Source organism: Isoptericola halotolerans (assembly GCF_003003075.1).
In the GTDB taxonomy this organism is placed as follows: domain Bacteria; phylum Actinomycetota; class Actinomycetes; order Actinomycetales; family Cellulomonadaceae; genus Isoptericola; species Isoptericola halotolerans_A.
The window spans coordinates 278,688-334,398 of the sequence record NZ_PVTX01000001.1; the positions used below are offsets into that span (position 1 = coordinate 278,688).

Below are 55,711 nucleotides of genomic sequence, written 5' to 3' on the forward strand. Positions count from 1 at the left end.
GTGGACTTCGCCCACGAGCCGGTGCCCGCCGAGGACGAGGCGGACGACCGCGTCCTGGTGCCGCCCACCGGCAGCGGGGCCGTGGCCGCCGACCACCCCGGCATGGTCCTCGCGCGGCGGCTCGGGCTGCGGCTCGAGCTCGTGTCTCGGCGTTCGGTCCTCGAGCTCCCGCTGCCCGACGGCGCGGCCGAGCGCTTCGCCGCCGACGCGCGGGCGGCCGCCGGCCCGGACTACCGCGTCCACACGTGGCAGGACCGCACCCCGGAGGAGTGGATCGAACAGTACGCCGATCTCGAGACGCGACTGACCATGGACGAGCCCAACGCCGACCTGGACCTGCTGCCCGAACGGTGGGACGCGGACCGGGTCCGCTTCCACGACGCCGAGCACGCGGCCGCCGGCCGGGGCTACGTCGTCACGGCGGCCGAGCACGTGCCGACGGGGCAGCTCGTCGCCGTGACGATGCTGCTGTTCGCGCGGGACCGGCCCGAGCTCAGCGAGCAGGAGACCACCGTCGTCCTGCCGGAGCACCGTGGCCATCGTCTCGGCATGCTCGTCAAGGCGGTCAACCTGCAGGCCCACGCCCGCGTGCGCCCCGCGACGCGCCGCATCTCCACCTGGAACAACGAGAACAACCCGCACATGCTGGCGATCAACGTCGCCCTGGGGTTCCGGCCGGCCGGCGGGTGCGCCGCCCTGCAGGCGAACGTGGCGGACGTGGTGCCCGCGGACGTCGGGGCGGCGCCGCCCGCCGGAGGCTAGCCGCCCTCCCGGGCGTGGCGGCTCTCGCGATCGTTCGCCTTCTGGATCGCCTCGACCAGCTCGTCCTTGTCCATGGTCGACCGGCCCGGGACATCGAGCTCCTGCGCGATCTCGTACAGGTGCTCCTTGGAGGCGTTGGCGTCCACGCCGCCAGCTGTCGGTCGCGAGGTGTTCGCGCCGCCCTCTGCCTGCCGGTCCGACGGGCCGGCCTCGTCCTTCGGCTGCCAGTGGTCGCCGACCTTCTCGTGCGTGTGCTTCAGCGCGGCGTAGGCGACGCGGTGCGCGCGCTCCTCGTCGTCGTACTCGTCCATGGCGGAGTCGTACGCCTTGGTGAACGTGCGCTGGGCCTTGTCGTCGGAACGCTGCAGGGTCGAGGGCAGCTCGCTCTGCCGGGCGTCGCCGCTGCGGGTGGTCTTCGGCATGGTCGGACTCCTTCCTCTCAGGTCCCACCGTGCGTCACCGCGCCGATCTTCGCAGCGGCTGTCGGTGCCGGGCGGGTAGGCCCGAGGCCTAGAGCGAAGCGCTCACAGACGTGGCTTGGTCCACGCCACCTCCGAATCGGCCCAGAGCGAGAGTCTGCGGAATGGACTTCCAGGCGTACACCAGAAGGAGCAGCGCGGCTATGGCCGCGAGTATCCAGGCCAGGGGGAGCGCTACTGCGGCCGCTGCCGTGAACAGCAGGCCGGTCGTTCCGAGCAGAACGATGATCGAGGCCACCAATACCCCGCCGATCGTGTTGTGCTTCGCGATGCCACCCTGATCGTCATAGCGGCGTTTGAAGATGGTCAGCCAGAGAGGCCCGCTTCCGATGATGCCCGTGGACAGGCCAGCGGCGACGGCGACAACACCAAGAGTTGCCTGAGCTTCGTCACCGACGATGGCATCGAGCGAATCCCCTCCCGCGAAGACGGTCGTGAAGAGCGCCGCAGCCAAGCCGACGCTTGATGCCCAGTTGTCTTGAAAGCTCCAGTCCGACGTGATGCCAGGCAGCGAGAACTTCAGGTAGCGCGGGTCCCACCACGGCTCGAGACCTCCCGTGGGCTGATCGCTGGTGTGTTGGAATCGCTCTTCTGTTCGTACCCGTCGGGTGTTGCCGCGTGGCCTGTTCAGCCAGAACAAGTAGGGAGGCACCACCCCCACCAAGGAGAGCGGCACTCCGAGCCACACATACCACCAGAGCGCGCTCCACTGTGGCTCGGCAACCGGAGCCAGACCGATGATGACGGCGATCGACGAGGGGACCAGGGGGCCGGCCTCGCTCTGTGCAGAGACCTCGGCCGGACGAGGTTGTTCACCAGCGGTGCAGCTCATCACGAACGTGACATCGCCGCTCGAATAGGGCTGCAGGTCGGGCGTCCCCACTGCCTGGCCGCACGAAGCGTCCGTCACAGTAAGCATCAGCGTGATCTCCGACGGCGTGATGTTTGTTGCCGTCATCGTCAGTTCCGAAGTGCCATCCTGTGCGCGCTCAGCGTCATACGGAGCGCCCGAGATGAAGTAATCAGCTGCGTCGTCGGCCGCGCCGAGGCCCAAGACGGGAGCGGATGCTACGAGGCTGAGCGTGGCTATGCCCAGCACGCCCGCGAAGAAGAGACCAGAAGAGCGCCCTCGATGTTTCCGTATCGACATCTCGGCCCCGATCTGCACCGGCATGCCCGGCACACGTTCACGGTCCCACCGCGTGCCGTAGCGCGCCAACGCTTGTGCGTCATCGCCTCCATGCCGCTCACGTGCCGCGGGGAGGACGGCTTCGCTCGGCCGATCGATTCTGCCGCCGCGCGCGTCGCTCGGTGACGCCGCCCGGTGCCTCACAATGGCCGGGTGACTGCTACCTCCCGCCTGCCCAAGGTCCGCGCCTCCGAGCTGGTCGGCCGTGGCTGGTTGAACACGGGTGGCCAGGACCTGCGGCTGAAGGACCTGCGCGGGAAGGTCGTCGTCCTCGACTTCTGGACCTTCTGCTGCTTGAACTGCCTGCACGTCCTGGACGAGCTGCGCGAGCTCGAGGAGTCCCGGCGCGAAGAGCTGGTCATCGTCGGGGTGCACTCCCCGAAGTTCGCGCACGAGGCCGACCCGGACGCCCTGGCCGCCGCCGTCGAGCGCTACGACGTGCGCCACCCGGTCCTCGACGACCCGGAGCTGACCACCTGGGACGCCTACACCGCGCGCGCCTGGCCCACCCTGGTGGTCGTGGACCCGGAGGGCTACGTGGTGGCGCAGATGGCGGGGGAGGGGCATGCGTCGGCGATCGCCGCGATCGTGGACGATCTGGTCGCCGAGCACGAGGCGAAGGGCACCCTGCACCGCGGTGACGGCCCGTACGTCCCGCCGACGCCGGAGCCCAGCACCCTGCGCTTCCCCGCCAAGGCGGTGGAGCTGCCGGGCGGGAACCTGCTCGTCGCGGACGCCGGCCACCACTCGCTCGCGGAGCTGGGGCCCGATGGCGAGACGCTGGTCCGGCGCATCGGCTCCGGCGAGCGCGGGTTCGCCGACGGCGGTCCCGGCCCGGACGGCACGCACACCGCGCGGTTCAGCGAGCCGAACGGGCTCTGCCTGGTGCCGACGGAGCTCCGGCCGCGCCTCGGTTACGACGTGCTGGTCGCCGACACCGTCAACCACGCACTCCGTGGTGTACATCTCGACACCGGCCAGGTGTACATGGTCGCAGGGACCGGCCGGCAGTACATGGTCGGCGGCCAGGAGAACGTCGAGGTGCCGGGCGAGGCGCCGCGGGCGCACCGGCCCGGCGACCAGTACCCGCCCACCTGGGTCAACCTGTCCTCGCCCTGGGACGTGGCCTGGTCAGAGCCGCTGGCCGCGTTCGTCGTGGCCATGGCGGGCAACCACACCCTGTGGGCGTTCGACGGCGAACAGGCCTCGCTCCGCCTGCTCGCCGGCACGATGAACGAGGGACTCGAGGACGGCACGGGGAGCACAGCCTGGTTCGCCCAGCCGTCCGGTCTGGCGCCGTCGCTCGACGCCGACGGGCGCCCTGACGGCGGCTTCTGGCTCGCCGACGCCGAGACCTCGGCCCTGCGCCACGTCGCACCCGCCGACGGCTCCGGCGTGGAGGTGCGCACCGCCGTCGGGCAGGGACTGTTCGACTTCGGTCACCGGGACGGCCCGGCCGGCGAGGCGCTGCTGCAGCACCCGCTCGGGGTGGCCACGCTGCCGGACGGCAGCGCCGTCGTCGCCGACACGTACAACGGCGCGCTGCGGCGGTACGACCCGGCCTCGGGCGAGGTCACCACGCTGGCGACCGGCCTCGCGGAGCCGAGCGACGTCGTCGTGCAGGCGGACGCCGACGGCGGCACGGTGCACCTGCTGGTGGTCGAGTCCGCCGCGCACCGGCTCACCCGGCTCGCCCTGCCCGCCGACCTCGCGGGTCAGGTGCTCGACGCCGGCGCGCACCGCGTCGCGCGCGCGGCCACCGACGTCGTCCCGGGCGCGCTGCGCCTGGACGTGCCGTTCGTGCCGGCACCAGGGCAGAAGCTCGACGACCGGTTCGGCCCGTCCACCGAGCTCCGCGTCAGCGCGACACCGCCCGAGCTGCTGCTCGACGGCGCCGGCGACGGCACCGACCTCGTCCGGACGCTGCGCATCAACCCCGAGGTACCCGAGGGCGTCCTGCACGTGACCGCCAAGGCCGCCTCCTGCGACGAGGTGCCGCTCGGCCCGGACGGCGAGCCCGACCCGGACGTGTTCCCGGCCTGCCACCTCGCCCAGCAGGACTGGGGCGTGCCGGTCCGGGTCACGCTGGACGGTGGCACCACCCTCACGCTCCCGCTGCGGGGCGCGTAGCCGTGGAGCCCGCCGAGATCCTCGTCGCCGGACCGGCGTCGTGGAACCAGCTCGTCCACCTCGACCGGCTGCCGGACCCACGCCCGCACACCACGTTCGCCCGCGGCCACCACGCCACGGTGGGCGGGACGTCGGCCGGGAAGGCGCTCAACCTGCGATGGCTCGGCCGCACCGTCCAGCTCCGCACGGTGCTCGGCACGGACGCCGAGGGTGCGCGCGTGCGCCGGCGGCTCGAGTCCGCGGGCGTGGACCTCGTCGTGACCGACGCCCCGGACGGCCGCACGGAGCGGCACCTCAACCTCCTGGACCCCGACGGCGGACGCGTGTCGATCTACCTCCAGGCACCCGACGCGTTGCCGGAGCAGGACCACGGCGCGGAGGCCGCGGCCGAGGCAGCAGCGCTCGGGCGCGCCGTCGACGCCGCCCGCGCCGTCGTCGTCGACCTCGCCGTCACGGCCCGCCCCGTGCTGGAGGCCGCGACGGCGCGGGGCGCCGACGTGTGGGTGGACCTGCACGACTACGACGGCGCCTCGGCGTTCCACCAGCCCTGGGTGGACGCCGGGACGCACGTGTTCCTCAGCTCCGACCGGATGCCCGGCTACCGCGACTTCCTGCGGTCCCGGCACGACGCCGGTGCCCGCCTCGTGGTCTGCACCCACGGGGCAGGGGGCGCCACGGCCCTGACGGACGAGGGGTTCGTCGACGTCCCCGCGGTGCGGGTCGACCAGGTCGTGGACACCAACGGCGCCGGGGACGGGTTCTTCGCGGGATTCCTCGACGCCCACCTGGGCGGTGCAGGGGTGGATGCGGCGATGCGGGCGGGCGCCGAGCACGCCGCGCGCGTGGTCCGGAGCCCCGAGCTGGCGCCGGCTGACCGCTGACTCACACCATCGCGGCCGACCGCTCCCAGAGCTCGTCGGCGACCCGGGGGTCCGTGGCCTCCCGGCTGACCCCTGACGCGATCCGGTGGCCCTCGTAGTAGGCGCCCGGCTGGAAGGTCGAGCCCGGGGTGCCCTCGGCGAACCGGACGAGCTGGTCGGCGCCCTTGTCGGGGCTGACGGTGAACAGCCGCCGGAGCGGACCACGGTAGAGGTACCGCAGCACGTGGTTCGTCTCCCCGGCGAAGCTCGTGCCCACCACGCCGGGGTGGAACGCGACCGCGCTGAGACCCTGGTCGCCGTAGCGGCGCTGCAGCTCCTGCGTGAACAGGATGTTGGCCAGCTTGGCGTTGCCGTACGCCCGGTGCGCGGCGTAGCGATGGGCGTTCTGGAGGTCGTCGACGTCGAACCGGCTGAACAGCTGGGCGGCCCGGCTCGCCGTCTGGATCACGGTGGCACGCCCGGAGACCAGGGCGGGCAGCAGCAGCTCGGTCAGCAGGAACGGCGCCAGGTGGTTGACCTGGAAGGTCTTCTCGTGGCCGTCGACGGTGAGCTCGCGCTCGCCCATGATGCCCCCGGCGTTGTTGGCGAGGACGTCGATCCGCGGGTGCGCGGCGAGCAGGTCGGCGGCGAGTCGGCGCACCTGAGCCAGCTCGGCGAAGTCGGCCAGGAAGAAGGGGGCGTCCAGCTCGGCGGCGACCGCCTCGGTCTTGGCCGCCGAGCGCCCGACGAGCACCACGTGGTGCCCGTCGCCGGCCAACCGGCGGGCGGCGGCCGCGCCGATCCCGTCGCTGGCCCCGGTGAGGACGATGGTCCGCGACATGTGTTCTCCCGTCGTGCGGTCGGTCGGCGTGCGGTCGGTCGGCAGGCGCGTCAGGGCGCCTCCAGCTCGTCGAGCATGCGCTCGAGGTTGCCACGGGCGGTCGCGGCGTACCCCTCGACCCAGTCGCCGGTGTAGGCGCGGGGCACCACCTCGACCACGAGCAGGCACGCGAAGTAGGCGCGGTACAGCCGCAGGCGGGTCCATGCCGAGGGGTCGCCCGCACCCGGCGTCCCGTCGCCGAGCCCGAGCTCCCCGCCCGTCTCCCGGTACCCGGCGAGCAGCTCGGGGTCGACGGCGCCCGCGCCGAGCTGGTCGGCGCCGACCAGCTCGAACACCGGGTCGCCCCACAGCGCCCTCTCCGCGTCGAGGAACGCGGTGAGGCGGTGGTCGGCCGGGTCGAGCAGCACGTTGCCGGGCCACAGGTCGGCGTGCACCAGCCGAGGCGTGGTGACGGCCGCCAGGACCTCGTGCCCGGCGCGGACGGCGGCGCGCAGGCGCCCGTGCGGCAGCGGCACGTCCCAGCGGTCGGCGTCCGCGAGGACCGCCTCGACCATCGCGCCGAAGGCCTCGGGCCAGGTCTCCCGGCTGAGGCCGGCCGACGGCGCGGGGTAGCCGAACCGGTCGCCGGTGATCCGGTGCAGGCGCGCCATGACGGCGCCGAGGGAGCGCCGCACGGCTCGCGCGGCGCCGTCGTCGAGGTCCGCGCCGTTCCACAGCACGCCGGCCAGGTGCTCGGTGACGACGACGTCGCCGTCGACGTGCTGCCGGCTGGCGTCCACGTGCAGCACGGCGGGCACGGGCAGGCCGGCACGGTGGGCGAGACGGTAGACGGCGGCCTCCGTGCCGGAGATCCCGTGCTCGTAGCGCAGCAGCCGGGTGGTGTCCGCGCCGGTCACCTTCACCACCACGTCACGGCCGTCCGCGAGGCCGACGCGCAGCACGGTGGCGAACAGCCCGCCCGCCAGCGGCTCGACGTCCCGGACGGTCCCGACCGGAGCCAGGACCGCCGCGACCTGGTCGTCCGTGACGGCGGTCTTGGTCAGCACGCGCCGAGCCTAGCCCCGCGCCGACGTGGCCGACAGGTCCCTCAGGCCAGGCCGGTCCGCCGGGCGACCACGGCCGCCTGCATCCGCGACGGCACCTGCAGCTTGGCGAGCACCCGGGACACGTGGGTCTTGGTGGTGGCCTCGGAGATGACCAGCTCGGCGGAGATGTCCTGGTTCGACAGGCCCCGACCGAGCGCGGCCAGCACGTCGACCTCCCGCGGGGTCAGACCGTCGAGCCGGGGGTCGGCCTCGCGAGCTGCGGGATCGGGTGCCACGGCGTCGGACGGCGCCGGTGGGGTGCCGGCGATCCGGGCCAGCACGCGCCGGGTCACCTCGGGGGCGAGCACCCCCTCCCCGGCCGCCACCTGCCGCACGGCACGCAGCAGGTCGGCCGGCTCGGCCGACTTGAGCAGGAACCCGGCCGCGCCTGCGTCGAGGGCGCCGTGGACGTACTCGTCGAGGTCGAACGTGGTGAGCACGAGGACGTCGGCCAGCCCCTCGGTGGTGATGATCCGTGTCGCCTCGACGCCGTCGGTGCCGGGCATCCGCAGGTCCATCAGCACGACGTCGGGCCGCAGCGCACGCGCGTTCGCCACGGCGGCGTGGCCGTCGGCCGCCTCCGCGACCACCTCGATCCCTTCCGCGGCCTCCAGCAGCAGGCGCAGGCCTGCACGGATCGCGGCGTGGTCGTCGGCGACCAGGACGCGGACCGGTCGCTCTGCCGGCACGGTCACGCGGACTCCCTCCCGGCGGGCAGCCGGGCCTCGACGTGCCAGGTGCGGTCCGCCGTCGGCCCCGCCGTGAACGTCCCGCCGAGGCCCTCGGCCCGCTCGCGCATGGTGGCCAGCCCGGTCCCCGCGCTGAGCGGCCCCACCTCTCGCTGTGGGTGCACGACACGCCGCTGAGCCGCGTGAGCCGACGGCGCGTCGTGCACCCACAGCGAGGGGAGGGGGTTGCTGATGCGCAGGGTCAGACCGGCGCCCTCGTCGAGGGCGACCGTCACGGGTTCACCGGGGGCGTGCTTGCGGGCGTTCGTCAGCGCCTCCTGCGCGATGCGGTGCAGCGCCTGCCCGACGGCGGCCGGGACCGCGCGGCCCGCGAGCTGCTGCGGGTCGTCGACGGTGACGTCGTCGCCGGCCGAGCGCGCCGTCCGCACCAGCTCGCCCAGCCCGTCGAGGCGGCCCGGGGCGGTGAGCGGTTCGGGCGCGACGTCGGCCCGCAGCAGCTCGATCATCGACCGCATCTCGGTGAGCGAGGCGACCGAGCTCTCGCGCACCTGCTCCAGGGCGGCGCGGTCCCGCCCCGCGTCGGGCGGCAGGGCGAGCGCCGCGCCGGAGTGGATCGCGATGGACGACAGGTGCGAGGCGATGACGTCGTGCAGGTCGCGGGCCATCGCCGCCCGCTCGGCCTGGACGGCCTCGTGCCGGTCCAGAGCGGCGATGCGGGCCTGGTCGGCGGCGCGCTCGCGCTCGAGGTCCGCCGCCCGGGCGGCCTCGTCGGCGCGGGCCCGCTCGAGGTCGGCGAGCTCGGACTTCTGCCGCACGTTGTCCGCCCACCACATCGGCATCACCACGACCCCGGCCATCTGCAGACCGGCGAACACGAAGTAGCGCAGCTCCTGGCTCGCCTCCCCGGCGGCGACCGCCACCGCCAGGGTGAGCGTCGCCGCCGCCGTCCACAACCAGGTCCGCGCCGTGCGGCCGGTCCGCAGGACGGCCTCGAACAGCAGCTCCCACAGCACCACGAGGAGGATCGCCAGGCTGCCGCCCCACACGAGGTCGACGGCCACGACGGCCAGGCCGGCGGCGAGCGCGAGCAGCGGGTGCGTGCGCTTGGCGAGGAGCAACAGGCAGCCGACGGCGAGCAGCGCGACGCGCCACCACGGCTCCGGGTCGACCGAGCCCAGCGGTCCGACCTGCTGGACGAGGTCGACCAGCCCGACCCCCAGCAGCACGAGGCCGACGACGAAGGCCACGACGGCACCGAGCACGTCCGCCAGCAGGTCCTCACCGGTCCACGCCCGCAGCGGGCTCCACGCCCGCAGCGGGGTCCACGCCCGCAGCGGGCCGCGCGAGCTCGCGCTGGCGGGGGACTCGGTGCTCACGTCCCCATCCCAGCACAGCGCGCGGAGCGGCGGATCGGCGAAAGGTTGTACACGCCGCGCCAGGAGCCTCGGAGGCGGGCCCGAGGATCATCCGTCCGGCGGACGCCGCGGACCTGCTCCCCGGGCGATGCTCGGCCCATGGACCTTCCAGTGGACCTCGTCGGGACCGAGGGCGGGCTCGTCGCGATGGCGGGCGTGCTCGTCGTGCTCGCGCTCGTCGACTCGACCAGCTTCGGCACCCTGCTCGTTCCCGTCTGGCTGCTCCTGGCCCCCGGCCGGGTGCGGTCCGGTCGCGTGCTCGCCTACCTCGGCACCGTGGCCGTCGCCTACCTGCTGATCGGTGTCGCGGTGCTGCTCGGTGCCGGCGTGGTGCTCGCACGGTTCGGCGACGTCCTGGAGTCGCGGCCGGTCCTGCTGGCGCAGCTCGTGCTGGGCGTCGGCCTGCTGGCGCTGAGCTTCCGGTTCGACGGCAAGCGGTCGGCCCGCCGGGCCGAGGCGGCCGGCGGCCGGCCGGGCCGGTTGGCGCGGTGGCGCGGACGGGCCCTCGGGCTCGACCCCGGTTCCTCGTCCGTGCTGCCGCTGATGGGGCTGGCGCTCGGGGCCGTCACGCTGGAGGCGGCGACGATGCTGCCGTACCTGGCCGCGATCGGCCTGCTGACGGCGTCGGACCTCGCGACCCCGGTGACGGTGGGGATCCTCGCCCTGTACTGCGTGGTGATGGTGCTGCCGGCGCTGCTCCTGCTCGGCGGACGCCTGGTGGCGGCACGGTGGATCGACCCGCTCCTGCGCCGCCTCGAGCGGTGGTTGTCGAAGAACGCCGCCGAGATGACCGGCTGGGTGCTCGGCGTCGTCGGTGTGCTGCTCGCCCTGGACGCCGTCGGGCGCCTCGGGTGGACGTGAGCCGCCGTCAGGCGAGGAGGCCCGGCAGCTCGAGCAGCGAGTCGACGACGTCGACGCGGCCCGCGGCGGGGCGCGTCGCGTGCAGGTACCCCCACGGGCCGCGACGGACCAGCACGGGCCGCATCCCGGCGTCGGCCGCCGGGAGCACGTCGTTGTCGAGGCGGTCGCCCACGTAGGCGATGTCCGACGGCGGCACGCCGGTCAGCTCCGCCACCGCGGCGAAGAACCGGGGGTCGGGCTTCTCGACGCCCCACTCGTCGGAGGTGCGGATGCTGTCGACGGGCAGGTCCATCGCCTCGAGCGCGGCACGCGCCTGGGGCGGCTGGTTCCCCGCGACGACGACGGCGAACCCGGCGTCGCGCAGCGCGGCCAGAGCGGGGCGGACGTCGTCGTAGAGGTCGTCCGCGTCGAAGTTCTCGCGCAGGTCGTCCGGGTCGTCGACGGCCCACCGGGCGATCTCCGCGGGCAGGTCGAGGCCGGGCCGGGCGAGCTCGAACGCATCCTCCAGCGGACGGTCCGTGGCGGCGCAGGCGCCGATCAGGCCGAGGAACGTGCCGGCCGGGACGCCGAGCCGGCCCGCCCAGCGGGAGAAGATGCGGGTCTCGTCCACGAGGGTCTCACCGACGTCGAACACCACCGCGCGCACCATGGGCCCGAGCCTAGCCTCCGCGCCGGGCGTGGGATGCGCGCTCTTCGGGGGGCAGAGGTAGCGTGTTCAGCGCACGTTCAGATCCCCGGCCTAAGGTGAGTGACATGACCGATCCGGCGATCCCCGTGACGCTGTCCACAGCGTCCGTCTACCCGCGCCGTGCGGCGTTCGCCTTCGAGTCCGCGGCCGAGATCGGCTACGACGGCGTCGAGGTCATGGTCTGGTCCGACCCCGCCACGCAGGACCCGAAGGCGCTCTCGCGGCTCGCGGCCGACACCGGCATGCCGATCCGTTCGATCCACGCCCCGACGCTGCTCGTCAGCCAGCGGGTGTGGGGGCGGTCCCCGGCGGACAAGCTCGCCCGAGCCGTGGACATGGCGGGCGAGCTGGGGGCGCGGACCGTCGTCGTGCACCCGCCGTTCCGCTGGCAGTACCGCTACGCCCGCAGCTTCGAGGAGCAGGTGCGCGAGCTCAACGCGGCCAGCCCGGTGACCGTCGCGGTGGAGAACATGTACCCGTGGCGCCCCCACTCCCGGCTCGACCGGGAGCTCAAGGCGTACCTGCCCGGCTGGGACCCGATGGAGCACGGCTACGACGCCGTGACGCTCGACCTCTCGCACGCCGCGATCGCGCAGCAGGACGGCCTGAGCCTGCTCCACGAGTTCGGCGACCGCCTGCGGCACGTGCACCTGGCGGACGGCACGTTCAACGCGCGCGACGAGCACCTCGTGCCGGGCCGGGGCGACATGCACTGCGACAAGGTGCTGACCGAGCTGGCCCACTCCGGGTTCGACGGCGACGTGGTCCTGGAGATCTCCACCCGCAAGGCGTACGACGCCCACGAGCGGCACACCGACCTCGTGGCCGGGCTGGAGTTCGCGCGCGCCTACCTCTCGCCGGAGCCCGTCCCGTACACGCCGCCGCCCCCGGAGCACCGGCACCGTCCGGCGGACGCGTGGGAGCCGGAGCGCCACGGCCTCGCGGGCTCCTGACCTGGCGGGCTCCTGGCCCCGCGGGGGTCAGGCGGCCAGCGAGGGGCGTGCGCCGACCGCGCGGAGCACGAACGTCTCCGCTGCGCTGATGGCGCGCTCCCGGGCCTCCGGTTCCTCGGGGATGAGCCGGCCCGAGAGGCATGCGTTGACGAGCTGCACGGTCGGCTCGATGTCCTGGCGCGGGAACGAGCCGACGGCGATGCCCTCGTGCAGGATCCGCTTGAGGATGGACTCCACGATCTCGGCGTGCTCGCGCAGCCGGTTCTGCGTCGACCGGGAGAGCACGGTCCGCAGGTCGGGGCCGGGCGCCAGGTGGAAGACCCGCGCGAGCTGGGCCTGCTGGCGGATGTAGGTGCGCAGCTGCTCCACGGGGTCCTGGACCTCGGCGAGCGCGCGCTCGAGCGTCAGGGCGTACTGCTCGGTCTCGTGGGTGATGAACCCGAGGAGCAGCGACTCCTTGTCGGAGAAGTGGTTGTACACCGCGGTGCGCCCCACGCCGGCCGCCGTCGCGATGTCGGCCAGCGTGATCGTGTCGAACCCGCGCTCCGCCATGAGCGTGGACAGCGCCGCGAACAGCTTGTGCCGGGTCATCTGGCGGTGCTCGTGCAGACTCTTGCCGATGATCTTGGGCATGCTGACATCATAGGCAGCGTGTGTCAGGTCAAGGGCCGCTATCCTCCCGGTTGTGACTGATGACACCGGTGGCCGGGAGACGGAGCGCGAGGGCATCCGTGACGGCATCGTCCCCGACACCAAGGACTGGACGTGGGTGATCGAGCGCCCGTGCGACGAGTGCGGCTTCGACCCGACCGGCGTCGACCCCCTCGCCGTCGGTGACGCCGTCCGGGCGACCGTCCCGGCCTGGCAGGGCGTCCTCGCCCGGCCCGAGGTCCGGCGTCGGCCCGCCCCCGGCGTCTGGTCACCGCTGGAGTACGCGGCCCACGTGCGCGACGTCTTCCGGGTCTTCGACGAGCGGCTCGCGCTCATGCTGGCGACGGACGGCGCGGCCTTCCCGAACTGGGACCAGGACGCGGCGGCGGTGGCCGGCGGGTACGCGCAGGCCGACCCCGCGGTGGTCGCCACCGAGCTGGCCGACGCCGCGGGCGCCGTCGCCGACCGGTTCGACACCGTGCGCGCGGACCAGCTCGAGCGGGTCGGGCAGCGCTCCAACGGGTCCACCTTCACGGTGCGGACCTTCGGGCGGTACTTCCTCCACGACGTCGTCCACCACCTGCACGACGTGCGCGCCTGACCTGCCGCCCGTCACACGCCTGTAACACGCGGGGCTTATGGCGGACGGCGGGGAGGAGTACCTTGCGCGACATGTCGTACGTGCAGACGCTCGTCCCGCCGGAGCACGCCTCGAACCACGTCCTCGTCGTGCCCGAGGCGTGGGGGCCCGACCGTGTCCGGGGACTCGCCGACGCATGGTTCCCGGACGTGCGGTGGCTGAAGGAGCCGCGGGCCGACGCCGCCCCGCGGCCCCACGGCGGCGCACGCTTCCGGGGCATGGCCACCGGACCCGCCCAGCAGGCCGGGCCCGGCGTGCTCGGCGTCGGCGACGAGCACGGGGCGGCCGGGCCGTTCCCGGTCAGCGAGACGCTGTCGCCGCAGGCCGGCCTGACCGGGCGCGCCGCGGCGTACGCCCTCGGCCGCGTCGACGGCATGTTCGACGCCCGTGCCGGGCGACCGACGACCACGGAGGACCGCGACGGCATCGCGCGGGCCTTCGCGGCCGGGCTGCCCGAGGGCGAGGAGCTCCGGCTGGTCCAGTGGGGCGTCGCGGTGGCACGCAAGACCAGCGGGGTGCTGCTCGCCGACGGGCGCCAGCTGCTGCACCCCGACCCGGCGAGCGCCGTGGACCTCGCCCTCTTCGCGGCCCACCTCGTCCCGCCCGACGAGCTGCTCGGCTTGCTGCGCTCGTTCGTCGCGACCGCGGAGCAGGAGTCCAGCACGACGGCCCCCGACGGCACGGCCCGCACGCGCCTCGTGGCGCGCACTCCCTACGACGGCACCATCACGGTGGAGGCGGAACGCGTCGAACGCGTGCCGCGCGCCCTCGTCGGGCTCGACTGGCGCGAGTACGGGCCGCACACCTACCGGATGGCGTGGGTGCCGCAGGACCCCTACGAGCTGGGTCTCGAGCAGCCCTCCGGGGTCCACGTCATCGCCCGGGCGCGCATGCGGGCGATGATCGCGCGGATCGCCCTCCTGCTGCACTCGACGGTCGGCGGCGCGATGGTCGACGACGGGGCTTTCCTCGCGACGACGGCGGAGGTCGAGCGGCGGACGGCCGAGGACCAACGCACGGCGTCGCGCGCCTGGATCTGAGCGGGTGGCGCCGGGGGACGCCGCCGCCGTTGTCCACAGGTGTGTGGAGGACCGGCGCCGTGCGCCGGTACCTGCGACGACGCCGGTGAACGCTGGGCTCATCGGCGGACTTCGGTGGCGGGACGGGCGAGCCGGACATCCCTCTCGAACGGCTCGGACCCGCAGGATCCTGCGGCTGCGACTCGTTACCACGCTGTTCCCGCGGTCGACAACTCGACCGGCCTCCCGCCGTCGAACCTCCCGACGGCGCGCCGGTGCTGGCGTGTCGTCCACAGATTTCTTCCACAGGGCTGTGGACGGTATGGGGATTCCGGGCGTCGGGCTGTGGACGACGCTGTGGCCGAAGATCCACGGCCCCCGACCCCTTGCAGACCTCCTCCAGCGGGTCTAGAAACGTGGCTATCGGTCTCGACGGGATGTGGCACGGATCACGGTGACGTGGCAGTGGCGCAGACCGCCGGGATGAAGGTCGACCGGAGAACGACGGGCCGATCCGCACCGAGTGCGGGCCGTGGGTGACGACACGGGTGTCCGGCGGCGCCGGAAGACCAGCCGCGTCCGAGGACTCTGCGGAGAACGGGCCGGCCGAGGCGACGACGCATCAGGCCTCGACCGGTTTGGCAGAAGATCCGGAGCTGTGACGTCGACGCAGCGCCCCGACAGCGATCGCTGGGGAACGCGGTGATGCCGAGGCCCCCGGCCGCCCCGGGGGCCTCGGCCGCCCGTGGGAGCGTGACCGCGCGTAACCTCGGCCCATGAGCAACCTCGAGACGCGTCCTGCCGAGCAGGTGTGCGAGGCCGGGAGCGCGGCCGGCGGCATCGAGCTGCTGGACGCGCGCGACGTCCCGCTCGGGGGACCCCGCGCCATGACGGTCCGCCGCACCATCCCGCAACGCCGACGGTCCCTCATCGGGGCGTGGTGCTTCTGCGACCACTACGGCCCGGACGACGTCTCGTCGTCGGCCGGCATGCAGGTGCCGCCGCACCCCCACATCGGGCTGCAGACGGTGAGCTGGTTGTTCGCCGGGGAGATCCTGCACCGCGACTCCGTCGGCTCGCTGCAGACCGTGCGCCCGGGCGAGCTCAACCTCATGACGGCGGGCCGCGGCATCTCCCACTCGGAGGAGTCGCCGGAGGGCGCGTCCGAGCACCCGCGGCCGCCGACCCTGCACGGCGTCCAGCTGTGGACGGTGCTGCCCGGCGAGTCGAAGGACGGCGAACCGGCCTTCGAGCACCACGCCGACCTGCCCGTCGCCGTGCATGCCGGCGCCCGGGTGCAGGTCTTCATGGGCACGCTGCGGGTGGCGGGCGAGACGCTCGTGTCGCCCGCTCGCACCTGGACCCCGCTCGTGGGGGCCCAGCTCGACCTGGAGGCCGGGGCGTCGGTCGAGCTCGACGTCGACCCCGGGTTCGAGCACGGCCTGCTCGTCGATGCCGGCGAGGCGCGACTGGAGGAGGCGATCGTCCCGGTGAGCACGCTGGCGTACGCGGGACCGGGCCGCCGCCGGCTCGTCGTCTCGGCGGGCGAGGCACCCGTCCGCGCGGTCCTCATCGGCGGCACGCCGTTCGCCGAGGACGTCGTCATGTGGTGGAACTTCGTGGGCCGCAGCCACGAAGAGATCGTCGAGGCGCGCGCGGACTGGGCCGCGCAGGTCACCGATGCGGACGACGGCGGCACCGGCTACGCCGCGGGATCCGCCGACCGGCGCTTCGGCCGGGTCGACGGGTACGCGAGCGGGCCGCTGCGCGCTCCGGCCCTCCCGGACGTCCGGCTCCGACCACGCCGGCGACCGGGGGAGTGAGCCCCGCCGTCGTCAGGGGAAGGTGATCCGGAGCTTGGCGCTCCGCATCCCCGTGCCGATGTTGACCACCTTGATCTTCAGGTCGCCGCTGCGGCTGATGAACGTCTGCCCCTCCCGCATGGTCGACCGGCGGTTCGACTCGCGCCCCATGGGCACGATGAGGTGCTCCCCCGGGTAGGCCCAGGTGGAGGAACCTCCGGCCATCCGGCTCACGGTGATGCCGTACCGCACGGTGTAGTCGGAGGACGCCCGGTAGGGCAGGCGGGTGTACGGGTAGCGCACGCCGGGCTCCGCGCGCCGCAGCTCGATGAAGTAGACGTCACCGGTGCGCGGGTCGCGGGCACGGACCAGCGTGGGCCGCCGCGTGTCGCGGTGCCGCGCGGTGAGGAGCACTGTCTGGTTGCCGTCCCGGGCGCCCACGTACCGCTGCTCCGACCGCGGCAGCACCCCGAGCCGGCGCTTCTGGGCGCCGGAGAGCGCGGGGACGCCGTCGGCCGCGAACTCGGACCCCATCAGGTCGAGCGGGTCCAGGCCCTCGGCGGCCCCGCAGCGCGAGCTCTTGAATCCGCCGTCGGCCTTGCCCTCGCACCAGCCGACACCGGAGTGCTCGAGGCCCATGTTGTGCGCGAGCTCGTGCGCCAGCGTGGCGACACCCTTCTCGTACTGGCCGTGGCCCCACCGCTGCCCGGAGCCGTAGCCGTTCGGCCCGCCGAAGAGCGAGAACGTCCACCCGCCCGGCGAGTTGCGCCCGGCCGTCGACGGCATCGAGCCGAGGCCGACCTTGCCCCCGCAGGTCGTGCCGTAGCGGGACCCGCCCGCGTAGTCGCCCTTGCGGTAGGGGAAGAGCACGGCGAGGTGGGCTCGGCGGTCCGGCCCGCGGTCGGCGGACGTGTACCAGCGCTTGCCGTAGTGCTTGGACCCGCCGCGCTTGACCTGCTTGATCACCTGCTGGGTGGTGCGGCACGCCCCGTCGCCCGTGTTGATCCGTCGCACCTTTCCGGAGCGGACGAACTTCACCTTGCCGCCGGACTGTTCGGACCAGTAGACCGACACCTCCTTGAGGAGGCGGTCGACATCAGAGCGGCGAATCCATTTCTTGACGCGCTTCTGCGAGACGTTCTTCGGTGTCGCGACGACGACCTGCACGGTGTGCTGCTTCTTGCTGGTGGTCGCCGCCGTCGCCAGGGCGCGGGTGCCGTCGTTCGCCGACGAACGCCCGAATCGGGACGAGTCCACCGAGGACTCCCAGGTCACAGGGCTGGCGTCGTGCGGTTCCCGCACGTCCGGGGCGGCCGCGGCGGCGGTCACGTCGACCAGGAGCAGAGCGGCCACGACAGTGGCGACCACAGGAAAGCGGAACGACATATCGAGCCCCCGAGCCGATCGACATCGATTTGTCGGAGCGTATCGACGAAGTGCGGAACGTGCCTGTCGAGCGACAATGTCCTTTTGGTCTGATATCGGATTTTCGGCATGGTGCCCGCGAGGAGATCGCGGCACGCCAACGGCACCGTCGACACCGTGTGTTGCACTTGCGCGCGGTCGAACGACGTAGGGGTGTGAGACGAAGGATGAGGTCGTGACAGCCGGCCCGGACATGGTGTTCAGCGAGGTCTTTCGCGCGATGTACCCCGAGGTGCTGCGGTTCGTGCAGCGGCGTGCAGGGCCCGACGCCGCCGAGGACCTCGCGGCCGAGGTCTTCACGATCGCGTGGGGAAAGTGGGGCGCCGTGCCGCGTGAGGTCCGTCCGTGGCTGTTCGGCGTCGCCCGGAACGTGCTGGCCGAGGACCGGCGTGTCCAGGGACGGAGACGCCGGCTCGAGCTGCGGCTCGGCGGTGAGCGGGAGCCGCTATATGACGAGGTCGGTCTGACAGCCATGACGGTGGACCTGCATGTCGCGTGGGCCCGGCTGAGTGATGTCGACCGCGAGGCACTTGCTCTGGTCGCCTGGGACGGCCTGACCGGGCGCGAGGCGGCTCAGGTGCTCGGCTGCACACGAGCGGCCTTCTCCGTCCGCCTCAGCCGCGCGCGCCGGCGCCTCAAGCGCCTGCTCTCCGACGTCGAACCGCACGCGGCCACGGGTTCCACTCCGTGCGTCGCTCATGACTCCACGCCGTCCACCCTCAAGGGAACGCCATGACGAAAAGCTTGATGGATGACCCGGTGATGCGTCGCCTGGCTGACGCCGACCCTGTGCCTACCGGCCCCCTGACTCTGGCCGAGACCGCGCGAGCCCAATCCGTGCTGTACCGCATCATGGCTCGACCGCGGACCGCCGTGCGCCGCTCGCACCGACGGCGGTTGTGGACCCGAGGGGCCGCAGCCGCAGCCGCGCTCGCCACCGCACTGCTCGCCGGGACGTTCGCCACGACACCGGCATCGGCACGGTACGTCCTGCTCGAGGCGGCAGCCGGTGCCGCGGTCCAGCCGGTGGAGGACGGCGAGTACTGGTACGTGCGGTCACAAGAGGACGATCCGCGATCGGTTCCGTACCAGCGCGAGGTCTGGAGGTCTGCGGACAGCTTCCTCCTGCGAAGCGAGTCCTCGGCCGCTTTCGCAGCATGGGAAGCGGGCGTGTCGTTCCTGGATCCTGAATTGGTGCGGGTGCAGGACATGAGCAACGACGACGGGACCATCGCGGGGTTCGGAGACGGTGTGCAGCTCACCTGGGCAGAGCTCGAGTCCTTGCCCAGCGATCCTGATGCGCTCTCCCGGCAACTCACCGCAGAGCTTGCCGTCTCGGGACACGGCGGTGACTGGGACCTGTGGAACCAGGTCGTCGGCATGCTGCAGGAGAGCCCTGCTTCACCAGAGTTGCGTCGTGGGTTGTGGCAAGTTCTCTCCGGCATTTCGGGCGTGGAACTCGTCGGGACCGTCACCGACAGCGCCGGGCGCGAGGCGACGGCGATCCAGGCCGACTTCACCGACAGGAGGCTGCCGCGGTACGAGCTTCTGCTCGATCCCGGGGACGGGTCCTTGCTGGAGACCCGGGTCTACGACCTCGACGACTCGCTGCTGTTCCGCTCGACCGTGCTGGAGCAGGGCTACCGGGATGCAGCACCGGCGCCGGAGCCCCCGCTCTGCGGCCCCGGCTCCGCACCCGAGCAGTCCTGCTGAACCGGTGGTACCTGTCGGCGTGCGCCGGCGTGGTGTCAATGCCGTCGTCGGATGACCACGGGCAGCACGACCCACAGCCCGAGCAGCAGCAGGGCGCACCCGCCGCCGACGATCAGGCCTGCCGTGCGGTCCAGCACGACGTCGAAGACGAGCAGCGCCGTGGAGGACAGCGCGACGGCGAGCAGCACCAGGGCGGCACGGGTCATCCGGTCGCCGACGGTGACGACCGGCTGCTTGAGGTGCTTGCGGAAGAGTGCGCGGTGGATGGCCACCGGCGCGACGAACAGTCCGGTGGCCGCGATGCACGTCAAGAGGTCGACGAGATAGACGTTGCGCTGGAAGGCGTCGAGGTCCTGGAAGCGCGACTGGAACGGCAGGATCAGCAGGAACCCGGTGAGGATCTGTACGCCGGTCTGCATGACGCGCAGCTCCTGGAGCAGCTCGACCCAGTTGCGGTCGGAGCGTTCGTCCGGCGACTCCTCCCGGCTGTCCTGGCGGTGCTCCGGCATTCCGGCGGTGTCCGTCATCGTGCCTCCTCCGCGACTGCTGATGGGCACCTCATCGTGCCATCGGCGCCGACACGTCGCACCGGTGTGCGGGCTGCGTCCCGATGCTGCTCGACGAGGCATGATGCTGGGATGCCTGCGAGATTCGTTCTCCGTGCCGCGACGCCGGACGACGCCGACGGCTGCGCCTTCGTCCACCACACCTCGTGGGTCGAGACGTACTCCGGGCTGCTCCGGGCGGACCACTGGAACTCCGACACCCTGGCCGGGCGCGTCGCGACCTGGCGGCGCTGGCTCGCGGGGGACAGGACCGTCACCGTGGCCGAGTCCGGTGGCCGGATCGTCGGGATCGCCTTCGGCGGCAGCGGCAGACAGGTCGGGACCCATGGGCCCGTGCGCGACCGCGAGCTGTACCTCCTCTACGTCCTCGCGGCGCACCACGGGACCGGGTCCGGCCAGGCGCTGCTCGACGCCGTGCTGCCGCCGGACGCGCCCGCCCAGCTCTGGGTCGCGGAGCACAACCCCCGGGCCCGCCGGTTCTACGAGCGCAACGGGTTCGTCCCGGACGGTGCGCGGTTCGTCGACGAACAGCTCGGCCTCGCCGAGGTTCGCCACGTCCGTTGATTTCGGCCGAGTCTGAGCTGGTGATCCAGAACCGGCCAGCTCTGGGCCACGCTCGGCAGGAGAGCGGACCGAGCGCGAAGAGTAGGGTGAAGGGTGCCGTGAGTTCGACAGCGGCCCGCACCGACAGGAGCGCCACATGGGCGGCTTCGAGATCACCTCGTGTCCCCTGAGGAACCAGGTCGATCCGCGCGCCTTGCGGTTCGCCGCCGGCGCCACGGCCATCGTGCTCGCCGTCGTGCTGCTCACCGTCGGCGCCGCTCGGCCCCTCGCCCTCGGGCTGCTCGCGTCGCAGGTCGCCGTGTTCGGTTTCACCGCGTTCGTGAGCGTGCAGTGGTCCGTGTGGGCACAGCTCTTCGCGCGCGTCGTCTGGCCCCGGATCGGCGCGGCGACGCAACTGGTAGACGCTCGCTCGGCGCGCTTCGCCCAGCTCCTCGGTTTCGTGCTGACCGCCGTGGCACTGGTGGGATTCGTCCTCGGCGCCGACGGTCCGGCCAGCGCCCTGATCGTCGTCGTCGTGGCTGCGGCCGCCGTCGACGCCGCCACGGGCCGGTGCGCGGGGTGCGCCATCTACCGGCTGGCTCGCCGGAGGCGGTCGCACGCCGGGTGAGGGCCCGTGCCCCCGCGGCGGGAGACGACGAAGGGCCCGGCCGTCCTGGCCGGGCCCTGCGTGCTGCGGAGCGGGTGACGGGAATCGAACCCGCGCTATCAGCTTGGGAAGCTGCCACATGCAGTTGCGATTGGCGAGATAGCCAGCCTCCGAGGCCGTCTACCTGGGCCGATAGTACCCGTGGGAGCCGTTGCCTACCGCCAAGGACCAGCTCGTAGGGGCATGTCCAGGGCACGACGAGCGGCGGCGCGCCCCAAGAACCTCACCCGGGCAACTAGCGGCAGCAGTGGGCACTTACAGATACGATTCGGGTACCATGCCGAAGGAGGACGGGTGCGCTCTGTAGTCAACTATGTGCACATCGAGAACTTCCGATCCATTCGATCGCTAACAATGGACGGCCTCGATGGATACAATGCAATTGTGGGATTGAACAGTGCCGGGAAATCCAACATTCTCCGTGCGTTGAACCTGTTCTTTAACAACCATGTCGACGAGGGGCTTGAGCCGTTACGGTTCGGAACCGATTACAGCTCACATGCCCCCGTGGGGAAGAAGAAGCGCGTAGCGGTGACTGTCGGACTGGCTCTCGGAGCATCTTTGAAGGTCCCAAAGCAACGAGATTTTGAGAGTAATCACGGAATCACGAACTCAATCGTCATTGAGCGCGTATGGAGCTTGGCGCAAGATACCCAGGCGAACCAGGAAACCTTCCGATTCGGGCCGACTCTCGAGAGCATGACCGATGCGACTGCCGACGACCTCTCCTCGATCCTGGCTTACATCCGGGCGGTTCGGTTTGTCTACATCCCGAACCATGCCAGGCCGGCGGATTTGATCCGGCAAGAACTCGAGCCACTTCGGGGCAGCCTCGTCGCGCGCCTACGAAGAACGAACGCATACCGAGATTCAAACGTTAATGACGTTCTTTCGGAGCTCGGGCGGCTGGGCGACCGGATGTTCGGCGGAGTCTCTGCGCAATTGCAGAAAGGGCTACCCGGGACCAGCATCTCCGCATCGTTGCCCGACGATTTTGCAGATCTGCTATTTGACGTGGGTCTCAGCGCAGTTTCCGGTGGGCAGTCTCGCGCGCCAGAGTACGAAGGGTCCGGGGCGCAGTCGTTCATGCTACTCCACATCCTCGACCTAGCGGACCGCACTCGAAGGTCGGGCGGGTTCGGTTGGGTGCAGGCGAGTGTTTGGGCAATGGAGGAGCCGGAGAGTTTTCTCCACGCTGGATTGCGTGCGCAATTCTCCGTTGACCTCGCAAAGTATGCTTTGGATGACCGACGTCAGGTACTGGTAACGACACATCAGGCCGAGTTCCTTCGAGTCGCTGCGACTGCCTGGACAACCGACAAGCGCGCAGATGGCGACACGTACGCCACAAAGTCTTCCGCCAAGGAGGCCCTACGCTCCGCCACGCGACGCGAGATTACTAATTTCCAGCATCCGCTCTTCGTGTCCACCGATCGTCCAGTAGTTATCGTCGAAGGAAAGTTTGACGCGATCTACTTGAAGGCTGCAATTGAATCGCTTGATCTGCGGCCGCGATGGGTATTGCTTTCACCCCAGGAAGCGCTCGGCCAGGACGTCGGTGGAGATTCTGTGTTGCAGTACCTTCGATGGAACAAGTCGGTGATTGCCTCGCGGCCCGATATTGCTCCTGTTATTGTGCTTCGGGATTGGGAGGCCACTGATGCGAATAAGTATAACGATCAGTTAAGAGTCCATGCCTATTCTCGCGCTCTTACATGTGACGCGAGTTGCGTGAATCCGGATCTTGATGATTCATGGTTCGGGATCGAGCGCTATCTCCCCACAGAGCACCTGAAATTGCATATTCCAAGCGGGAAGCTCGGTCTAGAGTCGGCGGCACCAGGTGCGCGCCTGTCCGTCAAGAAGAAGGTGCTTGAAGAGTATAAATCGGTCTTGGCGCGAGGGATCCGAGATGGCGGAGATCCCGGCGACTACCTGCGCGAGTTGGTTCGATGGCTTGATGCGGAAGTTGAGGAGACCATCAGGAGTGTGCCGGTCCGCGATTTTGTCAACTCTTGAGGGGGCACGGTGATTTACCGGTAGTTGAACCGTCCTGGCGTGGTGTGATGGATAAGCGTCGCCGCGTGGTGCCGAAGGTCGTGAAACCGCACGTGCGGCACACCGGCAGCCACGCGGGCCCGATCGAACATCTTCGTGCGTGCCCCGGCGCGCAGCGGTCGACCGGTCTCAGTCGCAAACACGAGCGCCCGCTGCTCCAGCGCGGTCCACTCGGCCAGATGAGTCACAAGGGCGACGGCGGTGGCATGTGGCAGGTGGACCGTCCTGCGCCCCGCGGACGACTTCGGCGGTCCCAGAGTCACTGGCTGTCCGCCGATGTCGACCAGCGCCTGCTCCACCCGTACCGCAGCCCCGACGACGGCGCCGGAGGAGTCTCGTCGCACTTCGACGTGCCGTCGCTCCATCGCGAAGACCTCAGAGGCGCGCAGTCCGCCCCATGCGGCCACGAGCACGGCTGTTCGGTACTTCTGCGGCATGGCTGCGGCGATGCGGGCTACCTCGGCCGGAGTGGCCGGAACACGTTCGGCAGCGTGAACCTGGCCAGCGCGGGGCACCTGGCAGGGGTTGTGGTCCAGCAGGCGCTCCCGGACGGCCCCGGAGCAGATCGTCCGCAGCAGCCGGTACGCCTGCGCCGCCTGGGTGCGTCCGGCGCCCGGTCCCGGAGGCTCACTGGACGGCTTCGGGCTGCCAGCGTCATGCCAGGCGTCCAGGACCTCCCAGCGCAAGCGCCCCGTCCGATGGGTATCCCATCCTGCCGCTGCGGCCCAGGTGCGAGCGGCCTGGGTGTCGGAGACCTTGGCGGTGCGGCTCGCCCTGGACGTAGCCGATTCGCGCGCGGCCACGGTGACCGCGGCGTACCAGTCGGTCACGAGCGTCACGGAAAGTGCTCGCAGTTCGGTGGCTCCGAGGTCCAATGTCATCGTCGGGTGTCCCGGCAGTGGCTGGGGTGTCACGATCCAGCGGGCCAGGAGCCGCTCGTACAGCGCCCGGGTCCGGGGTGCGAGCTGGTGCTGGCGGTCCAACCATCGACGGGCGTAGTCGGCCAGCGGCTCGGCGCCGAGTTCAGGTGCACGCCAGGTGCCCCGGTGGGACTTGGCGAGCTCGACGGCCAGCGCGCCCTCGGCGTCGGCTCGGCTGGGGTAGGTGCCGACTGTGCGGCGGACGTCGTCCGGACCGGTGTACCGAGCCTGCCACCGGCCCGAGGGCAAGCGGCGGACGGAGCCGGTGGCTCGACGGGAGGAGTTGCGACGCTGGGTCGGCATGGCGGTCACTCCGTGCGTTCCTGCCCTGGCGGCGGAGCCGCTGGGCACGTTGGGGCACGTAAGCAGGTTGCCCACGTGCTCCAGAGCGGCCCCAGTCGGGGGCGAAACTCACTCTGACCAGCACATTCACTGGAGAGCGGGTGACGGGAATCGAACCCGCGCTATCAGCTTGGGAAGCTGAAGTTCTACCATTGAACTACACCCGCACGATCGTCCTCGACGACGCGCGTCCCGATCATACCCAACACCCCGCCACATGCCGAAACCGGGCGCGCGGTGCACGCCGGGGGGCGGCCGACTACCGTGTCCACGTGCTGCTCTCCGACCGCGACATCCGTGCCGAGCTCGACGCCGGGCGCGTCGCCCTGGACCCCTACGACCCGCAGATGGTCCAGCCGTCGAGCATCGACGTCCGGCTCGACCGGTACTTCCGGCTGTTCGACAACCACCGGTACCCGTTCATCGACCCGTCCCAGGAGCAGCCCGAGCTGACCCGCCTGGTCGAGGTGGAACCCGGTGAGCCCATGGTGCTGCACCCGGGGGAGTTCGTCCTCGGCTCCACCTACGAGGCCGTCTCGCTGCCCGACGACGTCGCCGCGCGGCTCGAGGGCAAGTCCAGCCTCGGCCGCCTCGGTCTGCTCACGCACAGCACCGCGGGCTTCATCGACCCGGGGTTCTCCGGGCACGTCACCCTCGAGCTGAGCAACGTGGCGACCCTGCCGATCACGCTGTGGCCGGGGATGAAGATCGGCCAGCTCTGCTTCTTCCGGCTCTCCTCGCCGGCCGAGCACCCGTACGGCTCGGAGCGCTACGGATCGCGCTACCAGGGCCAGCGCGGCCCGACGGCGAGCCGGTCCTGGCAGTCCTTCCACCGCTCGGACGTATGAGCGCGTACTACCGGGGTGGCCGACGTCGGTACGCTCGGTCCCGCCGCGCGGGTTCCACGACCAGGCACGACGCGGCGCCCCGGTCCCGGAAGGAGCTCCGTCAGATGGCCAAGCAGTCGCCACCGTCCCTGCCACCGCTGCCACGCGCGACCACACAGGGCCACCAGGCCCGGCACCTGCTGGCCGTGCCCGCCGACGTCCAGGTCGACGAGGTGGAGGTGCTGGCGATGTCCCGGTTCTCGGGCGCGCGCTGGGACGTGGCTCCGGCCTCCCTCCTGGGGGCCGACCTGCCCGCCGGACGGATCGCCGCCCCGGGAGAGCCGGGCGTGCTCCGCCTGACCCGGCACAGCCACGTCCACGGCCCCTACGCCCCGCGGGGTGACGGCATGGACCTCGGCCTGCCCAGCAGCACCGAGATGGTGTTCGACGTGATCACCCCGCGCGAGCGCTGGGACGACCCACCGTTCCCCGGCGGCGGGGACCGTGACGGGATCGCCCGATCCTTCCCCTCGGGTCTGCCGAACCGCGAGGAGGAGCGCGTCGTGGCATGGCTGGTGGCGGCCGCCCGCCGGCTGGGCGGTTCGGCGCGGCTCGACGTCGCGGCGCTGTGGGACCCGGCGGAGGAGGCGCGGCGCGGCCCGGGTGCCGGCGTCGTGCTCACCCCGGACCCCGGTGCCGCCGTCGACCTCACCGTCTGGTCGGACATCTGGCTGGACCCGCAGGCCGCCCACCGGGTCCTGCAGGAGGTGCACCCGCGCGTCGTGCTCGCCACGGAGGGTGCCGACTACCAGGGACCGCCGCCCGGGATCGCGGACAAGCCGCTCTACCCGGGCGAGAAGATGGATCCCGACGTGCGGCGTGCGCTGCACGCCCGCGCCGACGACTTCGACATCGCCGCGCTCCAGGAGCCGGTGGTCCTGGACGGGTACGGGCTCACCATCGACCTGGGCCACGACGGCTACGTCACGGTGGAGGTCAGCGGCGACGAGGTGCTGCCCCTGCTCGTCAAGGAGCTGCCGTGGGCGGCGGGCGGCGCCATCTGCTACCGCGTCGTGTGGGACCCGCCGGACCTCCACGAGGCGCAGCGGGAGTTCCCGCAGCCCGCGCTCGTCGTGGCGCGCCGTCGGGCCTCGGACCTGGTCGGCAAGGTGGCGGCCGCCATCCAGGCGGCGGTCGGCGGCGAGATCGCGGACGAGTCGGAGTTCCTGCTCGCCCCCGAGGACCTGTAGCCCGGCGTCGCCCACCGCCGACCGGCCTCATCGAAGGTCCGGCGATACAGTGAAGCCCCCGCCCCGCCCCCGGACGGACGGAGTGTCGTGCTGCCGGTCCTGCTGCTCACCTTCCTGCTGGCGCTCGCCGCGCCGGCGTTGGTCGCCTGGTGGGGTCGGCGTGCGTTCTGGGTGCTGGCCCTGGGGCCCGCGTCGGCCGCCGCCTACGCGCTGGCCAGCACGGAGCGGGTCGCCGCCGGCGACCTCCCCGTCTCGAGCACCCCGTGGGTGCCGGGCCTCGACCTGTCGATCGACCTGCGGCTCGACACGCTCTCGTGGCTGCTGCTCCTCGTCGTCGGGGGCGTGGGCGCGCTGGTGCTCGTCTACTGCAGCGCCTACTTCTCCCGGGACGCGGAGGGCACCGGCCGGTTCGCCGCCGTCCTGACGGCCTTCGCCGGCGCGATGATCGGCGTCGTCACCGCCGACGACCTGCTGCTCCTGTTCGTCTTCTGGGAGCTCACCACCGTCTTCTCCTACCTGCTGATCGGTCACTACGCCGAGCGCAAGACCTCCCGGCGCGCGGCGATGCAGGCGATCGTCGTGACGACGGGCGGCGGCCTCGCGATGCTGGTGGGCCTCGTGGTCCTGGGTGTCTCGACGGGCACGTGGCGCATCTCCGAGGTCGTGGCCGCCCCGCCCACCGGTGCCGCCGCCGTCGTCGCCACCGTGTGCCTGATCGCCGGCGCCGCGACCAAGGCCGCGCTCGTCCCGTTCCACTTCTGGCTCCCTGCGGCGATGGTGGCGCCGACGCCGGTGTCGGCCTACCTGCACGCCGCGGCCATGGTGAAGGCCGGCGTCTACCTCGTGGCGCGGTTCGCCCCCGGGTTCGCCGAGCTGGCCGTGTGGCGGTGGCTGGTCCTGCTGCTGGGCGGCGGCACGCTCCTGCTCGGCGGCTACCGCGCGCTGCGCCAGCACGACCTCAAGCTCGTCCTGGCCTTCGGCACCGTGTCCCAGCTCGGCCTCATCGTGCTGCTGGTGGGCCTGGAGAGTCGCGCGCTCGCCCTGGCGGGGCTCGCGATGCTGGGCGCGCACGCGATGTTCAAGGGTGCGCTGTTCCTGGTGGCCGGCGCGGTGGACGTCGCCACGGGCACCCGTGACATGCGCAAGCTCTCGGGCCTGTGGCGCACCATGCCGGTCGCCGCCGCGGCGGCCGCGCTGGCGACGGCGTCCATGGTCGGCCTGCCGCCGTTCGCCGGCTACGTGGCGAAGGAGGCGGCGCTCGAGGGGCTCTGGCACGACGCGACCCACGGCGGGGGCGTGGTGGTGGTGGTCGCGCTGGTCGCCGTCGTCGTCGGCTCGGTCCTGACCGTGGCCTACAGCCTGCGGTTCCTCTGGGGCGCGTTCGGGACCAAACCGACGGCGGCCGACGGCGGAGCGGCCGAGCCGACGCCGGTCGGGCGGCGCTCCTGGTTGCTCGTCCTGCCGCCGCTGGTCCTCGGCCTGCTCGGGCTGGCGGCGGGCCTGACGCCGTCGACGGGCGAGCGGCTGCTCGGCCCGTACGCCGCGTCCTACCCGGCGGGCGAGCCGGGCCACCTGGTGCTGTGGGCCGGCCTGACGCCGGCGCTGGGCCTGTCGGTGCTGGTGCTCGCGGGCGGGGCGGTCCTGTTCTGGCAGCGGCGTGCGGTCGAGCGGCTGCAGGGCCTCGCCTGGTCCCCGCGGGCTGCGGACCTGGTCTACCGCCGGTCGATGCGCCGGCTCGACGACCTGGCAGCCGACGTCACGGGCGCCACCCAGCGCGGTTCCCTGCCCGTCTACCTGAGCATCATCCTGGTGGTGCTGGCGATGGCACCGGGGGCGGTGATCGCGTCGGGGCTGCTGGGCGGCAGCACCGTGGTCCCCGCGGCGGTGGCCTGGGACCGGCCGGCGCAGGCGGCCGTCGTGGCCGTGGTGGTGGCCGCCGCGGTGCTCGCCGCCCGTGCGCGGCGACGCCTCAAGGCGGTGGTGCTCGTGGGCGTCGCCGGGTACGGCAACGCCGGGCTGTTCCTCCTGCACGGCGCCCCCGACCTCGCCCTCACCCAGGTGCTCACGGAGACGGTGACGCTCGTCGTCCTCGTGCTGGTGCTGCGCCGGATGCCGACGTACTTCTCCGACCGGCCGCTGGCGGCCAGCCGGTGGCTCCGGCTCGTCCTGGCGGTCGTCACCGGCGCCGTGATGATGGCGCTGACGTTCGCGGCCCCGCTGGCCCGGGTCGCGATCCCGATCAGCGTGGACTTCCCCGAGGAGGCCGTGGAGTTCGGCGGAGGCCACAACATCGTCAACGTCACGCTCGTCGACATCCGCTCGTGGGACACCGTCGGCGAGATCTCCGTGATCCTCGTCGCGGCGACCGGCGTCGCGTCGATGGTCTTCCTGCGGCAGCGCAGCGGTGAGCTGCTCCGGCTCTCCCGGGCCGACGCCGACGGTCTCGGACCGGACGGCCACACCCGTGACGTGTGGATCGCCGCCGGGCGCACCGTGTCGCCCGCCCGCCGCTCCGTCATGTTCGAGGTGGTCACCCGGCTGATCTTCCACGCCATGATCGTCGTGGCGCTGTTCCTGCTCTTCAGCGGCCACAACGCGCCCGGCGGCGGGTTCGCGGCAGGGTTGATGGTGGGCATCGCGCTGACGGTGCGCTACCTGGCCGGCGGCGGGTACGAGCTGGGCGAGGCCCTCCCGGTGCAGCCGGGCGTGCTGCTCGGCTCCGGGCTGTTCCTGTCCGCCGGGGTGGGGCTGGCGGCCCTGCTGACCGGCAACGAGGTGCTGGAGAGCGTCATCATCGACCTCACCGTGCCCGTGCTGGGCAAGGTGCACCTGGTGACCTCGCTCTTCTTCGACGTCGGCGTGATGCTCGTGGTGGTCGGCCTCGTCCTCGACCTGCTGCGCACCCTCGGCGCCGAGATCGACCGGCAGAGCGAGCAGCGGTCACGTCCCCGCTCGACGGAGGGGGTCGCGTGATCGTCCTGGAGAACACCCCGTCGGCCGTGCTGCTCCTCGCCGTGGGCGTGCTGTGCGGCGCCGGCGTCTACCTGCTGCTGGACCGCCCGCTCACCCGGGTGCTGCTCGGCATCGTCCTGCTGAGCAACGGCGCCAACCTGATGCTCCTCGTCGCGGGAGGCCGCGCGGGGGCGTCGCCGGTGGTGGGCAACGCCCCGGCGGACGTGCGGATGAGCGACCCGCTCGCGCAGGCCATGATCCTCACGGCGATCGTCATCACGCTCGCGCTGACGTCGTTCGTGCTCGCGCTGGCGTACCGGTCCTGGCAGCTCCACGGCCACGACGAGGTCGCGGACGACGAGGAGGACCGGCGCGTGGCCCGGCAGGCCGCCGACAACGCGCCCGCGTACGAGGACTCCGACGCGGCCGAGACGGGCGAGACGCTGGACGAGGAGGCGGCCACCGTCTACGACCAGGTGGTCGAGCGCGCGGAACGGCTGCGCGCGCAGCGCGAGCGTGACGAGCGTGACCAGCACGGCCCGCAGGGTGGTGGTGCGCGATGATCGACACCGCTGCGCTGTGGTCCGTGCAGACCCTCGTGCCGCTGCCCGTGCTCCTGCCGCTCTTCGCGGCCGGTCTCACGCTCGCCCTGCACCGGTACGCGAACGTCCAGCGGGTCATCAGCGTCACGGCGCTGTCGGTGACGACGGCGTCGTCGGCCGGGCTCATGGCGGCCGCGGACAACGGCCCGGTGGTGGTGGACGTCGGCGGCTGGGCGGCGCCCGTCGGCATCGCCCTGGTCGCCGACCGGCTCTCCGCCCTCATGCTCACCGTGAGCGGCGTCATGCTGCTGTGCGTGCTCCTCTACTCCCTCGGGCAGGGCATCCCCGAGGGGGAGGACCCCCGCGAGGGTGGCCGCTTCGGCGGGACGATCCCGGTGGCGATCTTCCACCCGACGTACCTGGTGCTGGCCGCGGGGGTCGCCAACGCGTTCCTCACGGGCGACCTGTTCAACCTCTACGTCGGTTTCGAGATCCTGCTCGCGGCGTCGGCGGTGCTGCTGACGCTCGGTGGGACGGCGGAACGGGTGCGGGCCGGGTCCGTGTACATCGTCGTGACCTTGATGTCCTCGCTGCTGTTCCTCACGGCGATCGCCCTGATCTACGCCGCGACGGGCACCGTCAACATGGCGCAGCTCGCCGAGCGCCTGCCGGACATCGACCCCACCGTGCGCCTCGCGCTGCAGGCCCTGCTGCTCCTGGCGTTCGCCATCAAGGCGGCGATCTTCCCGCTGGCCGCCTGGCTGCCCGACTCGTACCCGACCGCCCCCGCCCCGGTGACGGCGGTCTTCGCGGGCCTGCTGACCAAGGTGGGCGTCTACTCGATCCTACGGACCCAGACGCTGCTGTTCCCCGACGACGACGCCGTGGACCGCGTGCTGATGGCTCTCGCGCTGGCCACGATGCTGGTGGGCATCCTGGGCGCCGTCGCCCAGAACGACGTCAAGCGGCTGCTGTCGTTCACGCTGGTGAGCCACATCGGCTACATGATCTTCGGTGTCGCGCTCGCCTCCGAGGCGGGCACCGCCGCCGCCATCTTCTACGTGGTGCACCACATCTCCGTCCAGACGGCGTTGTTCCTCGTGGTGGGGCTCGTGGAGTGGCGGGGCGGGTCGACGTCGCTGGACCGGCTGGGCGGTCTGGCCCGCCTGGCACCGGTCCTGGCCGTGCTGTTCTTCGTCCCGGCGATGAACCTCGCGGGCATCCCGCCGTTCTCGGGGTTCCTGGGCAAGGTGGGGCTGATCACCGAGGGCGTCCGGGACGGGTCGGGCCTCGCGTGGGCGCTGGTCGTGGGATCGGTGGTCACGTCGCTGCTCACCCTCTACGCCGTCGTGAAGGCGTGGAACAAGGCGTTCTGGCAGGAGGCGCCGTCGGGCGTCGCGCGGGACTTGGCCCTGCCGCGCAGCCTGGTGCTGCCGGCGGGCGCCCTCGTCGCCTTCGGCCTGGCGCTCACCGTGGTCGCCGGGCCGCTGTACGGCTATGCGGAGCGGGCCGCCCGCACCTCGATGGACGGGTTCACCTACGTCAACGCCGTGTACCCCGGCGGGTCGGAGCGCGGCACGGGCGAGTCGGTGGAGGTCTCCGAGGACGAGGGGCAGCCATGACCGAGCAACCGCGCCGTCGTGCCGGCGCCCTGCGCCGTGTGGTGGGCCGCCCGGTGGCCCAGTGGCCCGCCGTGGTGCTGCTCGCGGCCGTCTGGGTGCTGCTGTGGGGCGACCTGTCCTGGGCCAACGTGATCGCGGGCGCGCTCCTCGCCGTCGTGGTGGTGGTGGCCTTCCCGCTCCCGCCGATCAAGGCCGACGCCGCGTTCCGGTTCCTGCCGTTCTGCCGGCTCGCGTGGCGGTTCGTCGCGGACCTGGTGGTCGCCTCGCTCCAGGTGGCCTGGACCGCCCTGCGGCCCGGCCCGCCGCCGCAGGGGGCGATCGTGCGGGTGCAGCTGCGCAACCCGGACGACGTCTTCCTGACCCTCACCTCGGTGCTGGCCACCCTGGTCCCGGGGACGCTCGCGGTGGAGACCAGCCGTCGGACCGGTCGCGTGTTCGTGCACGTGCTCGACATCGAGGGGTTCGGCGGGGCCGACGGGGTGCGCCGCAGCACCGAGGAGCTCGAGGAGCGCGTGCTGCGGGCCCTCGCCGGTGACGCCGTCCTCGAGCGGTGCGGCCTGGCGGGGCCGACGGAGCACCACGAGGAGGTGCAGACCTGATGGTCGTGGTGGTCGTGATCGCGGCGGTGCTGGTGGCGGCCGCCGCCCTGATGGCGCTGGTACGCGTGGAGCGCGGCCCCTCGATGCTCGACCGCGCGCTCGGCCTGGACCTGCTGACGGCGAGCCTCGTGTGCGCGATCGCCATCGAGGCCGTGTGGTCGCGACGCACCGAGACGGTGCCGATCCTCCTGGCGCTCTCGCTGGTGGGGTTCGTGGGCTCGGTGGTCATCTCGCGGTTCGGCGTCCGCCAGTCCGGGTCCCGGCCGGACGGGGCGGCGGAGTCGGGCGCACCAGCGGAAGCCGGGTCCACGGACGAGGAGGAGCCCGTATGACGGAGGTCGACGCGGGCACCTGGACGACGGTCGCTGACGTCGTCGCCGCGATCTGCCTGCTGGCCGGCGCCTTCCTGACCTTCGCGGCCGGCGTCGGGGTGCTGCGGTTCCCCTCGCTGCTCGACCGGATGCACGTGGTGACCAAGCCGCAGGTGCTCGGCCTGCTCCTGCTGCTCCTCGCCCTCGCGCTGCGGGTGCGCAGCTGGTCGGCGGTGTCGATGCTGGTCCTGGTGGCCGTGTTCCAGCTCGCGACGGCGCCCGTGGCGGCGCACCTGGTCAGCCGCGCCGGGTTCCGCACCGGCAAGGTGGACGAGGCCGTGCTGCGGCCGAACGAGATGGCGGGACCGCTCGACGCCCCCGACGACGAGGACGCCGACGGTGCCGACGACGGTGCCGACGACGGTGCCGACGGTGCCGGGCCGGTCGACGCCGACTCCGCTGAGCCGGACCATCCCGGGCCCGGTGGTCCGGGACGCACCTTGGACGACGATCCCGCCGGCCGGCCCCGGGACCACTGAACCGGCAGGACCTTCGCCTCTGGCCTCCCACCGGCGCGGCTCCGCACGGTGGTGGTGGGGTGCGGCGGACGCCGCGGCCCCGCGTGCGTCCGCCGAGGCCGCAGAGGTGGTTGCTGATGAGGACGAGGGACGAACGAGGTCGACGCCTCGCAGTCCGCCGCTATCCGTGGGTCACCGCCACGGTGGCGACGGGGGGCGTCGGCGGCCTGCTCGAAGCGTTCGGTCCGGCCGGGTCGGCGCAGATCGCCGTCTCGGCCTTCGCGCTCGTCCTCGTCGTGGTCCGGGGGCGCCGCATGGTCATGGACCTGCGTGCCGGTACCTACGGCGTCGACATGCTGGCCGTGCTGTCGGTGGCCGCCACGGTGCTGGTCGGCGAGTACTGGGCGGCGCTGGTCGTGTGCCTCATGCTCTCCGGCGGGGAGGCGCTCGAGACCTCGGCGAACGGCCGGGCACGCCGCGAGCTGACGGCTCTGCTCGCCCGGGAGCCCCGCGTCGCCCAGCGCGCCGGGCCCGAGGGGACGCTCGAGGAGGTACCCGTCGATCGGATCCGGCCCGAGGACGAGGTGTGGGTCCGGCCGGGGGAGGTCGTCCCGGTGGACGGGCTCCTCCTCACCGCGGCCGCGACGTTCGACGAGTCCTCGCTGACCGGGGAGTCGCTCCCGGTGGAGCACCACCGCGGTGACCCGGTGCTCTCGGGCTCGGTCGCCGGCTCGGATGCGGTGCGGGTGCGCGCCACGGCGACCGCGGCGACGTCGCAGTACCAGGCGATCATCGAGCTCGTGAAGCAGGCGCAGGCGTCCAAGGCTCCGTTCGTCCGTCTCGCGGACCGCGTGGCGGTGCCCTTCACGGTGGTGGCGCTCCTGCTCGCCGCCGCGGCCTGGGCGTTGAGCGGGGACGCGACCCGGTTCGCGGAGGTGCTCGTCGTCGCCACCCCCTGCCCGCTGATCATCGCCGCACCCGTGGCGTTCATGTCGGGGATGTCTCGCGCCGCGTCGAACGGGATCATCGTCAAGTCCGCGGGCACCCTCGAGCTGCTGTCCCGGGTGCGGACGGTCGCCCTCGACAAGACGGGGACGCTCACCCGGGGTGCACCCGTCGTCGCGGAGGTGCTGCCCGTCCCGGGGCGCAGCGCCGAGGAGCTGCTCGCGCTCGCGGCCTCCGTCGAGCAGTACTCGGTGCATGCGCTGGCCGCCGCCATCGTGCGGGCCGCGCACCAGCGCGGCATCGAGCTCTCGCCCGGGCACGACGTCGTGGAGGAGACGGCCCGTGGTGCTCGCGCGGCGGTCGACGGGCACGCCGTCGCCGTGGGCAAGCTGGCCTACGTCGGTGAGGACCCCCGCCACCCCGCCCCCCGGCCCGGGGCCGGGCAGATCGGTGTCCACGTGGCGGTCGACGGCTCGTACGCGGGGACGGTGCTTCTCGCGGATGAGCTCCGGCCCGAGGCCCGCCACACCCTGGTGGCCCTGCGCGGAGCCGGGGTCCGCACCACCGTCATGCTCACCGGGGACGCCGAGGTCACCGCCCGGCACGTCGCGGACCAGGTGGGCATCGACGACGTGCGCGCCGGGCTCCTGCCGCAGGACAAGGTCGACGCCGTGCGACGGCTGCCGGACCGCCCGGTGCTGATGGTGGGGGACGGGGTGAACGACGCGCCCGTCCTCGCCGTGGCCGACATCGGCATGGCCATGGGGGCACGAGGCTCGACGGCCGCGACGGAGTCGGCCGACGCGGTGGCGGTGCACGACGACCTGGCGCGCACCGTCACGGCGGTGCGGATCGGTCAGCGCACCGTGCGCGTCGCGTGGCAGGCCATCGCGCTCGGGATCGGGCTGTCGTCGCTGCTCATGGTCGTGGCGGCCACCGGGCGGCTCCCCGCGCTCGCCGGCGCATGGCTGCAGGAGGGGGTCGACCTCGCCTGCATCCTGTGGGCGCTCCTGGCCACGCGCCCCGGACGGGACGAGACCCGGTCCGGGGCGACAGGTCAGGCCGCGGCGCGCTCGCGGGCGAGCAGCGACTCCTTGATGTCCAACCCGTAGCGGAACCCGCCGAGCGTCCCGTCGCTGCGCAGCACGCGGTGGCACGGCACGAACAGGGCGGCGGCGTTGCGGGCGCACGCTCCGGCGGCGGCGCGCACGGCTGCCGGCCGACCGGTCCGGTCGGCGTACTCGGTGTACGTCACCCGGGTCCCCGGCGGCACGGTCCGCAGCACCTCCCAGGCGTGCTGGCGGTAGGGCCCGGACCGCTGCCGTACGGGCACCTGTCCGACGGCGGTCGGGTCACCGGCGTAGTAGGCGCGCACGGCCGCCGCGGGGCCCACGACCTCCGCGGCGGACTCGGGGACCGCGCGGACCGTCGGGCTGCCTGGGCCGGCCGGCAGCAGCTCCGGGTGGACCAGCGCGAGCAGGGACGCGACGTCGTCGGTCCACCCGGAGGCGAGCACCACGCCGTCGTCGGCGACGATCGTGAACGGGCCGTCGGGGGTGTCGAGGGTGGTCGAGGCGGTCATGGCGAGGTCCTTCCGGTGGGGGCGGCGGCACGCCAGACGTGCCGGGCGGCGTACGAGCGCCAGGGCGCCCAGGAGGCGGCGCGCTCGGCGAGCGCGCGGTGGTCGTCGGGCAGGCCGAGCGCCCGGGCGCCGGCGCGCAGCGCCACGTCGCCCGTCAGCCAGGTGTCGGGGTGGCCCAGCACGCGCAGCGCGACGTACCCGGAGGTCCACGGGCCGATCCCCGGGCGGGCCTCGAGGTCGGCACGCAGGGCCTCGGCATCGGCCCCGACGTCGACGCGGAGCGTGCCGTCCGCCAGCGCGCGGGCGGTCGTGGTGACCGTCTGCCGCTGGCGGGCGGGCAGCGCGAGGTGGGCGCCGTCGTCGTCGGCGACCTGCGCGGCGGTCGGGAACAGCCGGGTCAGGCCGTCGAACCCGGACGCGTACGGCGTGCCGGCGGCCGCGGTCAGCCGGCCGAGGTGGGTGCTGGCCGCGGCGACGGAGATCTGCTGGCCCACGATCGCGCGGACCACGAGCTCGTGCGGGTCGGCGGCGCCCGGCACGCGGGTGCCCGGGGTCGCGGCGACGCTCGCGGCCAGTGCCGGGTCGGCGCCGAGCGCGGCGTCCACGGCGACCGGGTCGGCGTCCAGGTCGAGCAGGCGGCGCACGCGCGCGACGGCGGTGGCGACGTCCTGCAGCGAGGCGAGCTCCAGGCGCAGGGCCACCCGCCCGGGGCCGACGGCGGCACCGGCGGTCACGTGCACGGCGCCGGGGCCGTGGGGCAGCAGGAGCGTGCGGGCGTACGTCGCCTGACGACCGTCGACCGTGGCGGTCTCGACGCCCTCGACGGCGCGTGAGCCGAGGTAGGCGACGGTCCCCACGGCGTCGAACGGTTCGCGCACGGGGAGCGTGACCTGGAGGCGGACCCGGCTGGCGGGCTCGTCCCCGGTGCGGTCCGTGAGGACGGCGATGGCGGGGCCGGTGGCGCGGGCGCGCAGCTCCGTCGGGGTGGTCGCGAAGATCTCCCGCACCGTGTCGTTGAGCTGGCGGATGCTGCCGAACCCGGCGGCGAACGCGACGTCGGCCACCGGCAGGGCGGTGCTGGTGAGCAGGGTGCGGGCGGTCTGCGCGCGGTGGGCCCGGGCGAGGGTGAGGGGACCGGCGCCGAGGTCCTTCCGCAGCACGCGACCCACGTGCCGGGGGCTGTAGCCGAGGCGAGCGGCCAGGCCGTCGACGCCCTCGCGGTCGACGACGCCGTCAGCCACGAGCCGCATGGCGCGCGCCGTCAGGTCGCCGCGCAGGTCCCACGCCGGGGTGCCGGGCGCGGCCTCCGGCAGGCAGCGCTTGCAGGCCCGGTACCCGGCGCCGTGGGCGGCCGCGCTGGTCAGGTAGAAGGTGACGTTCTCCTGCCGCGGGGTGCGGGCCGGGCAGGAGGGGCGGCAGTAGATGCCGGTGGTGCGCACGGCGGTGAAGAACTGTCCGTCGAACCGCACGTCGCGGGCGGCGATCGCGCGGTAGCGCTCGGCGAACACCGGGTCCGGTGCGGTGGCGGGGAGGGTCACGAGACTCATCCTCGCCTGCCGTGGCGGCGTTCGGCTAGCGGAATTCGGACATGGCGGTGGGTCCGCCGCGACCCGCTCAGACGGAGGCGTCGAGCCAGCCGACGACGGCGTCGAGGAACTCGCCGCGGGCCGGGGCGGGGGAGAGGGTCAGGTCGTGCGCCCCGCCGCGGACGGTCATGTAGCTGACGTCGTCGCCGAGCACCGGCGCGACGGCGCGCATGTGCCCCACGTCCAGCACCGTGTCGGTGGTGAGGTGCTGGTCGCGGCTGGACCGGTCGGAGGAGAGCACGAGCACCGGGACGTCCAGGTCCAGGCCGCGGGAGAGGCGTCGCTGGGACCGCAGCACCGACCGCAGCCAGACCGCCCGGACGGCGAAGGGCTCGTGCCACTTCCACGCGGGGTCGAACTCCCACTCGCCGCCGTGCTCGGCGTGCAGGGCCAGGGCGTAGTCCGCCACGAGGTGGCTCACCACGGCCCGCGGCGCCACCGGGGCGACCGTCTCCACCATCGCTGTCGCGGCCCAGCGCGTCAGGCGAGGCTTGTTCAACCGGAACCACGGGCTGTTGAGCACCACGGCGTCGGCCCGGCCGGGCCGTGCCGCGGCCCACAGCGGGGCGACCAGGCCGCCCGTGGAGTGGCCCAGCACGACCAGCCGCTCGTGCCCGGCGGCCCGGACGACGGCGGCGGCCGCGTCCAGGTCCTGGGCGTAGACCGCGATGTCCGGCACCTGGTTCGGGTCGTGGCCCGCTGCGGCGTGCGCGTCCCAGGAGCGCCCGTGCCCGCGCAGGTCGACGGCGTAGAACGCGTACCCCGCGGCTCCGAGCGCCCGGGCCACGTGCGGGTGGAAGAAGTAGTCGACGAACCCGTGGACCGCCAGCACGGCGACCCGCGCGGGCCTGCCGTCGGGCGCCACCGAAGGTGTGTACCGCACGAGCGTGGCCTCGGCGCCGTCGGGCAGGGGCAGGGTGCGTGCCTCGAAGCCGTCGCCCAGCAGGTCGGGGCGCCAGGCGGTCGGCTCCGGGGGCGCGGGGGTGGCAGGACCGGGTGCGGTGGGGCCGGGTGCGGACGTCATCCCGCCGAGCCTACTCAGCGGGGCTGGTCGGGTCGCTCGCCGGGGGCTCCGGGGTCCTCCGGCGCGCCACCCGGTGCGTCGGGCCGCTCGGGCGCCGGGTGCGGCGGCTCCGCCGGCGGCTGCGGGGAGGCGAGCGGCGGCTGGCCCGGCGCGGCCACGGGCGGCTGGCCCAGCGGCGGCGCGGGCTGGGGCGGCGTGCCCCCGGGCGTGTACGGGTTGGGCACCGACGCGCCGCCGGTGTGGCTGCCGGGTCCCGTCGCGTAGCCGCCGGTGCCCGTCGCGGCGGCGGTCCCGTCGCGGCGGTTGTTGCGCACCACCAGGACGGCGACGAGCGCGATGACGGCCAGGCCGACCACGACGCCGACGATCCACCAGGGGAACCCGCCGGAGCCGAGCCCGCCGCCGGCGTCGCCACGGGCGTAGATCTCGGTGCTCTCGCCCATGGCGGGGCGCCACTCGACCGTGCTGCCCTCGACGGTGCCGTTCGTGTCGGTGATCTCGCCCGGGAACGTGACGGCCAGGCGGACGTCGAAGGCGTCCGCGACCCCGCCGGGCAGGGAGTCGAGCTGACCCGTGTCGTCGGTCATGTCCATGGTGCCGGCCACGACGTACTCGTCGCCCTCACGGGTGATGGACAGCTCGTCGGTGCCCGTACCGGACAGCTCCTCGATCGGGACGTCGGTGAACGTCATCGTGGTGCCGGTGTACTCGCCGTCCGCGTACGGCTCCTGGGTCGCGCCCTCCGGCAGGTCGCTGGCGATCTCGCCGCCGGCCTGGTCCCAGAGCTGCTGGGGGTCCATGCCCATGCTGGTGGCGAGCTCGTCGGAGAACCCCATGACGAGCGACCCCGAGACGGTGTCGTCCTCGGACAGCGTCATGTCCATGTCGACCTTCATGCAGCCGGCGAGGGCGAGCAGCCCCACCATGGCGAGCAGGGCGACGACGGCGGTGCGGAGGCGGCCTCGGCCTCGGGTGGGTGTCTGCACCTGTCCAGCATCACCCACGGAGGGGCGGGCGGCACGCGCTGGCGGCAGGACGTGCGCCCGACGGCCTGCGCGGCAGGGTTGAGTGGAATAGACTCAACTTTGCGGAGGTTGAACTCGGCAGCACCCCAGGAGCGGACACGGAGGACCCATGGACACCAAGTTCACGACGATGTCGCAGCAGGCCATCGGCGACGCCGTGCAGTCGGCGTCGGCGGCCGGCAACCCCCAGCTCGAGCCGGCCCACCTGCTGGCCGCGCTGCTGCAGCAGTCCGGCGGGGTCGCCGTCGGTCTCCTCGAGGCCGTCGGTGCCAACCCGCAGCAGATCGGTCAGAAGGTGCGCGCGGCGCTCGTCGCGCTGCCCACGGTGAGCGGCGAGGGCGTCGCCCAGCCGGCACCGTCCCGGCCGATGCAGTCCGTCCTGACCACCTCCGCGCAGGAGGCCGAGGGACTCGGCGACGAGTACGTCTCGACCGAGCACCTGCTCATCGCGCTGGCCGCCGGGCAGTCCTCGGCCGCGCAGGCGCTGACGGCGGCGGGGGCGACGGCCGACGCGCTGCGTGCCGCGCTGCCCGCGGTCCGCGGCTCCGGACGCGTCACCAGCCCCAACCCGGAGGGCACCTACAAGGCCCTGGAGCAGTACGGCACCGACCTCACCGCGCGCGCCCGGGACGGCAAGCTCGACCCGGTCATCGGCCGGGACGCCGAGATCCGGCGCGTCGTGCAGGTGCTGTCCCGCCGCACCAAGAACAACCCCGTGCTCATCGGCGAGCCCGGCGTCGGCAAGACGGCCGTCGTCGAAGGCCTGGCCCAGCGCATCGTCGCCGGCGACGTCCCGACGTCGCTGCAGGGCAAGCGCCTCGTCGCGCTGGACCTGGTCGGCATGGTCGCCGGCGCCAAGTACCGCGGCGAGTTCGAGGAACGACTCAAGGCGGTCCTCGAGGAGATCGCCTCGTCCGACGGCGAGGTCGTCACCTTCATCGACGAGCTGCACACCGTCGTGGGCGCGGGCGCCGGCGGGGAAGGCGCCATGGACGCGGGCAACATGCTCAAGCCCATGCTCGCCCGTGGCGAGCTGCGGATGGTGGGCGCCACCACGCTGGACGAGTTCCGCGAGCACATCGAGACGGACCCGGCCCTCGAGCGGCGCTTCCAGCAGGTCTTCGTCGGCGAGCCCTCGGTCGAGGACACCGTGGCGATCCTGCGGGGGCTCAAGGAGCGGTACGAGGCGCACCACAAGGTGACCATCGCCGACTCCGCCCTCGTCGCCGCCGCGACGCTGTCCGACCGGTACGTCTCCGGCCGCCAGCTCCCCGACAAGGCCATCGACCTGGTCGACGAGGCCGCCTCCCGCCTGCGCATGGAGCTCGACTCCTCGCCCGTCGAGATCGACGAGCTGCAGCGTGCCGTCACCCGGCTGGAGATGGAGGAGGTCGTGCTCTCCGAGGCCGACAACTCGGCCGACGCGACCGCGCAGGACCGCCTCGAGCGCCTCCGCTCGGACCTGGCGGACAAGCGCGAGCAGCTGGCCGCGCTGACGGCCCGCTGGGAGGCGGAGAAGGCCGGCCACAACCGGGTGGGCGACCTGCGCGCCCGGCTCGACGAGCTCCGCGTGGACGCCGAGCGCAAGCTCCGCGAGGGCGACCTCGAGGGCGCTGCGCGCGTGCAGTACGGCGAGATCCCCGCCGTCGAACGCGAGCTGACCGATGCCGAGCAGGCCGAGGCCTCCGTCTCCGCGGCCGAGGACGTCGCGCACGAGGCCCCGATGATCGCCGACCGGGTCGGCGCGGACGAGGTCGCCGAGGTCGTCGCGGCCTGGACCGGCATCCCGGCCGGGCGGATGCTGCAGGGCGAGCAGGAGAAGCTCCTCGGCATGGAGGACGTGATCGGCGAACGGCTGATCGGGCAGCGGTCGGCGGTGGCCGCCGTGTCCGACGCCGTCCGGCGCTCGCGGGCCGGCGTCGCCGACCCCGACCGCCCGACGGGTTCGTTCCTGTTCCTCGGCCCCACGGGCGTGGGCAAGACCGAGCTCGCGAAGTCGCTGGCCGACTTCCTCTTCGACGACGAGCGGGCGATGGTCCGCATCGACATGTCGGAGTACTCCGAGAAGCACTCGGTCGCACGCCTGGTCGGCGCACCTCCCGGGTACGTCGGCTACGAGGAGGGCGGCCAGCTCACCGAGGCGGTGCGCCGCCGGCCGTACTCCGTGGTGCTGCTCGACGAGGTGGAGAAGGCGCACCCCGAGGTGTTCGACATCCTGCTGCAGGTGCTCGACGACGGCCGCCTGACGGACGGCCAGGGCCGCACGGTGGACTTCCGCAACACCATCCTGGTGCTGACGTCGAACCTGGGGTCCCAGTTCCTCGTGGACCCGACGCTGGACGACGCCGCGAAGCGGGAGAACGTGTTGACGACCGTCCGGGCGTCGTTCAAGCCCGAGTTCCTCAACCGGCTCGACGACGTGGTGGTGTTCGACGCGCTGTCGATCACCGAGCTGGGGCGGATCGTCGAGCTCCAGGTCGCCGCCTTCGCGGCGCGGCTCGCGGACCGGCGCATCACCCTGTCGGTGACGGAGTCGGCGCGTGAGTGGCTGGCGCTCGAGGGCTTCGACCCGGCGTACGGCGCCCGTCCGCTGCGGCGCCTGGTGCAGCGGGAGATCGGGGACCGGCTGGCCCGGCTCCTGCTCTCCGGTGACGTGACCGACGGCGACCGGGTCGTCGTCGACCGCGACCCGGAGGGCGGGGGGCTCACCGTGGCCCCGGAGGTGCTGAACGCCTGACCGGGCCCGCGACCCCGTGCTCGAACGCCCACACGACCAGCTGGACGCGGTCGCGGGTGCCGGTCTTGGTCATGACCCGGCCCAGGTGGGACTTGACGGTGCTCGGTTCGAGGAACAGCGCGGAGGCGATCTCCGCGTTCGACGACCCCCGGCACAGCAGGGTGACGATCTCGTGCTCGCGCGGCGTGAGCAGACCGGCGGCGCCGTCGTCGCGCGGGGCGGGCGCCCGCCGGCGGGCGAACTCGTCCAGGACGCGCCGGGTGAGCGAGGAGTCCACGAGACCGTCGCCCGACGCCACCCGCCGGACCGCGTCGACCAGCACCTCCGGCTCGGCGTCCTTGAGCAGGAACCCGCTGGCGCCGGCCTCGAGGGCGCCGAACACGTAGTCGTCCAGGTCGAACGTGCTCACCACGAGCACCGGGACCGGGTCGACGACGCCGGGCCCGGCCAGCTCCCGGGTCGCGGTGATGCCGTCGCCCCCGGGCATGCGGACGTCCATGCACACGACGTCGGGACGCACCCGCCGGACGACCTCGACGGCCTGGGTGCCGCTGGAGGCCTCGCCCACGACGTCGATCCCCTCGGAGCCGAGGATGACCGCGAAACCCGCGCGGACCACGGACTGGTCGTCGACCAGCACCACCCGGGTCACGACGCCTCCTGCCCGACGCCGGGGCGGGTCGGCTCCTGCAGCGTCTCGGTGCCGGGCGCCGCGCGGCCGGTGGGTGCCTCGCGGGGGACCGCCAGGCGGACGAGCCAGGCGCCGTCGGGCGTGACCGAGGCCTGCAGCGTGCCGCCGACCAGGGCGGCGCGCTCGGACATGCCGATGATGCCGTGCCCCGGCGGTGCGGCCCGCCCGGGGCGTCCCTCGGCGGGCCGGCCGGCCGCCGCCGGGCCGTCGCCGGGCACGACGACGCGGTTGCGCACGGTGAGCACCACCTCGTCCGGCCGGTGGTCGACGACGACGGTGACGGGCTGGCCGGGCGCGTGCCGGCGGGCGTTCGCGAGCGACTCCTGCAGCACCCGGTAGACGGTGCGCTGGGCGTTCGGCGGGAGGTCCTGCTCGGTACCCCGGACCTCGTGGCGGACGTCCGCACCCGTGGACCGGGCGAGGGTGAGCAGCGCCGGCAGGTCGTCGAGGGTGGGCTGCGGTGCGTCGCCGTCGCGGCCGTCGGCCCGGTCGCCGGACCGCAGCAGGCCGACGACGAGGCGCAGGTCGTCCAGCGTCGAGCGGCCCTGCGTGCGGATCCAGCGCAACGACTCCCGCGCGCGGTCCGGGTCCGTGCCGACGAGACGCTCCGCCGCGGCGGCCTGGACGACGATGCCGGACAGGTGGTGCGCGGCGACGTCGTGCAGCTCGCGCGCCATGCGGCCGCGCTCCTCGAGCACCGCGCGGGCCGCCAGCGCCTCCCGCTCCCGCTCCGCCTGCTCGACACGTTCGCGCAGCTGCGTCTCCAGCTCCCGGCGGGTGCCGACGTACACACCGACGGCGGTGGCCGCCACGTAGGCCAGCACCGCGGACAGCAGCCCGGTCCAGAGCTGGGTCGCGGCGGTGCCGGCGGCGGGGAGGTGCTCGGGGACGGGTCCCGTGAGCACGAACGCGAGGACGGTCTGCACGACCGCCGCCGCGCCCGACCACCCGAGCGCGCCGCGCCGCGGGAGGTACGCGCCCACCGAGTAGGCCGCGACCAGCGTGGCCGGCGCCTGGAAGGTCATGAGCGGGGGCAGGACCGCCACGAGCGCCACCTGGGCGGCGGCGACGAGCGCGAGGCAGAGCAGCGGGGACCGCCGGCGCAGGGTCAGGAGCATCGCCTGCGCGACGATGACGCCGACCACCGCGAGGCGCCCGCGGGTCCCGAGGTGCCCGGCGTCGGCGGCCTGGCCGACGAGCGGTGCGACCACCTCGTCGAACGCCACCCGCTCCACCACCAGGAAGAGGACGAGCGTCAGGACACCGACCACCGCCCCGAGCGCGGCGTCGCGGGCGGTGGGGGTGGCACGGGCGGCGCGGAGACGCCGGAGCAGGGGGCCGGTCACGCGGTGCCTTCCGTCCGTCGGGTGCTGGGGCGAGGATACCGGTGGCCCGGCAGACCGGGCCGGGAGGCCACGGTCCGCCGGACGCGCCGGGGTCAGACGAGGTCGCGGCGGCGGAACGTGACCGCCCCGGAGCCGAGCACGACGACCACCCACGCGGCGAGCCCGGCGAGGGCGGCTGCCACCCCGATCGTCCCGGCGTCACCGAGGAGGCCGGCGGCGCCCTGGCCGGTCGACGCGAGCGCGCCGAGGGTCAGGGGCATCCACGACACGGCGGAGGAACCGCCGGACAGCAGGGCGACGACCGTCTGGACCATGGGCTCGACGAAGGCGACCGCCACGACCACGACGACCGCGGCGACCTGGCCCCGCACGAGGATGCCGACCCCCAGGCCCAGCCAGGCGAACGCGACGAGGACGCACAGACCGCGCGCCCAGATCCCCAGGACGTCACCGGCCCCGAGGGCCAGCCCGGTGCCCGGTGCGGTCAGCAGCGCGGACGCGAGGCCGAGCGCCGAGACGAGCGCGAGCCCGGCACCGATCGTCGCCGCCGCCGCGGCCGTCGCGCCCACCTTGCCCAGCAGGACGCGGGTGCGCGACGGGACCACGAGCGCGGTCGGGACGATGCCGCCCGTGCGGAAGTCCGTCGTGCCGGCGAGCGCGCCCAGGATGAGCATGCACAGGGTCGCGACCCCGACGGATCCCGTGCCCGACGGCCCGTTGCCGAGCAGGTCGAGCATGCCGCGCTGGACGGAGGCGCTGCCCAGGTCCGTCAGGGCGGCCAGGTCGGGGACCAGGTCCGCGGCCGGACCGGTCGGCCCCTCGGTGGCGGCGAGCTCGTCGAGGCCCTCGAGCAGGCGGGGCAGCAGGATGGTCACCGTCTGGAGGAGCGCGGCGCCGGCGAGCGCGACGATCCCGATGATCCACGGCGACCGGGTGGAACGGAGCTTGAGCATCTCGGCACGGAACATCAGCGGACTCCTGCGGTGGTGGCGGTCAGGTCGAGGTAGACGTCCTCGAGGGAGGCGTCGCGGACGAGCTCGTCCAGCGGGCCCGCGGTGATGACCCGGCCCTGTCCGACGACGACGACGTCGTCGGCCACCTGCGTCACCTCGGCGAGGACGTGGCTGGCGAGCAGGACGGCACCGCCGCCGTCGGCGAAGGACCGCAGCATCTCGCGCAGCCAGCGCATGCCGGCCGGGTCGAGCCCGTTGGCGGGTTCGTCGAGGACGAGCACCGCCGGGTCGCCGAGGAGCGCGGCGGCCAGCCCGAGCCGCTGCCGCATCCCCAGCGAGTAGGTGCGCACCCGGCGGTCGGCGGCGGGTGTCATCGACACGATCTCCAGGACGTCGTCGACCCGGTGGGCGGGGAGCCCGGCCGCCAGGGCGAGGATCCGGAGGTGGTCCCGGCCGGTGCGGCCGGGGTGCAGGCCACCGGCGTCGAGCAGCGCGCCCACGGTCCGGGCGGGCTGGTCGAGGTCGTGGTGGCGGCGACCCTGGACGAGTGCCTCACCGGCGGTGGGTGCGGCGAGCCCGAGCAGGACGTGCAGGGTGGTGGTCTTGCCGGCGCCGTTCGGGCCGAGCAGACCGACGACGCGGCCCGGTTCGACCGTCAGGTCGACGTCGTGCACGGCGTCGAACGCTCCGTACGACTTGCGGAGCCCGGTGATCTGGATGGCGGGCACGTGATCCCCTCTCGCGTGTGGCCGGGCCGGTTCCGGCGCGGTGCTCCCAGCCTGGCCGGGGCGGCGTCGTCGTCGCTTCTGGCGGGAGGGGGAACGTGGCCTACGACTTTTGGGGGAACGCCGAACGCCCGTGCCCGGCACGGCTCGAACAGGTCGAGCCGTGCCGGGCACGGGCGTGCGGTGCGTGCGGTGCGCGTCAGACGCGGACGAACGTGGGGTTGTCCTGCCACATCTTGCGCTTGACGACGCCGACGCCGGGACGCGCCGACTCGATGATCTTGCCGTTGCCGGCGTAGATCGAGACGTGGCCCGGGGTGTAGACGATGTCACCGGGGCGGGCCTGGGACCGCGAGACCGCCTTGCCGGCCCGCTTCTGCGCGGACGTGGTGCGCGGCAGGCTCTTGCCGGTCGCCTTCTTGTACACGTACGAGGTGAAGCCGGAGCAGTCGAAGCCCGACGACGGGCTGGTGCCGCCGTAGGAGTAGCGGTAGCCGACGTACCGGTTGGCGACCTGGACGACCTTGGCCCCGCTCGTCTGCTTCGCCTTCACCCGGATGGTGCGGTGCTTCTTGACCTTGGCCAGGCCGGTGGACTTGGCGGGCACGACGGTCAGGCGGATGCGGTTCTTGCCGACGTCGTAGTGCTTCAGCAACGGCTTCATGCGCACGATGCCGTTCTTGTTGAGCTTCTTGACGTTGACCTTCTTGCCGTCGACGAAGAGCCGGACCCGGCCCTTCACCGCGTCGCCGCCCTTCGTGGCCTGGACGGTGAACCGGGGACGGGTGCTGCCCTTGCCCTGCTTGGCGGTCTTGCGCGAGACCGACACCTTGACGACGGGCTTGGAGGTCCGGGCCGTGACGAGCCCGTGGCCGGCGGTCGAGAGGCCGGCCGTCGAGGTGGCCGCTGCGGTGGACGGGGCGGGTGCTGCCGAGGCCTGGCCGGCTCCGGCGACGAGGGTGCCACCGGCGAGCGCGGCGGACAGGGCGATGGCGACGGTCGAGCGTCGCAGGCGCGGCATGCGCGCCGTGGTGGCGTCCTGCGGGCGCGCACCACTGTGGTGAGTGATGGACATGCTGACCTCTCGAGCCTGCGAGATGAGCTGTCGGATGAGGCCGAGAAGTGATGGCCCGCCGTCGTGGGACGGCTTAACCCCGAGGGCGGCACGAGTCCGCCCGAAGAACGTGGTTCTCCCGCTGCTGCCGTGGGTTCGGTGATGCCGGGCCGCCGGCAGCACTCGGCTTGCGGCCCGACCGTTCACCCCAGACGTGGGGCGACCCGCGAACGCTAACGACGGATCCCGGTCAGATCACAGTCGGATAACGGTGAGTTGCAGGGTCGTTCGCGAAGAAACCGTGAAGAAATCCGTCCGGGAGAACATCGGGGGCGAGTGCGGCAAATGCCGCTATATCTCGCCGGGCGCGGACAGATCGGCGGTCGATATGTCGTCGATGCCCGGTCCTGGCAGCTCGAAGTGCGGGCGCACCGGCGCCATCGATGCAGGTCGGGCGCAGATCTTCACAACTCGGCGGCCCCCGGGCCGGCTCACTCGAGCAGGGTGCCGGTCCGCGGCGCGGCCGAGACGGCCACGCAGAGCCCGGCGCGGTCGCCCGCTTCCCACGACTCCTCGCTGGGCGTCCACAGGACCCACGTCAGGTCGTCCGCCAGCCCGGAGGCCTCCGCCCGCGCGCCGACCAGCTCGGGGGTGCAGGCCCGGGCGGCACGGGCCTGCACGACGTCGGCGCCCGGCCACACCTCGTCGACCGTCGAGTCGTGCCGCCCGACGACCTGCGCGACGTGCGCGTCCCGGCACGGCACCACCTCGACGGTGCCGACCGTCGCGGAGTCCGGCACGTCGGCCAGGCACGAGCCCAGCACGAGCTGGACGGCGTTCACCGTGCCGGGCTCCGCGACGTCGCCCGCCACCGGCTCCCAGGCCCGGTCGTGCGCGCGGTTCACGAGCCACGAGCCGCCCGCCGCCACCACCACGACCAGCACCACCACGCCCAGCACGGACAGCACCCAGCCCCGTGCCCGACGGCGCGCGGCGGCCCGGGCGGCGGGCGTCGGACCCCCGGGAGCGCCCCAGCGCGCCCCGTAGGCGGTCGGGTCCTCCGCCGTGGCCAGCCCACCCGCCGGGACCGGCCGGTCGACCGGGGTGCCGCCGTCGGCCCCGGGGTGGCCCGGAACCGCCGGACCGGCGGGACCTGCCGGCTCCGCGGAACCTGCCGGACCTGCCGCGCCGGGGCCGGGGGAGACGAACAGCGGGTCCTCGGAGCGGTCCGGAACGTCGGTCATGGGAACAACCTAGAGCGTTCGGCTGGGTCCGCGGGTGCCGCGGTCAGCCCGCGAGGTCCAGGACGACCGGCACGTGGTCGCTCGCCCCCTTGCCCCGCCGCTCGTCCCGGTCCACGGTCACCGCCGTGACCTGGTCGCGCAGCGCCGGCGAGGCGTACGCGAAGTCGATCCGCAGCCCCTTGTTCCGCGGGAACGCGAGCTGCTGGTAGTCCCAGTACGTGTAGGTGTGCTCGGCCGGCAGGTGCTCGCGCGTGACCTCGGTGTACCCGGCGTCCTCGAACGCCGCGAACGCGGCCCGCTCCGCCGCCGAGACGTGCGTGTGGCCCTCGAACGCCGTCACGTCCCACACGTCCGTGTCCCGCGGGATCACGTTCCAGTCGCCCAGGAGCCCGACCTGCGCCGTCGGGTCGGCCGCCAGCCACCCCGCGGCCTGCGCCCGCAGCCCGTCGAGCCAGGCGAGCTTGTAGGCGTAGTGCGGGTCGGTCAGCGTGCGGCCGTGCGGCACGTACAGCGACCACACCCGCACGCCGCCGCACGTCGCGCCGATCGCGCGGGCCTCGACCCGCGGCTCCTGCCCCGGCTTGCCGAACGCCGGCTGCCCGGCGTACGACGTCTCGACCTCCTTCAGGCCCACGCGCGAGACGATCGCGACGCCGTTCCACTGGTGGTACCCGGTGTGGGCGACCTCGTAGCCCGCCGCCTCGAACGGAGCGACCGGGAGCTGGTCGTCACGGCACTTCGTCTCCTGGATCGCGAGCACGTCGATGCTCGAACGCTCCAGGAAGGCCAGCACCCGGTCCAGCCGGGTTCGCAGGGAGTTCACGTTCCACGTGGCGATACGCACGCAGGCACCCTAGGCACATAGAGTGCGGTCATGGGAACCGCGCTCGTCACCGGTGCCACCGCCGGCCTCGGACTGGAGTTCGCCTGGCAGCTCGCCACGGCGCGACACGACCTCGTGCTCGTGGCGCGCACGACCGAGCGCCTCGAACAGGTGGCCGGGCAGATCCGCGCCGCCGCGGGGGTCCAGGTGGAGGTGCTGCCCGCCGACCTCTCCGACGCCGACGACGTCGCCCGGGTCGCCGAGCGGCTCGCCGTCGCGGGGGACGAGCCGGGCGAGGACCGCCGTCCCGTGGGCCTGCTCGTCAACAACGCCGGGTTCGCCACCGCGCAGCGGTTCGTCGGGGGAGACGTCGGCACCGAGCTGGACGCCGTGGACGTCATGGTGCGCGCCGTCGTGCAGCTCAGCCACGCGGCCGTGGGGCAGATGACCGCCCGCGGGCGGGGCGCCGTCCTCAACGTCGGCTCGGTCGCCGCCCTCACCGCCGGCGGCACCTACGCCGCCGCCAAGGCCTACGTCCGGTCCTTCACCGAGGGGCTCGCCGTCGAGCTGCGGGGCTCCGGCGTGACCGCCACGGTGCTGTGCCCCGGCTTCACGCACACCGAGTTCCACGACCGCGCCGGGCTGTCGATGAGCCAGGTGCCCGACGGCGCGTGGCTCGGTGCCCCGTTCGTGGTGGCGCAGGCGCTCGCGGACGTGCGCCGCGGCGTCGTCATCTCCACGCCGTCGGTGCGCTACAAGGCGGCCTCGGCGCTGCTGCGCGTGCTGCCGCGCTCGGCCGTGCGGGCCATCGGCCACTACCGCTGACGGGTCAGTCCCGGGCGGCGCGTGCCGCGGCCTGACGTGCCGCCTCCGCCTCGGCCTGCCGTGCCGCCTGCTCGGCCTTCTCCAGCTCGCGCAGCCTCTTGCGGGCCTCCCGCACCTGCCGCTCGGCGTCCTTGCGACGGTGGGCGGCCTTCTTCACCCGGGGGTCGCCCGCGTAGGTGCGCGCCCGCGCCGCGGCCTCCTCGGCGAGCTCCCGGCTCCCGGGGTCGGTGCCCGACGGCGTCACGGAAGCGGCGTCGTCGTCCCCGGCGTGCGGTGCCCCCGCGGCGCGGTGCTCGATGAGCACGGCGATGCCGTCGAGCGTCCGGTCCAGGCCCCACTGGACGTCGTCGACCTCGTCGAGACCGGGCGTCTGGGCGATGTAGGAGCCACGCTCGACGAGCGGTCGCAGGAAGGGGAAGCGGACCTCGTCGACGAGTGCGCGCAGCGTGTCGGCGAGGCCGGCGGCGGCCGCCGCGCCGTCGTCCTCGGTGGCGGCGCGGTCGAGGTCGCGGCCGAGCGCGGCGGCGTTGCGCGTGTAGCCGTTGACCAGGAGGATCGTCGCGATCTTCTCCTCGTCCGCCAGGGGCGTCGAGCGCAGCGCGCGCAGCCCGGCGTCCGCTGCCCGCAGGTTGTTCGGCGTCAGGGGTGCGCCGGTGATCGGGATGTCCAGGACCCAGGGGTGGGCGCGGTACAGGGCGAGCGTGACCAGGGCCCACTCGCGCAGCTCGGCGCGCCAGTCGGCCGGCTCGTGCGCCGGCGGGAACTCGACGTCGATCACGGACTCCTGCATGAGGAGCAGCAGGTCGTCCTTGCTGGTGACGTACCGGTAGAGGGACATCGTGGTGAAGCCGAGGCTCTTGGCCACGCGAGCCATCGAGACGGCCCCGAGGCCGTCCGTGTCGGCGATCTCGACGGCCGCCGCGACGATGCGTTCGATGCTCAGCTCGCGCCGGGGCGCGCGCTCCGGGCGTTCGGCCACGCCCCACGCGAGGGCGAGGCCGGGAGGGAGCTCGGGTGCGTCCGTCATGGGGACATCATCGCCGACGGCCGCCCCGGCGAGCGGGCCGACCGCCGGCGAACCGTCTCACCGCGCCCTGCGGCGCCGGTAGAGGAGGCTCCCCGCCACGAGGCTGACGGCCAGGAAGCCGGTGAGCCAGGCGCACGCCGCCAGGAGCGTGGACGTCTCGAGGTTCCCCGTCAGCAGGCCGCGCACCGTCTCGATGATCGGCGTGAACGGCTGGTTCTCGGCGAACCCGTGCAGCCAGTCGGGCATGGTCTCCACCGGCACGAACCCGGAGCTGAGGTACGGCACGAAGAGGAAGATCATCGTCACCGACTGCGACGAGTCGACGCTCATCACGAGACCGAGCACGGCGCTGACCCAGGTGAACGTGACGATCGCGAACGTCGCGAAGGCGACGAACCCGAGCCAGCCCGCCGGTCCGGCGTCGGGCCGGAAGCCCAGCGCCAGGGCGACCGCGACCACCAGGACGGCGGAGGCCAGGTTGCGCACGACGCTCGCCACGACGTGCCCCCACAGGGCCGACGGCGAGAAGATCGGCAGGGTCTTGAACCGGTCGATGGTGCCCGAGGTCATGTCCTGCGCGACGGCGGTCGCCGCGGTCGCGGAGTTCATGCCCAGGCACATGACGAGCACCCCGGGCACCACGTAGTCGATGTAGTCACCGGTGCCGCCGCTGATCGCGCCGCCGAAGATGACGACGAACACGACCATGATCATGACCGGCAGCGCGAACGCGGTGATGATGCCGTCGACCGACCGGATGCTGCGCCGGGCCTCGCGACGGGACATGGTCGCCACGTCGCGCAGCGGAGCGCTGCGGCGGGTGCTCCGGTCCGGGCTGCGGCGGGTGGACGGCGGTGGTGCCGCGGGTGCGGCCGGGGTCTGGACGGTCATCGTGCGGTCTCCTGGACGGGCTGGACGGGCTGGACGGGCTGGGCGGGGTGCTGGGTGAGGGCGAGGAAGACGTCGTCGAGCGTCGGCCGGACGACGCTCACGCCGGAGACGGCGAGGCCGCCGGCGTCGGTGCGGTCGAGCACGTCGCGGATCGTCCGGACGGGCTCGGTGCTGGGGAAGGTCAGCGCGAGCGACCGGTGGTCGGTCTCGGCGGCGTCCAGGCCGGCCAGGCCGGCGAGCGCGACGTCGCGAGCGGCGGCGAGGCTCCGGGCGTCGTCGAACGTGACCCGCACGTGCTCGCCGGAGACCAGGGCCTTGAGCTCCGCGGCGCTGCCCAGGGCGGCGACCCGGCCGTCGGCCAGCACGGCGATGGTGTCCGCGAGGCGGTCGGCCTCCTCGAGGTACTGGGTGGTGAGCAGGACGGTGGTGCCGTCGGCGGCGAGCCCACGGACCACCTCCCACAGCTGGGAGCGCGAGGCCGGGTCGAGCCCTGTCGTGGGCTCGTCGAGCACGAGGACGTCGGGGTCGCCGACGAGGCTGATCGCCAGGTCGAGCCGGCGTCGCATGCCGCCGGAGTACGTGGCCACCTTGCGCTGGGCGGCGTCGGTGAGGCCGAACCGGGCGAGCAGCTCGGTGGCGCGGTGGCGGACGGCCCGCCGGGGCAGGTGGGCCAGGTCGGCCATCATCCGGAGGTTCTCGGCCCCGGTGGAGAACTCGTCCACGGAGGCGTACTGACCGGTCAGGGCGATCCGGCGCCGGACGGTCCCGGCCTCGCGGACGACGTCGGCCCCGGCCACGGTGACGGTGCCCGCGTCGGGCCGCAGCAGCGTGGTGAGGATGTTGACGCAGGTCGTCTTCCCGGCACCGTTCGGTCCGAGCAGGGCGAAGATCTCCCCGTGCCGGACGGTCAGGTCGACGCCGCGCAGGACGGGGGTACGTCCGTAGGACTGGTGCAGTCCGTGGATCTCGATCATCGGGGGCTTCACGGGCGGGCTCCTTTTGGTGTGTATGGCATACACGAGCGTATGGCATAAACAGAGTGTTGGCTATACACGAAGTGTTCTGGGTACACGGCGGCGGTCGAGGGGGCCCGGGAGCCCGGGGCGCCCGCGTACCCTGGTGCCGTGACTTCCGCCGACTTCTCCCCGACCCCCCGTGAGCAGCTGCTCGAGCTCGTCCAGGAGCTCGCCGTCGTGCACGGGAAGGTGACGCTCTCCTCCGGCAAGGAGGCCGACTACTACGTCGACCTGCGCCGCATCACGCTGCACCACCGGGCCGCTCCGCTCGTGGGCCACGTGCTGCTGGACCACCTGGAGGAGGTCGGGCTGGGCACGGCCGAGGTGGACGCCGTCGGCGGCCTCACGCTCGGCGCCGACCCCATCGCCGACGCGCTCCTGCACGCCGCGGCGTCGCGTGGGCAGGAGCTGGACGCGTTCGTGGTGCGCAAGTCCGCGAAGACCCACGGCATGCAGCGGCAGATCGAGGGTCCCGACGTCGCCGGCCGCAAGGTCGTCGTGCTGGAGGACACCACCACCACGGGCGGCTCACCCATCACCGCCATCGAGGCGCTGCGCGCAGCGGGCGCCGAGGTGCTCGGCTGCGCGACCATCGTCGACCGCGCCACGGGGGCGGGGGAGAAGATCGAGGCTCTCGGCGTGCCGTACCACTACCTCTTCGGGCTGGACGACCTCGGCCTCGCCTGACCGCCCGAGCGTTGTGGGCGCGAAATCTGGCCCGAATCGTCCGTAAATGCGGCATTTTCGAGCCCAAAAATCGCGCCCACAACGCTGCCGGGTCAGACGCGGGGGATGAGGTCCGCGATCGAGTCCACCACGTGCGACGGCCGGAACGGGTGGTGGTCGACCTCCTCGGGCGCCGTCGACCCCGTGAGCACCAGGAACGTCTCCAGCCCCGCCTCGATCCCCGCCACGACGTCGGTGTCCATGCGGTCGCCGATCATCGCCGTCGTCTCCGAGTGCGCGTCGATGCGGTTGAGCGCCGAGCGGAACATCATCGGGTTGGGCTTGCCCACGTAGTAGGGCGAGCGCCCCGTCGCAGCGGTGATCATCGCCGCGACGGCCCCGGTCGCCGGCAGAGGTCCCTCCGTGGAGGGCCCGGTCGTGTCCGGGTTCGTGGCGATGAACCGCGCCCCGCCCTTGATGAGGCGGATCGCCTTGGTGATCGCCTCGAACGAGTACGTCCGCGTCTCGCCGAGCACCACGTAGTCCGGGTCGGTCTCCGTGAGCGTGTAGCCCGCCGCGTGCAGCGCGGTGGTCAGACCCGCCTCGCCGATGGCGTAGGCCGAGCCGTTGGGCACCTGGTCCGCCAGGAACGTGGCGGTCGCGAGGGCCGACGTCCAGATCGCCTCCTCCGGCACCTCGATGCCGGAGCGGGACAACCGCGCGGCGAGGTCGCGTGCCGTGAAGATCGAGTTGTTCGTCAGCACGAGGAAGGGGCGCCCGGCGTCGCGCAGCGTCGCGATGAACTCCGACGCGCCCGGGATGGCCTGCCCCTCGTGCACGAGGACGCCGTCCATGTCGGTGAGCCAGCACTCGATCTGTCGGTCCGTCATGGGCACACCGTAGCCGTAGGCTTCCTCTGTGATCGACGAGGCCCAGGAACCCCCGACGCACTCCGGCGCCGTGCGCCGCCACGCCGCACCCCCTGCGGGGACCTCGTGGCGGGCGGCTCCCGGGCTCGCCCTGCGCGGTGGGTTCGTGGGGATGGCGGAGTCGGTGCCCGGCATCTCCGGCGGCACCATCGCCCTGGTGACCGGCCTCTACGACCGGCTGCTGACGGCCGCCAGCCAGGTGGTGCACGCGGGCCGCGAGCTGGTCCAGGGTGTCGCCAAGGGCAGAGGCCTGCGCCCCGCCGGGCGGGCGCTGCGGGCTGTGGACTGGCGGTTCCTGCTGCCCGTGCTGGTCGGCATGGCCGTCCTGCTGCTCGTGTCGCTGAGCGTCATCGCCCCGCTCGTCGAGTCCCAGCCCGTCATGATGCGGGCGCTGTTCTTCGGCATGATCGCCGTGGCGGTCGTGGTCCCGCTGCGGATGATGCCCCACCGGTTCCGGCTCGCCGACGGCGCGGTCCTCGCCGTGGCCGTCGTCGTCGGGTTCTTCCTCGTGGGTCTGCCGCCCGCGGAGGTGGCGGACCCGTCCCTCTGGTACGTGTTCATCGGTGCCGCCATCGCGATCAACGCCCTGGTGCTCCCCGGGGTGTCCGGGTCGACGCTGCTGCTGGTCATGGGCCTGTACGTGCCGGTGCAGGAGGCCGTGAGCGACCGCGACCTGGCGTTCGTCGGCGCGTTCGCCCTGGGTGCCGTCGTCGGCCTGGCGAGCTTCGTCAAGCTGCTGCACTGGCTCCTCGAGCACCGCCGTCAGGTGACGATGGCGGTGCTGGCGGGCCTGATGATCGGCTCGCTGCGAGCGTTGTGGCCGTGGCAGGACGCCGACCAGGGGCTGCTGGCCCCGCCCGGCGCCGGCGCCGCCGTCGGCCCGGTCCTGATCGCCGTGGCGGGCGCCGCCGTCGTGGGCGCCGCGATCTGGTGGGAGTCGTCGCGGACCGACGAGCATGCCTGAGCCCGACGACGGCGCCCCCGCGCCGGTCGGCGTCGGTCCCTGGCCCGGCGAGCCGCCGGACGACCCCCGGTACGACCCGGAGCTGCTGGCCCACGGGGACCGCCGCAACGTCGTCGACCGCTACCGGTACTGGACCGTCGACGCGATCGTGGCGGACCTGGACGGACGCCGCCCACCGGACCGCCGGTTGCACGTGGCGATCGAGAACTGGGCGCACGACCTCAACATCGGGTCCGTGGTCCGCACGGCCAACGCCTTCAACGTCGCCGGGGTGCACATCGTGGGCCGACGGCGGTGGAACCGGCGGGGCGCGATGGTCACCGACCGCTACCTCCACGTCCACCACCACGCGGACGCCGGGGCGCTGACGGACTGGGCGGCGACGGCGGGACCGGCGGGGGAGCGGCTGCCGATCGTGGGCGTCGACAACGTGCCGGGCTCGGTGCCCCTGGAGCGCCGGGAGCTGCCGGCCCGCTGCGTGCTGCTGTTCGGCCAGGAGTCGAGCGGGCTGACGCCGGCGGCGCAGGCCGCCTGCGACGTCGTCGTCCACATCACCCAGCACGGCTCCACGCGCTCGCTGAACGCCGGTGCGGCGGCCGCGATCGCGATGCACACCTGGGCCCTGCAGCACGCGTGACCCGGGCGACCGTCTCGCTCTGCGGGCCCGGATGTGACGCCCATGACCGGGTCGTGAGAAAATCTGGATGCATGCGGGCCCGGAGGCCGCTCGCCACCAGTG

The 55,711-nt window shown here is 73.2% G+C and carries 53 protein-coding genes, 1 tRNA gene and 1 riboswitch (1 of these 55 running past the window's edge); of the genes, 27 read left to right on the plus strand and 27 right to left on the minus strand.

What is annotated here, in order from left to right; all coding sequences use genetic code 11:
• Nucleotides 1-762 carry the 3' portion of a GNAT family N-acetyltransferase gene (locus BCL65_RS01325; protein ID WP_106264463.1) on the plus strand. It extends 426 nt beyond the left edge of the window, so 762 of the gene's 1,188 nt are visible here — the last part of the coding sequence; its start codon lies beyond the left edge, outside the window; the stop codon is at nt 760-762.
• Here BCL65_RS01325 and BCL65_RS01330 read toward each other — a convergent pair.
• Both BCL65_RS01330 and BCL65_RS01335 read right to left on the minus strand, forming a co-directional pair.
• On the minus strand, nt 759-1,184 hold the full coding sequence (locus BCL65_RS01330; protein WP_106264465.1) for a ChaB family protein: 426 nt from the start codon (nt 1,182-1,184) through the stop codon (nt 759-761). The genes BCL65_RS01325 and BCL65_RS01330 overlap by 4 nt on opposite strands.
• 88 nt (nt 1,185-1,272) lie before the next feature.
• Nucleotides 1,273-2,415, minus strand: coding sequence for a hypothetical protein (locus BCL65_RS01335; protein ID WP_106264467.1), 1,143 nt, complete (start codon nt 2,413-2,415; stop codon nt 1,273-1,275).
• Nucleotides 2,416-2,583: 168 nt separating this feature from the next.
• Between BCL65_RS01335 and BCL65_RS01340 the strand changes: the two genes are divergently transcribed.
• Nucleotides 2,584-4,560, plus strand: coding sequence for an NHL domain-containing thioredoxin family protein (locus tag BCL65_RS01340; RefSeq protein WP_106264469.1), 1,977 nt, complete (start codon nt 2,584-2,586; stop codon nt 4,558-4,560).
• Between the two features lie 2 nt (nt 4,561-4,562).
• Nucleotides 4,563-5,441, plus strand: a complete 879-nt coding sequence (locus BCL65_RS01345; RefSeq protein ID WP_106264471.1) for a carbohydrate kinase family protein — start codon at nt 4,563-4,565, stop codon at nt 5,439-5,441.
• Between the two features lies 1 nt (nt 5,442).
• On the opposite strand, the gene BCL65_RS01350 is transcribed toward BCL65_RS01345, so the two are convergent.
• Genes BCL65_RS01350 through BCL65_RS01365 form a run of 4 tightly spaced genes read right to left on the minus strand, consistent with a single transcriptional unit; the run spans nt 5,443 to nt 9,411 of the window.
• Entirely contained in the window at nt 5,443-6,261 is an 819-nt protein-coding gene (locus tag BCL65_RS01350) for an SDR family NAD(P)-dependent oxidoreductase (protein WP_106264472.1), read from the minus strand.
• A 50-nt stretch (nt 6,262-6,311) separates the two neighbouring features.
• Nucleotides 6,312-7,307, minus strand: coding sequence for a phosphotransferase family protein (locus tag BCL65_RS01355; protein ID WP_106264474.1), 996 nt, complete (start codon nt 7,305-7,307; stop codon nt 6,312-6,314).
• 41 nt (nt 7,308-7,348) lie between these two features.
• On the minus strand, nt 7,349-8,041 hold the full coding sequence (locus BCL65_RS01360) for a response regulator (RefSeq protein ID WP_374956667.1): 693 nt from the start codon (nt 8,039-8,041) through the stop codon (nt 7,349-7,351).
• A complete protein-coding gene (locus BCL65_RS01365; RefSeq protein WP_106264476.1) occupies nt 8,038-9,411 on the minus strand; it encodes a sensor histidine kinase in 1,374 nt (457 codons plus the stop codon). The genes BCL65_RS01360 and BCL65_RS01365 overlap by 4 nt, the downstream gene beginning before the upstream one ends.
• Before the next feature lie 138 nt (nt 9,412-9,549).
• Here BCL65_RS01365 and BCL65_RS01370 point away from each other — a divergent pair, with 138 nt between their 5' ends.
• Nucleotides 9,550-10,311 carry a GAP family protein gene (locus BCL65_RS01370; protein WP_106264478.1) on the plus strand — a complete coding sequence of 254 codons (762 nt, stop codon included), beginning with the start codon at nt 9,550-9,552 and terminating at the stop codon, nt 10,309-10,311.
• Nucleotides 10,312-10,318: 7 nt separating this feature from the next.
• Here BCL65_RS01370 and BCL65_RS01375 read toward each other — a convergent pair whose 3' ends face one another.
• Nucleotides 10,319-10,960 carry an HAD family hydrolase gene (locus tag BCL65_RS01375; RefSeq protein WP_106264479.1) on the minus strand — a complete coding sequence of 214 codons (642 nt, stop codon included), beginning with the start codon at nt 10,958-10,960 and terminating at the stop codon, nt 10,319-10,321.
• A gap of 104 nt (nt 10,961-11,064) precedes the next feature.
• Between BCL65_RS01375 and BCL65_RS01380 the strand changes: the two genes are divergently transcribed.
• Complete coding sequence (locus BCL65_RS01380) at nt 11,065-11,952, plus strand: sugar phosphate isomerase/epimerase family protein (RefSeq protein ID WP_106264481.1); 888 nt, start codon at nt 11,065-11,067, stop codon at nt 11,950-11,952.
• 27 nt (nt 11,953-11,979) lie between these two features.
• On the opposite strand, the gene BCL65_RS01385 is transcribed toward BCL65_RS01380, so the two are convergent.
• Nucleotides 11,980-12,585, minus strand: a complete 606-nt coding sequence (locus BCL65_RS01385) for a TetR/AcrR family transcriptional regulator (protein ID WP_106264483.1) — start codon at nt 12,583-12,585, stop codon at nt 11,980-11,982.
• A 52-nt stretch (nt 12,586-12,637) separates the two neighbouring features.
• Between BCL65_RS01385 and BCL65_RS01390 the strand changes: the two genes are divergently transcribed.
• From BCL65_RS01390 to BCL65_RS01400, 3 genes are all read left to right on the plus strand, one after another.
• A complete protein-coding gene (locus BCL65_RS01390; RefSeq protein ID WP_243400781.1) occupies nt 12,638-13,204 on the plus strand; it encodes a DinB family protein in 567 nt (188 codons plus the stop codon).
• 71 nt (nt 13,205-13,275) lie between these two features.
• The gene (locus BCL65_RS01395) at nt 13,276-14,283 is read left to right on the plus strand and encodes a hypothetical protein (protein WP_106264485.1); all 1,008 of its coding nucleotides are present in this window, start codon (nt 13,276-13,278) and stop codon (nt 14,281-14,283) included.
• A 755-nt stretch (nt 14,284-15,038) separates the two neighbouring features.
• Nucleotides 15,039-16,085, plus strand: a complete 1,047-nt coding sequence (locus BCL65_RS01400; RefSeq protein WP_106264487.1) for a pirin family protein — start codon at nt 15,039-15,041, stop codon at nt 16,083-16,085.
• A gap of 12 nt (nt 16,086-16,097) precedes the next feature.
• Here the strand turns inward: BCL65_RS01400 and BCL65_RS01405 are convergent, their stop codons facing one another.
• Nucleotides 16,098-17,417, minus strand: coding sequence for a hypothetical protein (locus BCL65_RS01405; protein WP_125206474.1), 1,320 nt, complete (start codon nt 17,415-17,417; stop codon nt 16,098-16,100).
• A 247-nt stretch (nt 17,418-17,664) separates the two neighbouring features.
• Between BCL65_RS01405 and BCL65_RS01410 the strand changes: the two genes are divergently transcribed.
• Both BCL65_RS01410 and BCL65_RS01415 read left to right on the plus strand, forming a co-directional pair.
• On the plus strand, nt 17,665-18,225 hold the full coding sequence (locus tag BCL65_RS01410) for an RNA polymerase sigma factor (protein ID WP_125206475.1): 561 nt from the start codon (nt 17,665-17,667) through the stop codon (nt 18,223-18,225).
• A gap of 11 nt (nt 18,226-18,236) precedes the next feature.
• Nucleotides 18,237-19,202 carry a CU044_5270 family protein gene (locus BCL65_RS01415; RefSeq protein ID WP_106264493.1) on the plus strand — a complete coding sequence of 322 codons (966 nt, stop codon included), beginning with the start codon at nt 18,237-18,239 and terminating at the stop codon, nt 19,200-19,202.
• Nucleotides 19,203-19,237: 35 nt separating this feature from the next.
• Here the strand turns inward: BCL65_RS01415 and BCL65_RS01420 are convergent, their stop codons facing one another.
• Nucleotides 19,238-19,729, minus strand: a complete 492-nt coding sequence (locus BCL65_RS01420) for a DUF6328 family protein (RefSeq protein ID WP_243400782.1) — start codon at nt 19,727-19,729, stop codon at nt 19,238-19,240.
• 111 nt (nt 19,730-19,840) lie between these two features.
• On the opposite strand from BCL65_RS01420, the gene BCL65_RS01425 reads away from it, so the two are divergent.
• From BCL65_RS01425 to BCL65_RS01435, 3 genes are all read left to right on the plus strand, one after another.
• Nucleotides 19,841-20,332: a GNAT family N-acetyltransferase gene (locus BCL65_RS01425; RefSeq protein ID WP_106264495.1), complete on the plus strand. Its 492-nt coding sequence runs from the start codon at nt 19,841-19,843 to the stop codon at nt 20,330-20,332.
• 136 nt (nt 20,333-20,468) lie between these two features.
• Nucleotides 20,469-20,939, plus strand: coding sequence for a DUF4395 domain-containing protein (locus tag BCL65_RS01430; RefSeq protein ID WP_106264497.1), 471 nt, complete (start codon nt 20,469-20,471; stop codon nt 20,937-20,939).
• A 354-nt stretch (nt 20,940-21,293) separates the two neighbouring features.
• The gene (locus BCL65_RS01435; RefSeq protein WP_165799929.1) at nt 21,294-22,997 is read left to right on the plus strand and encodes an ATP-dependent nuclease; all 1,704 of its coding nucleotides are present in this window, start codon (nt 21,294-21,296) and stop codon (nt 22,995-22,997) included.
• A 14-nt stretch (nt 22,998-23,011) separates the two neighbouring features.
• Here the strand turns inward: BCL65_RS01435 and BCL65_RS01440 are convergent, their stop codons facing one another.
• Both BCL65_RS01440 and BCL65_RS01445 read right to left on the minus strand, forming a co-directional pair.
• Nucleotides 23,012-24,259, minus strand: coding sequence for a tyrosine-type recombinase/integrase (locus tag BCL65_RS01440; protein WP_125206476.1), 1,248 nt, complete (start codon nt 24,257-24,259; stop codon nt 23,012-23,014).
• Between the two features lie 135 nt (nt 24,260-24,394).
• Nucleotides 24,395-24,465 (minus strand) — tRNA-Gly (locus BCL65_RS01445).
• A gap of 105 nt (nt 24,466-24,570) precedes the next feature.
• On the opposite strand from BCL65_RS01445, the gene dcd reads away from it, so the two are divergent.
• From dcd to BCL65_RS01490, 9 genes are all read left to right on the plus strand, one after another.
• Nucleotides 24,571-25,146, plus strand: a complete 576-nt coding sequence (gene dcd / locus BCL65_RS01450; protein WP_165799930.1) for a dCTP deaminase — start codon at nt 24,571-24,573, stop codon at nt 25,144-25,146.
• Between the two features lie 104 nt (nt 25,147-25,250).
• Nucleotides 25,251-26,375, plus strand: a complete 1,125-nt coding sequence (locus BCL65_RS01455; RefSeq protein ID WP_106264505.1) for a hypothetical protein — start codon at nt 25,251-25,253, stop codon at nt 26,373-26,375.
• Nucleotides 26,376-26,462: 87 nt separating this feature from the next.
• On the plus strand, nt 26,463-29,348 hold the full coding sequence (locus tag BCL65_RS01460; RefSeq protein ID WP_106264507.1) for a Na+/H+ antiporter subunit A: 2,886 nt from the start codon (nt 26,463-26,465) through the stop codon (nt 29,346-29,348).
• Nucleotides 29,345-29,890, plus strand: a complete 546-nt coding sequence (locus tag BCL65_RS01465; protein ID WP_106264509.1) for a Na(+)/H(+) antiporter subunit C — start codon at nt 29,345-29,347, stop codon at nt 29,888-29,890. The genes BCL65_RS01460 and BCL65_RS01465 overlap by 4 nt, the downstream gene beginning before the upstream one ends.
• Nucleotides 29,887-31,491 (plus strand): Na+/H+ antiporter subunit D, encoded by a 1,605-nt coding sequence (locus tag BCL65_RS01470; protein WP_106264511.1) that lies wholly within the window; start codon nt 29,887-29,889, stop codon nt 31,489-31,491. Before BCL65_RS01465 ends, BCL65_RS01470 begins: the two co-directional genes overlap by 4 nt.
• Entirely contained in the window at nt 31,488-32,090 is a 603-nt protein-coding gene (locus tag BCL65_RS01475; protein WP_106264513.1) for a Na+/H+ antiporter subunit E, read from the plus strand. Before BCL65_RS01470 ends, BCL65_RS01475 begins: the two co-directional genes overlap by 4 nt.
• Complete coding sequence (locus tag BCL65_RS01480) at nt 32,090-32,422, plus strand: monovalent cation/H+ antiporter complex subunit F (protein WP_181340692.1); 333 nt, start codon at nt 32,090-32,092, stop codon at nt 32,420-32,422. The genes BCL65_RS01475 and BCL65_RS01480 overlap by 1 nt, the downstream gene beginning before the upstream one ends.
• Nucleotides 32,419-32,940: a monovalent cation/H(+) antiporter subunit G gene (gene mnhG, locus BCL65_RS01485; protein WP_106264515.1), complete on the plus strand. Its 522-nt coding sequence runs from the start codon at nt 32,419-32,421 to the stop codon at nt 32,938-32,940. The genes BCL65_RS01480 and mnhG overlap by 4 nt, the downstream gene beginning before the upstream one ends.
• A gap of 116 nt (nt 32,941-33,056) precedes the next feature.
• The gene (locus BCL65_RS01490; RefSeq protein ID WP_106264517.1) at nt 33,057-34,976 is read left to right on the plus strand and encodes a heavy metal translocating P-type ATPase; all 1,920 of its coding nucleotides are present in this window, start codon (nt 33,057-33,059) and stop codon (nt 34,974-34,976) included.
• Here the strand turns inward: BCL65_RS01490 and BCL65_RS01495 are convergent.
• From BCL65_RS01495 to BCL65_RS01510, 4 genes are all read right to left on the minus strand, one after another.
• A complete protein-coding gene (locus BCL65_RS01495; RefSeq protein WP_106264518.1) occupies nt 34,922-35,446 on the minus strand; it encodes a methylated-DNA--[protein]-cysteine S-methyltransferase in 525 nt (174 codons plus the stop codon). The two genes, BCL65_RS01490 and BCL65_RS01495, sit on opposite strands and share 55 nt — an antisense overlap.
• Nucleotides 35,443-36,993, minus strand: a complete 1,551-nt coding sequence (locus BCL65_RS01500; RefSeq protein ID WP_106264520.1) for an AlkA N-terminal domain-containing protein — start codon at nt 36,991-36,993, stop codon at nt 35,443-35,445. The genes BCL65_RS01495 and BCL65_RS01500 overlap by 4 nt, the downstream gene beginning before the upstream one ends.
• A gap of 67 nt (nt 36,994-37,060) precedes the next feature.
• A complete protein-coding gene (locus BCL65_RS01505; protein WP_106264522.1) occupies nt 37,061-38,056 on the minus strand; it encodes an alpha/beta hydrolase in 996 nt (331 codons plus the stop codon).
• Between the two features lie 14 nt (nt 38,057-38,070).
• On the minus strand, nt 38,071-39,042 hold the full coding sequence (locus tag BCL65_RS01510; protein ID WP_106264524.1) for an LppM family (lipo)protein: 972 nt from the start codon (nt 39,040-39,042) through the stop codon (nt 38,071-38,073).
• A 148-nt stretch (nt 39,043-39,190) separates the two neighbouring features.
• On the opposite strand from BCL65_RS01510, the gene clpB reads away from it, so the two are divergent.
• Nucleotides 39,191-41,818, plus strand: coding sequence for an ATP-dependent chaperone ClpB (clpB, locus tag BCL65_RS01515; RefSeq protein WP_106264526.1), 2,628 nt, complete (start codon nt 39,191-39,193; stop codon nt 41,816-41,818).
• Here clpB and BCL65_RS01520 read toward each other — a convergent pair.
• From BCL65_RS01520 to BCL65_RS01550, 7 genes are all read right to left on the minus strand, one after another.
• Nucleotides 41,787-42,470 (minus strand): response regulator, encoded by a 684-nt coding sequence (locus tag BCL65_RS01520; protein WP_106264528.1) that lies wholly within the window; start codon nt 42,468-42,470, stop codon nt 41,787-41,789. The genes clpB and BCL65_RS01520 overlap by 32 nt on opposite strands.
• Nucleotides 42,467-43,855, minus strand: a complete 1,389-nt coding sequence (locus BCL65_RS01525) for a sensor histidine kinase (RefSeq protein WP_106264530.1) — start codon at nt 43,853-43,855, stop codon at nt 42,467-42,469. The genes BCL65_RS01520 and BCL65_RS01525 overlap by 4 nt, the downstream gene beginning before the upstream one ends.
• A 92-nt stretch (nt 43,856-43,947) precedes the next feature.
• Nucleotides 43,948-44,823, minus strand: coding sequence for a hypothetical protein (locus BCL65_RS01530; protein ID WP_106264532.1), 876 nt, complete (start codon nt 44,821-44,823; stop codon nt 43,948-43,950).
• Nucleotides 44,823-45,536: an ABC transporter ATP-binding protein gene (locus BCL65_RS01535; RefSeq protein ID WP_106264534.1), complete on the minus strand. Its 714-nt coding sequence runs from the start codon at nt 45,534-45,536 to the stop codon at nt 44,823-44,825. The genes BCL65_RS01530 and BCL65_RS01535 overlap by 1 nt, the downstream gene beginning before the upstream one ends.
• A 196-nt stretch (nt 45,537-45,732) precedes the next feature.
• Entirely contained in the window at nt 45,733-46,608 is an 876-nt protein-coding gene (locus BCL65_RS01540) for a C40 family peptidase (protein WP_106264536.1), read from the minus strand.
• Nucleotides 46,606-46,754, minus strand: a riboswitch (cyclic di-AMP (ydaO/yuaA leader). (Overlaps the previous gene by 3 nt.)
• Nucleotides 46,755-47,078: 324 nt before the next feature.
• Nucleotides 47,079-47,831: a septum formation family protein gene (locus BCL65_RS01545; protein WP_106264538.1), complete on the minus strand. Its 753-nt coding sequence runs from the start codon at nt 47,829-47,831 to the stop codon at nt 47,079-47,081.
• A 43-nt stretch (nt 47,832-47,874) separates the two neighbouring features.
• On the minus strand, nt 47,875-48,675 hold the full coding sequence (locus BCL65_RS01550; RefSeq protein WP_106264540.1) for an exodeoxyribonuclease III: 801 nt from the start codon (nt 48,673-48,675) through the stop codon (nt 47,875-47,877).
• Between the two features lie 30 nt (nt 48,676-48,705).
• On the opposite strand from BCL65_RS01550, the gene BCL65_RS01555 reads away from it, so the two are divergent.
• Nucleotides 48,706-49,479, plus strand: a complete 774-nt coding sequence (locus tag BCL65_RS01555) for an SDR family NAD(P)-dependent oxidoreductase (RefSeq protein WP_106264542.1) — start codon at nt 48,706-48,708, stop codon at nt 49,477-49,479.
• A gap of 4 nt (nt 49,480-49,483) precedes the next feature.
• On the opposite strand, the gene BCL65_RS01560 is transcribed toward BCL65_RS01555, so the two are convergent.
• From BCL65_RS01560 to BCL65_RS01570, 3 genes are read right to left on the minus strand one after another with little or no spacing between them, the layout of a single operon-like run.
• Entirely contained in the window at nt 49,484-50,506 is a 1,023-nt protein-coding gene (locus tag BCL65_RS01560; protein WP_106264543.1) for a TetR/AcrR family transcriptional regulator, read from the minus strand.
• Nucleotides 50,507-50,563: 57 nt separating this feature from the next.
• Nucleotides 50,564-51,397 (minus strand): ABC transporter permease, encoded by an 834-nt coding sequence (locus tag BCL65_RS01565; RefSeq protein ID WP_106264545.1) that lies wholly within the window; start codon nt 51,395-51,397, stop codon nt 50,564-50,566.
• Nucleotides 51,394-52,383, minus strand: coding sequence for an ATP-binding cassette domain-containing protein (locus tag BCL65_RS01570; protein ID WP_243400784.1), 990 nt, complete (start codon nt 52,381-52,383; stop codon nt 51,394-51,396). The genes BCL65_RS01565 and BCL65_RS01570 overlap by 4 nt, the downstream gene beginning before the upstream one ends.
• A gap of 138 nt (nt 52,384-52,521) precedes the next feature.
• Between BCL65_RS01570 and pyrE the strand changes: the two genes are divergently transcribed.
• Nucleotides 52,522-53,100, plus strand: coding sequence for an orotate phosphoribosyltransferase (gene pyrE / locus BCL65_RS01575; protein ID WP_106264547.1), 579 nt, complete (start codon nt 52,522-52,524; stop codon nt 53,098-53,100).
• A 92-nt stretch (nt 53,101-53,192) separates the two neighbouring features.
• Here pyrE and BCL65_RS01580 read toward each other — a convergent pair whose 3' ends face one another.
• Nucleotides 53,193-53,969, minus strand: a complete 777-nt coding sequence (locus tag BCL65_RS01580; RefSeq protein ID WP_106264549.1) for an HAD-IIA family hydrolase — start codon at nt 53,967-53,969, stop codon at nt 53,193-53,195.
• A 28-nt stretch (nt 53,970-53,997) separates the two neighbouring features.
• Here BCL65_RS01580 and BCL65_RS01585 point away from each other — a divergent pair, with 28 nt between their 5' ends.
• Nucleotides 53,998-54,972, plus strand: coding sequence for a DUF368 domain-containing protein (locus BCL65_RS01585; protein ID WP_106264551.1), 975 nt, complete (start codon nt 53,998-54,000; stop codon nt 54,970-54,972).
• Entirely contained in the window at nt 54,965-55,609 is a 645-nt protein-coding gene (locus BCL65_RS01590) for a TrmH family RNA methyltransferase (RefSeq protein ID WP_106264553.1), read from the plus strand. The genes BCL65_RS01585 and BCL65_RS01590 overlap by 8 nt, the downstream gene beginning before the upstream one ends.
• Nucleotides 55,610-55,711: the final 102 nt, after the last annotated feature.

What these genes read in the sequence shown, in the direction of transcription:
- BCL65_RS01415 (WP_106264493.1), top strand. Translation starts at nt 18,237, where the DNA reads ATGGATGACCCGGTGATGCGTCGCCTGGCTGACGCCGACCCTGTGCCT.
- BCL65_RS01335 (WP_106264467.1), bottom strand. Translation starts at nt 2,415, where the DNA reads ATGCCGGTGCAGATCGGGGCCGAGATGTCGATACGGAAACATCGAGGG.
- mnhG (WP_106264515.1), top strand. Translation starts at nt 32,419, where the DNA reads ATGACGGAGGTCGACGCGGGCACCTGGACGACGGTCGCTGACGTCGTC.
- BCL65_RS01400 (WP_106264487.1), top strand. Translation starts at nt 15,039, where the DNA reads ATGAGCAACCTCGAGACGCGTCCTGCCGAGCAGGTGTGCGAGGCCGGG.
- BCL65_RS01330 (WP_106264465.1), bottom strand. Translation starts at nt 1,184, where the DNA reads ATGCCGAAGACCACCCGCAGCGGCGACGCCCGGCAGAGCGAGCTGCCC.
- BCL65_RS01565 (WP_106264545.1), bottom strand. Translation starts at nt 51,397, where the DNA reads ATGACCGTCCAGACCCCGGCCGCACCCGCGGCACCACCGCCGTCCACC.
- BCL65_RS01430 (WP_106264497.1), top strand. Translation starts at nt 20,469, where the DNA reads ATGGGCGGCTTCGAGATCACCTCGTGTCCCCTGAGGAACCAGGTCGAT.
- BCL65_RS01425 (WP_106264495.1), top strand. Translation starts at nt 19,841, where the DNA reads ATGCCTGCGAGATTCGTTCTCCGTGCCGCGACGCCGGACGACGCCGAC.
- BCL65_RS01540 (WP_106264536.1), bottom strand. Translation starts at nt 46,608, where the DNA reads ATGTCCATCACTCACCACAGTGGTGCGCGCCCGCAGGACGCCACCACG.
- BCL65_RS01500 (WP_106264520.1), bottom strand. Translation starts at nt 36,993, where the DNA reads ATGAGTCTCGTGACCCTCCCCGCCACCGCACCGGACCCGGTGTTCGCC.
- BCL65_RS01475 (WP_106264513.1), top strand. Translation starts at nt 31,488, where the DNA reads ATGACCGAGCAACCGCGCCGTCGTGCCGGCGCCCTGCGCCGTGTGGTG.
- BCL65_RS01380 (WP_106264481.1), top strand. Translation starts at nt 11,065, where the DNA reads ATGACCGATCCGGCGATCCCCGTGACGCTGTCCACAGCGTCCGTCTAC.
- BCL65_RS01375 (WP_106264479.1), bottom strand. Translation starts at nt 10,960, where the DNA reads ATGGTGCGCGCGGTGGTGTTCGACGTCGGTGAGACCCTCGTGGACGAG.
- clpB (WP_106264526.1), top strand. Translation starts at nt 39,191, where the DNA reads ATGGACACCAAGTTCACGACGATGTCGCAGCAGGCCATCGGCGACGCC.
- BCL65_RS01545 (WP_106264538.1), bottom strand. Translation starts at nt 47,831, where the DNA reads ATGACCGACGTTCCGGACCGCTCCGAGGACCCGCTGTTCGTCTCCCCC.
- BCL65_RS01395 (WP_106264485.1), top strand. Translation starts at nt 13,276, where the DNA reads ATGTCGTACGTGCAGACGCTCGTCCCGCCGGAGCACGCCTCGAACCAC.
- BCL65_RS01350 (WP_106264472.1), bottom strand. Translation starts at nt 6,261, where the DNA reads ATGTCGCGGACCATCGTCCTCACCGGGGCCAGCGACGGGATCGGCGCG.
- BCL65_RS01505 (WP_106264522.1), bottom strand. Translation starts at nt 38,056, where the DNA reads ATGACGTCCGCACCCGGCCCCACCGCACCCGGTCCTGCCACCCCCGCG.
- BCL65_RS01385 (WP_106264483.1), bottom strand. Translation starts at nt 12,585, where the DNA reads ATGCCCAAGATCATCGGCAAGAGTCTGCACGAGCACCGCCAGATGACC.
- BCL65_RS01590 (WP_106264553.1), top strand. Translation starts at nt 54,965, where the DNA reads ATGCCTGAGCCCGACGACGGCGCCCCCGCGCCGGTCGGCGTCGGTCCC.
- BCL65_RS01555 (WP_106264542.1), top strand. Translation starts at nt 48,706, where the DNA reads ATGGGAACCGCGCTCGTCACCGGTGCCACCGCCGGCCTCGGACTGGAG.
- BCL65_RS01495 (WP_106264518.1), bottom strand. Translation starts at nt 35,446, where the DNA reads ATGACCGCCTCGACCACCCTCGACACCCCCGACGGCCCGTTCACGATC.
- BCL65_RS01560 (WP_106264543.1), bottom strand. Translation starts at nt 50,506, where the DNA reads ATGACGGACGCACCCGAGCTCCCTCCCGGCCTCGCCCTCGCGTGGGGC.
- BCL65_RS01530 (WP_106264532.1), bottom strand. Translation starts at nt 44,823, where the DNA reads ATGTTCCGTGCCGAGATGCTCAAGCTCCGTTCCACCCGGTCGCCGTGG.
- BCL65_RS01470 (WP_106264511.1), top strand. Translation starts at nt 29,887, where the DNA reads ATGATCGACACCGCTGCGCTGTGGTCCGTGCAGACCCTCGTGCCGCTG.
- BCL65_RS01440 (WP_125206476.1), bottom strand. Translation starts at nt 24,259, where the DNA reads ATGCCGACCCAGCGTCGCAACTCCTCCCGTCGAGCCACCGGCTCCGTC.
- BCL65_RS01580 (WP_106264549.1), bottom strand. Translation starts at nt 53,969, where the DNA reads ATGACGGACCGACAGATCGAGTGCTGGCTCACCGACATGGACGGCGTC.
- BCL65_RS01490 (WP_106264517.1), top strand. Translation starts at nt 33,057, where the DNA reads ATGAGGACGAGGGACGAACGAGGTCGACGCCTCGCAGTCCGCCGCTAT.
- BCL65_RS01480 (WP_181340692.1), top strand. Translation starts at nt 32,090, where the DNA reads ATGGTCGTGGTGGTCGTGATCGCGGCGGTGCTGGTGGCGGCCGCCGCC.
- BCL65_RS01455 (WP_106264505.1), top strand. Translation starts at nt 25,251, where the DNA reads ATGGCCAAGCAGTCGCCACCGTCCCTGCCACCGCTGCCACGCGCGACC.
- BCL65_RS01370 (WP_106264478.1), top strand. Translation starts at nt 9,550, where the DNA reads ATGGACCTTCCAGTGGACCTCGTCGGGACCGAGGGCGGGCTCGTCGCG.
- BCL65_RS01420 (WP_243400782.1), bottom strand. Translation starts at nt 19,729, where the DNA reads ATGACGGACACCGCCGGAATGCCGGAGCACCGCCAGGACAGCCGGGAG.